Raw genomic sequence first — 57,671 nt, forward strand, 5'->3', positions numbered from 1 at the left:
TAATAAATCAATTTGAAGTGTGAATGATTTTCAGTTATTTTGCTTGGTTTGCCAACCGTTTTAGCTAATAGCAGGTGCTCAGTTGAACGACGAATTTCCTAGAATCAAACGTCTTCCGCCATACGTTTTCAACATTGTAAACGATTTGAAGGCAAAAGCGCGTGCGCGCGGCGAAGATATTATCGACTTTGGCATGGGAAATCCGGATAAACCGGCACCTGCGCACATTGTGGAAAAATTAGTCGAAGCGGCCCAGCGTCCTGATACCCACCGATACTCAGTTTCCAGAGGTATTCCGCGTTTACGTAAAGCCATCTGCGACTGGTACAAGCGTAAATACGATGTGACTCTTGATCCTGATTCTGAAACCATCGTTACCATTGGTTCCAAAGAAGGCTTGGCGCATTTAGCCATGGCAACTGTTGGCCCTGGCGATGCGGTATTAGTGCCTAACCCGGCTTATCCTATCCATCCGTATGGTTTTGTTATTGCCGGAGCGGATATCCGTCATGTGCCGTTAACACCTGATGTCGATTTTTTTGCCGAGCTGGAAAAGTCTGTCAAAGATTCCTGGCCTAAACCCAAAATGCTGGTGCTGAATTTCCCCGGCAATCCAACTACTCAATGTGTTGAACTGGATTTCTTTCAGCGCGTAGTGGATTTTGCTAAAGAACACCAGATTTGGGTGGTTCACGATCTGGCGTATGGTGAGATCACATTTGATGGTTATAAAGCACCATCAATTTTGCAGATCCCTGGTGCAATTGACGTCGCAGTCGAGTTTTATACTTTATCTAAAACCTACAATATGCCGGGGTGGCGAGTAGGTTTTATGTCGGGCAATCCAACATTGGTAGCTGCTCTGGCACGCATGAAGTCCTACCTGGATTACGGTATGTTTACGCCGATTCAGGTGGCGGCGATTACCGCACTGGAAGGTCCTCAGGAATGTGTGGCAGAGATCGTGGAAACCTATAAACAACGTCGTGATGTGTTATGCGATGGGTTAAATGCCATTGGCTGGCCGGTTGAGAAGCCAAAAGCGACCATGTTTGTCTGGGCCAAAATCCCGGAACAGTTCCGAGAAATGGGTTCGTTGGAATTTAGTAAAAAATTGCTTAAAGAAGCCAAAGTCGCGGTATCACCAGGAATCGGTTTTGGTGAGTACGGCGATGAATACGTACGTTTCGGACTGATTGAAAATCAGCACCGTACCCGGCAGGCAATCCGTGGTATCCGCGACATGATGAAAAAAGGGTAGGGGGCAAAAGTGCAATCAGTCAAAATTGGTATTCTTGGCTTAGGCACTGTTGGTAGTGGTACTGTCAGTGTTTTAAAGCGAAATTCAAAAGAAATTAGCCGTCGCGCTGGCCGTGGTATTGAAATTACGCGTGCAGCGGATAAAAACCTGGATTCACCTAAAACTTGTGATCTAACGGGTATTAATTTAACTGATGATGCGTTTTCAGTCGTTAATGATCCGGAAATTCAGATTGTTGTTGAACTGATTGGTGGCACAGGAATCGCCCGTGATTTAGTCATGCAGGCCATTGAGAATGGCAAACACGTTGTTACTGCGAACAAAGCATTAATTGCAATGCATGGTAACGAGCTATTTGCCAAGGCGCAGGAAAAAGGCGTCACCATTGCCTTTGAAGCAGCGGTTGCTGGTGGTATTCCAATTATTAAAGCCATCCGCGAAGGACTTGCAGCAAACCGGATTGAATGGCTGGCAGGCATTATTAACGGAACGGGCAACTTTATCCTGACCGAGATGCGTGATAAAGGCCGTAACTTTGCTGATGTGCTGGCCGAAGCTCAGGCTTTGGGTTATGCCGAAGCCGATCCGACATTTGACGTAGAAGGCATTGATGCGGCGCATAAGCTGACTATCATGGCCTCAATTGCCTTTGGTATTCCGTTACAGTTTTATAAAGCCTATACCGAAGGTATCAGCAAAATTTCCCAAGAAGATGTGCAGTACGCAGAAGAATTGGGCTATCACATTAAACATCTGGGCATTGCCAAGAAAACACCACAAGGTGTTGAACTGCGAGTCCATCCGACATTAATTCCAAAACGTCGTCTGATTGCCAATGTGAATGGTGTGATGAATGCTGTGGTGGTGAAAGGCGATGCGGTTGGGCCAACCCTATACTACGGTGCTGGTGCTGGCGCTGAACCGACCGCTTCAGCGGTAGTAGCTGATATTGTTGATATTGTTCGTGCGCTGACTACTGATCCGGAAAACCGTGTACCGCATCTGGCTTTCCAGCCTGATTCATTGAAAGACACCCCGATACTGCCGATGTCTGAGGTGATTACCTCTTACTATCTGCGAATCAACACGGAAGATAAACCGGGCGTGTTAGCCGACATTACGCGGATTTTCAGCGAGCAGGACATCAATATTGAAGCGATTTTGCAAAAACAACCGGAAGAAGAAGAGGGCACAGTGCCGATTATCATGTTGACCCAGCCGGTGGTTGAGAAAAATATGGATGAAGCTATTGCTCAAATTGAAGCATTGGATACCGTTAAAGATGCGATCATGCGTATTCGCATGGAAACGCTGGGCTGATTGATACGCCCGTTAAAGAAAGAATTAAAGAGGAAACTTTATGTCATTTCGTCCACGTTACACTGGCCTGATTGAACGCTATCGTGACCGTTTGCCGGTCAATGACGACACTCGTCTGATAAGCCTTGGTGAAGGTAACACTCCACTATTGAAGCTGAATAACATCCCTAAACTGATTGGCAAGGATGTTGATATTTACGTCAAATATGAAGGTCTGAACCCGACAGGTTCATTTAAAGATCGTGGCATGACCATGGCGGTGACCAAAGCTGTTGAAGATGGTAGTAAAGCGATTATTTGTGCTTCAACTGGTAACACTTCCGCTGCTGCTGCTGCTTATGCAGCACGTGCTGGTATCACTGCATTTGTTATTATTCCTGACGGTAAAATTGCCCAAGGTAAATTGGCACAAGCGATGATGCACAATGCTGTTGTCATCCAAATCAAAGGTAACTTTGATGAAGGTATGCAGTTGGTAAAAGAAGTCGCTGAACATGCACCTGTGACCATCGTAAACTCAATTAACCCATACCGTTTGCAAGGTCAAAAAACGGCCGCCTTCGAAATTGTTGAAGAATTAGGCCGTGCACCGGATTATCACTGCTTGCCAGTAGGTAATGCCGGTAATATTACAGCGCACTGGATTGGCTATTGTGAATATTCTTCGGGTTGCGGTGAACACGTGACGGAAGCTTGTGCTTTCTGTCATGGTCATTGCAAATATGCTGGTGGAGCTATTGTTGGTAACCGTCCGAAAATGGTGGGGTATCAAGCTGCTGGCAGTGCTCCTTTTATGCGTGGTGCTATGGTGGATGATCCTGAAACTGTTGCCACCGCGATTCGCATCGGTCATCCGCAAAGCTGGGATATGGCCTGGAAAGTGAAAGAAGAATCTCACGGCTGGTTTGATGAATGTTCTGATGATGAAATTCTGGCTGCGCAAAAATTGCTGGCAGAAAAAGAAGGTATTTTCTGCGAACCCGCATCAGCCACCTCGCTGGCAGGTGCTTTACGTGATATTAAAACCGGTAAGATCCCTGAAGGTAGTACCGTGGTATGCACGCTCACCGGCCATGGCCTTAAAGATCCGGACATTGCAATTAAACAAAGCACCTCACCTGTTATTACAGTAAGTGCTACATTGGACTCAGTACGCGAGGCGATTATTAACAACTTGGCCAGATAATATGACTGAAATGACGGCACCACAGGATCAGGAAAGGTCGGCGGCAAGAATGCCGCACGACATTTTTTTAACCAATCTGATTGCAAACCATATCTTGCTGTTTACCGCGATTGCCGCGACCGGTAAGAGTTATTTTGAGTTTATCGTGTTGGTGCCGTTGTTATCATTTTTGTTTTTAGGCTATACGTTTATTCGTTCCAGCCGGATCAAGCGTGAAGACAGTGAGTTTGTCTATATTCATTGGCAGATTGCCCGTCGCTGGAGCTTTTTCTTTGCCATAGTCTTATCGGTAGTGGTAACTATCGCAGTGCTTGGTTGGTTAAGTTATACCTACCTTGGCTTGATGAAAGAAGCCGCATTTGCTTTTGTTGGCGGATTAAGCTTTTTACCGACTTTGGTCAGTGTGTTGATATTGATCGTCATTGAAATGGATTCACTCAACCACGCCCGGGTAGGCACCTTACCGGCATGGGCGAAGCGACGTTTTCTGGGCGAGTCTTAAGCTGGGTTTTATGGCTGGGCAGGTTCGCGACGAACCACGGAATGAATCACCAGCTGATTTTCAAAGTACACATCAAACTGTGAATATTGCCAGCGGGTAATTGGTGGTGTGCCTTTGGCCGCATATTGTTGTTCTGCTTTGCCAAACTTCTGTTCCACCTGTGACATGGACATGCCTCGGGTTGGGCGTAGCACTCCAGACTCGGAATTGGGCGTGTTATAGGTTGGTTCGGCGATAGATAACACATCGGCCTGTAAAGGCATTGCCATACATAAGGTTAGCCCGGCAGCCATAAAATAGCGTTTCAACATGATGATGACTCCCTCAAAAACCTGCGCCAGCATATTATTCTGGCAAAAATAGTTCAATCAAACTGTTTAAATAACGTAGACCTAATTCTGTAGGTCGAATCCATTCAACCGAATAATCAATCAAGCCGCGCTCTTCGGCTTCAGCCAGTTGATTTTTTATGGTCGCTAATGGCACGCCGCAATGTTGCATAAACAACGGTGTAGCAAAACCATCGGTTAGCCGTAAGGCATTTAGCATAAACTCAAAACCGATTTCTTTAATGCCAACCTGTTCTTGTTTCAGAATACGTTGCGGTGTGCTGACCAGATTCAAATAGGCTTGAGGTTGCTTTTGTTTGACCAGTCGTTCAATCGATTGTGTGGCGGCGCTGGTGAGTTTTCCATGTGCACCGGCACCAATGCCCAAATAATCCCCAAACTGCCAGTAGTTGAGATTGTGGCGGCTCTGACAGCCTTTTTTGGCATAGGCCGAGATCTCATATTGCAGATAACCTGCTTCGGCAAGCCGTTGCTGATTGGCAATCTGCCAGTCATAAATCGGCTCATCATCCGGTAATTGGGGCGGCGATTGATGAAAAAAAGTATTGGGCTCAATGGTCAGTTGGTAATAGGAAATATGTGTTGGTTCGAGCGCGATAGCGGTTTCCACATCTTTCCTGGCGAGTTCTGCCGTTTGATTGGGCAGGCCAAACATCAGATCCAGATTAAAATTATCAAAGCCGGCATGGTGGGCGATCTCTGCAGCCCGAATGGCTTGTTTACCATCGTGAATACGGCCCAAGGCGATTAATGAGTCACCATTAAAGCTTTGAATGCCAATCGATAAACGATTAATGCCCACCGCACGATAATCAGTGAACTTAGCGGCTTCAAAGGTACCGGGATTGGCTTCCAGGGTAATCTCTGCATCGGCGCGAATAGGCAATAGGGCTCGCAAGGCGGAAAATAAACGATCATATCCTTCTGCGCTAAACAGACTTGGAGTACCGCCACCGATAAAGATGGTTTGAATACTGCGTCCCCAGACCAGTGGCAGATCCTGTTCGAGATCCCGGATCAATGCATCGATATAGGTTTTTTCAGGGATCTCATCACCGGCCTGATGTGAATTAAAGTCGCAATATGGACATTTACGCACACACCACGGCACATGAATGTACAGGCTGAGTGGCGGTAATCCGGTGAAGTCGAACACGGCGGCATCAGCCTTGATGATTTTAGTCTGCAAGGCTGACTGACTCGCGAATTGAATGTAGGTTTAACACCAGCTAACTTTTTAAGGTTGATGGCGAGTGTATTTAAACTCTTCCATAAACTGACGCATGGCTTTGCCTCGATGACTAATCGCATGTTTCTGTTCAGGGGACAGCTCTGCTGCAGTACAGTCAGTTTCGGATACCCAGAAAACCGGATCATATCCAAAACCTTCATCGCCGATGGGCGATTGCAGGATTTGCCCGTGCCAACTGCCCTGACAAATCAGTGGGGTTGGATCTTCAGCATGCCGCATAAACACCACCACACATTGAAAACGGGCTGTGCGTTCGTTCTCCGGAACGTCTTTCATCGCGGTAAGTAAGGCTTGGATATTATCGGTATCAGAAGCATCTGGACCGGCATAGCGTGATGAATAAATACCGGGAGCGCCATGCAATGCATCCACTTCAATACCGGAATCATCGGCAATAGCTGGTAAGCCACTGATTAACGCTGCATTTCGTGCCTTAATAATGGCATTTTCAACGAAACTGAGGCCGGTTTCCTCAGCCTCAGGAACGTTCAAATCGGATTGTGCAATCAGCTCCAATCCTAATGGACTGAGAATTTGCGATAACTCACGCAGTTTGCCAATATTGCCGCTGGCCAGAACGATTTTTGACATCAGTTTGCCAAAGCTTCACGTTGTTTAATCATCAGCTGTTCAATTCCTTTAGCCGCCAGATCTAACATGGATTGCAACTCGTCAGCCCGAAAGGCATGACCCTCTGCAGTGCCCTGTAACTCAATATAAGCTCCGGCATCATTCATGACAACATTCATATCTGTTTCGGCCGTAGAATCTTCAGCATAATCCAGATCCAGCACTGCCGTACCATTGTGAATACCGACAGAAACAGAAGCTACCTGACCATGTAATGGGCTTTTCTTGATTTTGCGTTTTTTTATCAAATAATCAATTGCATCGTGTAACGCAACAAAGGCACCGGTAATGGAAGCAGTACGTGTGCCTCCATCAGCCTGAATCACATCACAGTCAATAGTAATAGTGCGCTCACCCAAGGCTTTTAAATCAATCGCTGCGCGGAGAGAACGTCCAATCAAACGCTGGATTTCCATAGTGCGACCACCTTGTTTACCGCGGGCAGATTCACGTTGCATACGTGTACCGGTCGAGCGAGGCAACATGCCATATTCAGCGGTGATCCAGCCTTCGCCCATCCCACGTAGAAAAGGTGGAATTCGCTCTTCAACCGAGGCGGTGCATAATACTTTGGTGTCGCCAAACTCGACCAAAACGGAGCCTTCCGCATGTTTTGTGTAATTGCGGGTGATAGTGATCTCACGGAGTTGATCGGGTTGTCGGCCACTTGGACGCATCTGCACTTCCTTAACTTAAAAATACGATGATTATACTGATGCCACCCAATTGCCGCGTGCTTTTTACGTTCAGTTTTCGTTACCATAGGCGCTCGACCGCTATAGGAAAAACATCGTGATACGAAGCATGACCGCCTTTGCCCGCCATGAACAAGTGACTGAACTCGGTACCCTGATATGGGAGATCCGATCGGTTAATCATCGTTATTTAGAACTCGCATTGCGGCTAGAAGAAACGTTTCGACCTTTAGAAATGGATATCCGCAAGATGTTTGCCGAACGAATGGCTCGTGGAAAGATTGAAGCCAGTCTGCGCTATCATCCTTCTCAGCAGCAAACTGCGTTGCACATTAACGAAAATCTCGCCCAATCCGTTCTCAACGCCTGTGAACAATTAACCCAAATGACCAAGCAGCCTTTGCCGATTGATCCGCTACGATTATTACAGTGGCCAGGAGTCGCTGATACTGAACAAGTTGATTTAGCGACATTGAAACAACAATCTGTGGATGCGCTGGAAATTGTTTTGGCCGATTTTATCAGTGGCAGAGAGCGAGAAGGGCAAGCCCTGGCAGAGATGATTTTGCAGCGTTGCGATGAGATTTTACAAATCGCAGAAGCCGTAAAACTTCGCATGCCGGAGATCCTTGAACAACAACGTCAGCGTCTGGCACAAAAAGCTGCAGAGCTTGAAGTGACTTTGGATGCCGAGCGGCTGGAACAAGAAATTGTATTGATTGCCCAGAAAAGTGATGTGGCCGAAGAGCTGGATCGTCTGCAGAGTCATGTTGATGAAGTTAAACGTGTTTTACAACGTGATGAGCCGGTTGGTCGTCGATTGGATTTCCTGATGCAGGAGCTTAACCGCGAAGCCAATACTTTGGGTTCTAAATCGATTGATACCGACACCACCCGTTATTCAGTCGATCTGAAAGTACTGATAGAACAGATGCGAGAGCAGATCCAGAATATTGAGTAATATTCTGACTAACAATTAAAGACACTTGTGTTTCTGCCGCTAGTTAACGCTATCACCGGAACATACAAGATGAGGTTCTGTGTTAACAAGCGCTCTACATGGATGATTGAAAGAGCACCTATATTAAGAGCAAAAATGAAAAAAATAATACTCTGCTCTCTGGGACTTTTTGCCGGTGCCAGCCATGCAACAAACGGTATCAATCTGATTGGTTTTGGCGCTGAATCGACATTAATGGCCGGAGCGGATATTGCCGTTGCTCGCGATACCAGTGCACTCAATACTAATCCCGCGGGGCTTACTCAAATTCAAAGCAAACAGTTCGATCTTTACGGTTCCTTATTACGGATCACTGATCTTTCACATGAAGATCAATTTGGAAATGATCGACACGCCAGCAACCTTTACACCGGTCTGGGTGGTATGGGTTATGCCCAAAAACTGGAAAATATGCCGTGTACTGCTGGACTTGGGCTGTTTGCACAAGGTGGATCAGGTGGTGTGTTTGAAAAGTTGCAAACCGCTTTTGGCACAGAGGATGAGTATTCAGGTTTATTTGCCGTAGCAAAACTGACGGCGGGTTTGGGCTGTAAAGTAAATGATAAATGGTCTGTAGGGGGCAGTTTTGGTCTGGTCTATGCGCAGGCGGAACAAAAGATTTTTGCGGATACCTCAGTGCCGCCGACATTTGCAGGCATTGAAATCGAAGATGCCAGCAGCCTACGCACCAGTTTTAAACTGGGTATTCAATATCAGGCAACTCCCAAACTCACGTTAGCCGCGACTTATACCGGTAAAACGGAACTGCCTTTAACCGATGGTAAGCTGAAACTCAATATGACCGGCGCGGGCATGGGCGTTGTTAAATACGATAATGTCACTCTGAAGGGGCTGGCTTTACCTGAAGAAATCGGTGTGGGTGCTGCTTATCAAATGAATGATAAGTTGTTGCTGTCGCTAAAGATAAACTGGATAAACTGGTCTGATGCGATGAAACAAAACGTGTTAAAAGCCAGCAATCCGAATAATTCGGCCTTACCTGATATCAATAGCACATCGGCCATGAACTGGAACAACCAATTAGTGTTTGCTACCGGTATGGCCTATCGATACACCGAGAAAATGACTTTGTATGCAGGTTATAACTACGGTAAAAACCCGATACCCAAAGAGCATACCAATCCGGTGGTTGCCGGTATCTTTGATCACCATCTTACTTTTGGTGGCAGTTACAAACTTAACTCGGAATGGACTCTATTCAGCGGTATTGAATACGATTTTCGTAAAAAGGTGGATTACACCAATCCAGAGCTTCCGTTTGGTAATGATGCTCAACTACGTAACGAGGCCGTTTGGTTACATATGATGGTCAGTAGACAATGGTAGGCTACTGACCATTTCAGATCGCAGATTATTTATTGACCAAATCGGAATTAAAACCAAACACTTTACCGGCCCAGATAAAGATGACCCAGGCTAATATGCCGAAAGGCATATAGCCCATATATCCCAGCAGTGGCATCTCTGAAAATATGTGGATCACATTGATATAGGGAATATCGTAAACCCAATAATTTGGGTTAGTCACCGGCTCAACAGGATGAGCACTGCCGTAATTCCAGAACTCCCAGAAAAAACCATTCAACATAGCTGAAAGCGCCATTAATAAGGCAGGTGACCAGTTCCCTTCGGCCATCGCGGTAAATGGTGACCAGATATTGGCACGAATTAATACGCCTGAAAATACCAGTAATGGTCCAATCCATAATACCCAGAACAATGGGTAGGGCCAGAACACCATTAATGTTAATAATACCAATCCAGCCAGAATTAACAGATTGCCATTCAGGCTGAGTTTAGGACCATTAGCAAAGCGGCTGACCAGGCGAGGGCAGGTGTTTAATAATGTGTACCATTGGAAAATGGCTGGCCAGACGGTGGTATAGGCCAACAGGAAAATAAGTACCATTGTTTGATGGGAAAGCTCAGGCATGGTGCTGTTGGGGTAATACCAGTTCCCCAAGGCAAAATAATTAAAATATTCGAATAAATACCAGCCAACCAGTGAAACGATGGCCGTTATCAGAAAGGTTTTAGGTTTGCTGGCAAACAGCGATTGTCTGTTGGAATAACGATAGACCAAACCATCCAGCACAAAGATAAATCCCCACCACATCGGGGTAAAAGCATAATAGACAAGATCACCGAATATGGTTTCCCGGCTCCACATCAGCCACCAAAAGAATAAAGTCACCGCTAAGCCCACCCAGAACCAGACAGGCAGGGCTACCGTTTTTGCTCGAGGATCAGGGGTAACTTTTTTGAAGCCAAATAAAGCCGGAATAAAATACAAGGCGATAATCACCAGTTCAGCCAAAGCAATGATACAAAATACCGTGAGATTAAAACCTGGCGCATCAGCTACATATTGGGGTGGGAACACGCCAAAATCAGGTGGCAAATGCGTCTCAGGATAGGCAAACCAACTGGCTAGTAATGGTAGTAGTAGAGCCAGTAATATCGGAAGAATAAATTTTTGCATAAGAGTCCTTTCTTAAAGTTGTTTTAGGCCCACTGCGGGTTATTATTTCTACGTTTATGTTGATACATTCGTTCATCTGCCAGCATTCGCAGATCCTCAATATTCAGTGTCTCCATCATGTAAGCGGAACCATAACTGACACCGGCTTTTTCAAAACCATTCTGTTGCATATAGTCAATGGTTTCAGCAATTACCTGTTTGATTTTTTCAGCGTATGCAAGACTTTCACTGGTAATAGCAAACTCATCTCCACCCATTCGATGTAATACACCGAGTTTGCCTAATTTTGTGGAAAGGATATTGGCAAACATTTGTAACATTTCGTCACCTTTCTGGTGCCCATAGGTATCGTTATAGACCTTCAGATTATCCATATCTAACAACGTTATCATGCCGTTGGAAGGGAGTTTTTCCAGAGTAAGGTCTAATGCATAACGATTGGGCAGACCAGTTAAGGCGTCATGATGAGCAATTTGTAAACTATGCTGAATCAAAGCCAGATTGTTTTCTTTTTCGCGGTAAATCTCGGCAAACTGATAACCCAATACAAGACCTATCAGTAATACTTCAACCGTGACGGCCAGCAGCCCGATATGTTCGATATAGATGGTATAAATACCGACTAAATCCTTGCTGGATATTGCATAAGAGCCAATCATAAAAAATGCAGCAATTGCGACCAGATAAAAATAGGCGATTTTATAACCTTCAAAAGCACGTACCAGCGCGGCAATTAATCCATATACCATCATTAATCCGACACCATAGCGGGCACATTCCAATATCAGATGTTTATTGAATATCGCCACGACAAGCAACACAGCCATACTCGTCAAAATCAGTTTTGCCAGATTATGTAGTCTGGGGTGCGTACTGGCTCGGATTTGTAATAAATGCTTGGCAAATAACAGATAGGCAAAGTTGCTTAATAAAATAGGAGCGCCAGCAAGGTAAAACCAATTGAGATTAAATAGATCTGGGGTAATGAGCAGGCTGGTCCCGTTAAAGATCACGTTCATCCAGATAAAGATGGCGTACATGGTTTCAGTGGTACGTCTTCTGACATAAGCCAGAATAGCGTAATACACTCCCAGACTTATCAGTATGCCCATACTGACCAGAGTGATTACCGTGCCCAATTTTATGGCCTCCCGGTAATGGGAGAGTGAATCCCAATAGGGTTGGGGTTCAGCGATGAAATAAGTAGAAACCAACTCTGTTGTCAGTTGATATTGCCCCGGAGGCAAGCTGAATTCACGCCCATGACGCAGAAAAAAGGTATTTTTTGAGTCCGATTCAATGCCGCCGCGCGCTTCAGCAACAACTTTGCCGGTTGAATCGGAAATGTAGTGATGAAAACGACCTAAAACACTGGCATTTTTAAAATCAATAACAATCGTTTCATCAGTATCGGTAATATCAAAAAAGGAACGAAAAACAAAATGTCCACCCGTTAAAAATGGGGCATCAATGGTTTTAAATGGAGGATCAGGGAAACGCCAATCGGCTTTAACTTCATACCACTGACCGACAAATTGTTGCTGGGCAAAACTGGGATTAGGCGCAAGAAAGAGCAATAGCCACAATACGCTTAGGAATAAATAGTGAGAACATTCCGCAGCAAATTGCCGAAATCGTATCATGTCCCGTTATTCACTAGTCCAGTAAATGTCAATATATTCATATATTTAGCTATTATTTTTATTCAATATAAACTGCAAGGAATTTACCACAATTCAGATGCTAATGTAACAAGGCTGTCGCTGATATTCTGCGCCCCAAGTTACATTTTTACTATTCAGTTTTGTTTAGTGGCTGGAAAGTTTGTTGTTGATGGCATTGAAGTGTGTAAAAAATAATGAAAAAAATTAACAACAGCTTGTTTTTATATCGATTTTTTTACAGATTTAACGTTTATTCAAACCAAGCTTAATGCTCAATTACCAAATAAGCTGCTCGCTATTGATGGAAGTTTTTAGAATAATTATCCGTTGGAAATAACAATAATTCTCTGGGTTAAGTACGGACAAAAAAAAGCCGTGGTATACACGGCTTTTTAATTGTTGAGAAATGCACTATTTAGCTAAACGACGTCTGAAACCCAGAAATCCCATCAGAACTGGAGCAAATAACCACAATGCTGCGGGTAGCGGAACTGCAGAGGGATTGAAATAAGCAATATGTGATACATCCTGACCGGTATGTGTTACATAACTCAATTGAGAGATTGGTGAATCAAATAAGCCAACCATAGTGAAGGTTGCATATTTGATTAAAAATCCCTGGAACGCCACTCCCAGCGAAAAGGAGTCAAAGACGTTGCCGACAGGAGGTGGTTCAATTTTAGTAAAACCAGAAACTGTAATACCTGAACCTGCTGCATCCAATGCGGTTTGCAGTTGATTGGCATCCACTGCATTAGGAATAGCACCTTCGATTAAATAACCTTTTGAAGCACCGGGCATAAAGTCATTGATATTTACTATGGTAGATATCGTTCCAGTGTTACCGGGAGGGCCTTCAGGAGTTAAATAATTTTGCGGATCGATAAGTGTTATGGTTGCTGCGTTGACGGCAAAGGACAGGGTTGCCAAACCTGCCATTAGTAGCGATTTAATGTAGTTATTCATAAGTTGCCCCCCATTGGTTTTTAGAGTTATTGTGAACTACGTCTCATAATCTAGGCCGCTGATACAAGCATTCATATTGTACTTTGGTACTAATTCCCGACTTTTTGTGGGAAAAATTCCTATGAAATGTTGGCTGCCAGCAAACTTAACTTAGATAGAGATTAAAGGTCACTGCATATACGCAAAAAAAAAGCCGTGATAAACACGGCTTTTTTTGTTTTAAGGCGTTAAATTTTATTTTGTCATACGGCGTCTAAAGCCCAAAAATCCCATTAAAGCTGGCGCAAATAACCATAATGCCGCAGGTAATGGAACTTCAGAAACTGAAGTATTGAAATAGGCGATATGTGAAACATCTTTACCATCATGAGTCAGAAAATCCAAGCTTGAAATAGGAGAGCTGAATAAACCGATCAAAGTTGTGGTGCCGTATTTCATTAAAAAGCCAGTAAATGACAAACCTAATGAAGAGGTATTTAAGCTGTTAGTCACAGGACTATCAATTTTGAAAAAGTCAGTTACCACAAAACTTGAGCCAGCTGCTGTTAAAGCAGTTTGCACATGTGCTGCACTCATAGCATTTGGATTGGGTTTAGCAACGTAAAAACCTTCAAAAGCCCCTGGTAGAAAATCATTGATATTTTGAACCTGAGAAACCGTTCCCTTAAAGCCATTGGCGTTATAGTTCACGGTACCGGTCAAATCTAATGATGCCGCATTAACAGTGAAGCTTAATGAAGCTGTTACAAACAACAACAATGTTTTGATCAGGGTGGTTTTTGTCATACAGATTAGCGCCTTTAAGTAATTTAGGTTTTTGTGACTTACAGCGCATAATTTATAGATATTGCAGGCGATTGCTATAGTACCTTGGTACTACTTCCCGCATTTTCTTAGGATATTTTCCTATAGGTATTCAGGAATGGTCAGAAAACACAGCTAAATGGTCTGCTTCCAGTCGTATGCCTAAGAATTCACCAATCTCATGTTGATGATGACTTTGCACCAGACAGAGAATTTTTTGACCGCTTTGCAGCTTTAATGTGTAGAGATACACCGCACCGCGGAAAGCTCTGGCGACAATTTCGGCTTTTAGTGGACTATTATCATCATGAATAATGTCATCCGGACGTAATAATAAATTTACCTGCTGACCGGAAGCGGCAGGTGAGGTTATTTTACCGCTGACAAGTCCAAGCTCAGTATGGATCTTATTATCCGCAATGATTTCACCTGGAATCAGTACACCTTGCCCGATAAAGTCAGCTACAAAACGGCTGCTTGGATGATGATATAAATCGTAGCCATTACCCCACTGCAGTAATTTACCTTGACCCAACACCCCAATCTGATCGGCCATAACAAATGCTTCATGTTGATCATGGGTCACCATAATGGCTGTTACGCCATCCTGGCGCAGTAAATCCCGTACTTCTCTGGCAAGCTGTTCGCGTAATTCAGTATCCATACTGGAGAAAGGTTCATCCAGCAACAGAATATCCGGACGTGGAGCCATTGCTCTTGCCAACGCTACACGTTGTTGCTGCCCACCGGAAAGTTGATGGGGATATTGGTTTTTGGCATCGGTTAGCCCGACCAGTTCGAGCAATTCTTCAACCCGTTGCTGTCGTTGTTTACGAGACAGTTTTTGCAGGCCAAAACCAATATTTTTCGCTACCGTCAGGTGTGGAAATAACGCAAAATCTTGAAATACCATTCCAATATGACGTTTTTCAGGAGGCAAAAACATCGCCGAGGAACTGACGGTTTTGCCTTGCAGTTTAATGTTGCCCTCAATTATTGGTTCAAAACCGGCAATAGCACGTAACACAGAGGTTTTACCGCATCCAGAAGGCCCCAATAAACACGCGATTTCGCCTTGCTTTAATTGAAATGAAACACCTTCTACGACAGTTTTGTCGGCATAGCCAATACTGATATTGTCGACTTGTAATTGTGGAATTTGCATGGGGTTATCAGTTTTCATCAATAGCCAATTTTAGCTTGCGTGAACGGGTTATGGTTTTACTTAACAGAATTACCGGAATAATTCCGGCAATCACAATGGCCAACGCTGCCGGAGCGGCTTCGGCCAATCGTTCGTCTGATGCCAGTTCATAAGCTTTTACTGCCAATGTATTGAAATTGAACGGCCGCAAAATAAGTGTGGCAGGTAATTCTTTTAATACATCGACAAACACCAGCAGCAGGGCCGTCATCAATGAAGCACTTAACATCGGTATGTGGATTTGTCTGAGGATTTGCAATGGCCGGAAACCAAAGGAGCGTCCGGCTTCGTCCATCGAATGCGTAATACGTGTCAAACCACTGTCAACAGTTTGTAATGACACTGCGAGGAATCGTGTCAGATAAGCAAAGGTCACGGCAACTAACGTTCCGCTCAGTAATAATCCGGTGGAATAATCAAAATGGCTACGGGCAAGATCATCGATTGTATTATCAATCCAGGCAAACGGAATCATCACCCCAACCGCAATCACAGCACCTGGAACAGCATAGCCCATACCTGCAACACGCACAGCGCCACTGACTAATTTGCCGGGATACAATCGTTGGGCATAGGCCATAACAATAGCCAATATTAACGCCAATGCTGCAGCAAATGCCGCCAGTGAAAGGCTGTTCATCAGTAATCGCATAAACTGGGCATCAATGACGGCCTCTGCCACATGGATGGTCCAGCTCAGCAATTGCAATGCCGGTAATAAAAAGCCCAGACTGAGAATGACTAAACAAAACACGAATGCCAGAACAGCACGACTACCTGTTAACTGAAAACGGCGCAGATCCTGATGACGACGGCTGGTGTGGTGATAGCGAGCTTTCCGGCGGGAATAACGTTCCAGAATGATCAAAGCAAATACAAATACCATTAGGCCAGCGGCTAGTTGGGCTGCTGCAGCGGCACTGCCCATACCAAACCAGGTCCGGAAAATACCGGTAGTAAAAGTGCTGACACCAAAGAATTGTACGGTGCCATAATCTGCCAGAGTTTCCATCAAGGCTAAAGATAAACCGGCAATGATTGCTGGACGGGCCAACGGCAGCGCAACACGCCAGAATGTTTTCCACGGTCCATTGCCTAAGGTACGGCTGACATCCAAAACACAGATAGATTGATTCAGAAAGGCAGCACGGCTCAACAGATAAACATATGGATAAAGCACCAGGGTCAACATGACGACTGCGCCATTCAAAGATCGAATTTGGGGAAACCAGTAATCACCATATTGCCAGCCAAACCAATCTCGCAAAGTCATTTGCACCGGACCCGAGATATCCAGCATGCCAGTATAGGTATAGGCAATGATATAGGCTGGCATGGCCATGGGCAGTAATAATGCCCATTCAAAGATACTGCGGCCGGGAAATTGACACATCGTCGTTAGCCAGGCGGCGGTGACACCGATAAGTAGCGTACCGATGGAAACGCCTAACATCAGTAACAATGAATTACGGATATAGTCGGGAAGAACGGTGGTGCTTAAGTGCTGCCAGATATCGCCGCTCGGCACAAAAACATGTGCCAAAACCACTACCACCGGCATTGACAAGATAAGTGCCAATAGCAGAATGAACAGTGGATAAGGACGATACTGATTTATTGATAACATGGAATTGTAAAGTTGGCAGTTAATCTGACAAAACTGCCAACTTTACGCAAGGAAGCCCTTATTGCCAACCTGCACGATCCATCAAACGCAATGCATCGGCATTAAATTCGCCTAATTTATCCATATCCAATGGATCGGCCAGGAAATCACCCCATTGCTCCAGCAGCTCGCCTTTTTCGATATCGGCTCGTACCGGATATTCCCCATTGGTTTCTGCATACCATTTTTGCGAAGCATCATTACTGAGGAACTCAATCAACTTAATCGCATTTTCTTGATTTTTGGCATCTTTGATAACGGCGGCTCCAGAGACATTAATGTGAACACCGCGATCATTTTGATTTGGCCAGAAAACACCAATTTTCTCTGCCGCTTCTCTTTCTTTCGGATCGTTGCTAGTCAGCATGCCTGCAAGATAATACGTGTTGGCAATGACGATATCGCATTGACCAGCCGCAGCAGCACTTATTTGATCACGGTCACCACCTTGAGGAGAGCGTGCGAAGTTGGCAACCAGTCCTTTTGCCCATTCTTCAGTTGCTGCTTCGCCATTAGCCACAATCATTGATGCAACCATTGACTGGTTATAAACATTGCTGGATGAACGAACACAGATCCTGTTGTTCCAACGCGGTTCGACCAATGCTTCATAAGTCGAAAGTTCAGCAGGATCAACGCGATCTTTGACGTACATTATTGGACGGGCACGCAGTGATAAGCCAAACCAATAGCCATCAGGATGACGATATGAAGCTGGAATGCGCTGCATCAAAATATCGGATTGAACAGGCTGAACCAAATCCACTTCCATCGCACGGTGCAGACGACCTGCATCGGTAGTCAACAAAATATCGGCAGGTGTATTGCGACCTTCGTTTTGTAGGCGTTGCAATAATTCATCTGCATTACCGGTAACCAGATTGACCTTAATACCAGTTTCTTCAGTAAATTCATCCAATAACGGTTTGATTAAAGATTCGATACGTGCAGAGTACAGATTAACCTCTTTAATCTCTTGTTGAGCATCGTCACTACACCCAGATACCGGCAATACAGTTAAACCCAGCCATACACTAAGAAAGATACCTGCTTTACGCATAGAACACTCCATGGTTGATAATTAGTGCAATGATAATGAGATTTATTTTTGTTTGGAATAGCAAATACATTTTTTATTTTTTTGACGGTTATGTTGGAGTGGAAATTAGCAATAGAAAAACCACAGACAATCAGCTTTTAGCCAAGCAAAAAACTGGCACAAAAAAGCGTAAACCAGTATTGTTTTCATTCACTGAACACAGGTTTCAAAACTGAAACCGCGCAATCTGCAGGGTAACAAAATGTCTGGAAGTTTATTTATCGTGGCGGCGCCTTCCGGGGCGGGGAAAACCAGTCTGGTTCGTGCGTTGGTCAAACAGGATCCACATGTGCGGTTATCTGTTTCACATACCACCCGACCCGCCAGAGCAGGTGAAGTCGACACCGAAGATTACTTTTTTGTCAGCCAGGAAATGTTCAGCAAAATGCGTGATGCCGGTGATTTTCTGGAATCTGCCACGGTATTTGATAACAGTTACGGTACTTCTGCGGCGGCTGTGCATCATCAGCTACATGCCGGAAATGATGTGATTCTGGAAATTGATTGGCAGGGTGCCCAGCAAGTAAGAAAAAATTTTCCGGACAGCAGCAGTATTTTTATTTTGCCACCTTCTAAACAGGCACTTGAGCAACGTTTAAGAGGTCGTGGACAGGATGATGAAGCGACAATTTCGCGCAGAATGCGCGATGCCGAGAGTGAAATGTCACATTACGTCGAATTTGATTATTTGATTGTGAATGACGATTTTGATCATGCACTTGCCAGTCTGACAGCGATCGTGGTGGCCAGTCGGCACAAACTGGCCGTTCAGCAGTCAAATTACAGTACCTTGTTGGCCGACTTGCTGGCTTAAGCCTCGCATCTCTCGTAAAATTACATGTTTTAACCACAGGACAAAATATCATGGCACGTACTACAGTTGAAGATTGCCTCGAAAATGTAGATAACCGTTTTCAATTGGTGCTGGTTGCAGCAAAACGCGCCCGCCAAATCGCCATGGGTGATGATGCAATGGTACCGGTCGATAACGACAAACCTACCGTTATTGCTTTACGTGAAATTGCTGCCGGTCTGGTTGATCGTACTATTCTGACTAAAACCTCAGCTCGTCAACATGCTTCAGAAAGCATTGTTAATGACGAAGAGCTGTTAAACGAAATCTAAATATCGTGAGTGCAAAACCTTCTGTTGCGTCTGAGCTTGACTTCATTCAGGAGTCTGAGCCCAAACTTACGATAGATGATCTGTGTTTTGCGACCTCAAATTACTTAGAAACCAATCAGGTCGAGTCGATCCGCCGCGCCTATCATTTTGCAGAACAATGCCATGAAGGACAGACTCGCCGCAGTGGTGAGCGCTATATCACTCACCCCTTAGCGGTAGCACATGTACTGGCGATGATGCACATGGATTATGAGTGCATTATGGCCGGTCTGCTACATGACGTGATTGAAGACACGGAGATGTCCAAGCGTGATGTGATTGCTGAGTTTGGTGAACCGGTTGCTGAACTGGTTGAAGGTGTAACCAAACTGGCTCAAGCTGCGTTTGAAACACGCCAACATGCTCAAGCGGAAAATCTGCGAAAAATGTTGCTGGCCATGTCACGTGATATACGCGTCATTATCGTTAAGCTGGCTGACCGACTGCACAATATGCGTACTCTGGGACATTTGCGTCCTGAAAAACGCCGCCGCATTGCCAATGAAACTCTGGAAATATACGCACCAATTGCCCAACGTCTGGGGATGAATCTGATGCGTTGTGAACTGGAAGATCTTGGCTTCCATGTTCTGTATCCGATTCGTTATCGTGTATTGGCCGATGCTATACGTAAAGCCCGCGGCAATCGCAAGGAAATCGTCAGTCAGATCACGGGCTCCATTCTCAATCGAATGGAACAGGAAGGACTCAGCGCCGATATTCAGGGGCGCGAAAAAAATCTCTACAGTATTTACAAGAAAATGGTCAGTAAGCAGCTGTCGTTTTCAGAAGTCATGGACGTCTATGCCTTCCGTATTATTGTTGATGATGTCGATGCCTGTTATCGAATGCTGGGAGTAGTACATAACCTTTACAAACCAGTACAGGGCAAGTTCAAAGACTATATTGCGATTCCCAAAGCCAATGGTTATCAATCGTTACATACGGTTTTATTCGGACCTTATGGTGTGCCGATAGAAGTTCAAATCCGTTCACGCGATATGGATCAATTGGCCGAAGCAGGGGTAGCAGCACACTGGTTATATAAAACAGGGGAAGCTGCCGGTAATACTTTGGCGCATCGCAAAGCCCGACAGTGGTTGCAAGGCATTCTGGAAATGCAGAAAGGTTCTGGTGACTCGATGGAGTTTCTGGAAAATCTGCGCATCGATTTATTCCCTGATGAGATTTATGTCTCTACGCCGAGGGGTGAGATTTTAACCTTGCCGCGTGGTTCTACCGCTGTGGATTTTGCTTATGCAGTGCACTCCGATGTCGGCAATAGCTGTGTTGCAGCTCGGGTGGGTCGTCATCTGGTGCCATTGAGTTCACAACTGGAAACCGGACAATCCGTCGAGATCATTACTTCGCCAACATCGCACCCGAATCCAGCCTGGCTGAATTTTGTGGTGACGCCTAAAGCTCGTACCAACATTCGTAATTACCTCAAAAATTTGCAAGGCGAAGAAGCGATCCAGCTTGGTCAGCGTTTGTTGAACAAGCACCTGACAGCGTTTTCCACTGCCTTGGAAAATATTCCAACCAAACGTATTACCGCTTTGCTCAAAGAATATGAGTTGGAAACTTTTGATGAATTATTAAGCGATTTAGGGCTGGGAAACATCTCTGCCTTACTGGTTGCTCAAAAGCTGTTGCAGGAAGAAACCCCGAATAAAGAGCCGCAAGCGCTGCTGATAGCCGGTACCGAAGGCATGGTGGTGAATTTTGCCCGTTGCTGCCATCCGATCCCCGGTGATCCGATTCACGGTTTTGTCAGTGCGGGGCGCGGCATTATTATTCATCAACGCAGCTGTAAAAACACCACTCATTTACGTGAGCAGAATGAGAAATGGCTGGATGTTGCCTGGGCCAAAGAAATCAAACGTGATTTCCCGGTTGATTTGATGGTGCAACTGAAAAACCAGCGAGGTGCGTTGGCAACCATTGCTTCAGTGATTTCAGAAGCCGAGTCTAATATCGACAATGTAATGGTTGACGAACGTGATGGTGGTTTTACCCATCTGCGCTTGACTATCGAAGTCACCAATCGCCAGCATTTGGCACGTATTATCCGTCGACTGCGCCAATTGGAAATGGTCGAACGCATTAACCGTATTAATAACTGATTTGTTTAATCTGTCGTCCTAAGGCGACTTAGCCGGAGTTTTTATGTCCCGAGAAATTATTCACACCAGCAATGCACCTGCAGCTATTGGTACTTATTCACAAGCCGTCAAAGTGGGCGATGTTGTTTACTTGTCCGGCCAAATTCCATTAGTACCGGAAACCATGACGGTGGTTGAAGGCGATTTCGCTACTCAAGTTCGTCAGGTGTTTAATAATTTATCAGCTGTTGCAACGGCTGCCGGTGGCAGTTTGCAAGATGTCGTCAAACTCAATATTTACCTGACCGATCTGGCGTATTTCGGTACCGTAAACGAAATCATGGCGGAGTATTTTCAACAACCGTATCCTGCCCGTGCGGCAATTGGTGTGGCATCGTTACCTAAAGATGTTCCGGTTGAAATGGATGCTATTTTGCATCTTGGCGCATAACCTCAAGCGATAAAGGCGGTTATTGGTGACTGAGCTGGCCATCGCCGATCCGGTCACCTCGCTGAAAGGTGTCGGCGCAAAACTCGCTGAGAAGCTGGATAAACTGGGGATACGGCAGATCCAGGATCTGTTGTTTCACCTACCGCTACGCTATCAGGATCGAACCCGCTTAATGCCTATTGGCAGTTTGCGGCCGCAGCAGGAAAAACTGGTCGAAGGGGTGATTCAACTCAGTCAGGTCAAATTCGGCCGGCGCCGATCACTGCTTTGTCATATCAGCGATGGCACTGGTGCATTGGTATTACGGTTTTTTCATTTTTCCAAAAGCCAACAACAGCAATTAGCCAAAGGGCAGCGTATTCGCTGTTTTGGTGAAGTTCGTAGTGGCCCATCTACTCTGGAAATGGTGCATCCCGAATACCAATTGATTCAGGGGGATGCGCCGTTTGCTGTCGAAGAGACCTTAACCCCGGTTTACCCAACCACCGAAGGTTTGCATCAATTGTCCTGGCGTAAATTATTACATCAGGCATTGAATCTGCTGGATCAGCAAACCATGCCAGCTTATTTACCTGAAGCTTTGCTGGATCCACGCGTCGCACATTTTGATCTGACCCAAGCCCTGAAATATGTGCATTTACCGCCGCCGGATTGCGATGTCGCTCAGCTAATCTCCCGTGAACATCCGGCACAAAAACGTCTGGCATTTGAAGAGCTGCTGGCCCAGCAGCTCAGCATGCGGCAAATCCGTTATCGCACTCAGCAACATCAGGCACCCAAATTTAATGCAGATACCTTCAGTGAAAAGTTTTTAAAACAACTGCCATTTCCGTTAACCGGTGCTCAGCAACGTGTAATCAAAGAAATTCGCCAGGATCTGCAACAAAGCATTCCGATGCAGCGATTGGTACAAGGTGATGTTGGGTCCGGCAAAACGGTAGTGGCGGCTTTATCAGCATTAATAGCCGTTTCCAGTGGCTATCAGGCGGTGATGATGGCACCGACGGAATTACTCGCAGAGCAGCATTATCAGACGTTTCGTAACTGGTTGGAGCCGTTAGGCATTCAAGTCGGCTGGTGTGCTGGCAAGCAAACGGCTTCGCAGCGTCGCCAGGTGATTGCCGCATTGGCGGAAGGCGAAATCAATATTGCCGTAGGTACTCATGCGTTATTCCAGGATGAAGTCACCTTTAATCGGCTGGGTTTAGTGATTATTGATGAGCAGCATCGCTTTGGTGTGCATCAGCGTATGGCCTTGCGGGATAAAGGCAAAGCGGTGGATGTTCTGCCGCATCAGCTGGTCATGACGGCTACACCGATTCCACGAACCCTGGCAATGACGGCTTATGCGGATTTAAATGTCTCAGTCATTGATGAATTACCGCCAGGCAGGCAACCGGTGACCACGGTGGTGGTCGCTGACAATCGACGCCCGGAAGTTATTGAACGGATTCATGTGGCCTGTCAGCAAAAACGCCAGGTGTATTGGGTGTGTACCTTGATTGAAGAATCTGAGCATTTACAATGTCAGGCAGCGGAAGATACCGCAGAACAATTGCAACAGGCATTACCGGATTTACGTATTGCTCTAGTGCACGGCCGGATGAAATCAGCAGACAAAGAACAGGTTATGCTGGCTTTTAAACTGGCTGAAATTGATCTGCTGGTGGCCACCACGGTGATTGAAGTTGGAGTGGATGTGCCCAATGCCAGTTTGATGGTGATTGAAAATGCCGAACGTCTTGGATTAGCCCAATTACATCAGTTACGCGGAAGGGTAGGACGCGGAACGGTTCAGAGTCATTGCGTGCTGATGTATCATCCACCACTGTCGGAAAATGGCCTGGCTAGACTTGCCTGTTTACGTGAAAGTAATGATGGTTTTGTGATTGCCCAACGCGATCTGGAAATTCGTGGTCCGGGTGAAGTTTTGGGTACACGGCAAACCGGTTTGCCCCAATTTCGGGTTGCCGATTTGCTGGCCGATCAGGATTTATTGCCAGCAGTGACTAAAGCCGCTGAAACATTAATAGAGCACCATCCAGATAAAGTTGCCCCGTTAATCAACCGCTGGTTCGGCACCAAACTGAACTTCGGACAAGTATGAGTTCCAATTTTTTATGATAAGAAGCCAAGCCCACTGGCATTCAGCTGCTACTGCAAAGTTGCCGAGCGAACTGGCCGATTGGCTTACTGATAAGGGTTCGTTGACTTTGCGCTTGCGACAAACCAGTCAAAAGCAATTCAGTGTGGATTTGCAGCAGACCGGTTGGCAGAAGCCATTAACTGAAGAAGCGTTGAAGCTGGAACAACCGTTACATGAAAACGCCTATTGCCGTGAAGTGATATTACGCGATGGGGACAAAGCACGTGTATTTGCACGGACCATTGTGCCGCGGGCCAGTTATCAGGCATTACAAGCCCATTTACATATTCATCATCTAGGAAACCGCTCGTTGGGAGAAATTTTGTTTACCGATCCGGCCATTAAACGCGGACCTCTGGAAGTTGCCAGCTTGCGAACAGGACAAAGCCTGTTTGAACTGGCAAAACACAACGGTATAGCACTGGATGACAAAGCAATTATGTGGGCCAGACGATCCTGTTTTTATTTTGCCGGCAATAGCCTCCTGGTCTGTGAAATGTTCCTACCCAATCAGGATTGGTCAGAATGACAAACTTATTCAAAAAACTGCAGCTGTATTGGCAACTTACCCGGATGAACCGGCCCATCGGTATTTTATTATTGCTGTGGCCAACCTTAACGGCGTTATGGATTGCCGCCGGCGGACTGCCGGATATCAAGATTCTGCTGATTTTTATTGCTGGCGTGGTGTTGATGCGAGCGGCGGGCTGTGCGATTAACGATTATGCTGATCGACACATTGATGGACAGGTTTGGCGAACTGAAAACCGACCATTAGCCACTGGTGCATTAACCGCAAAGCAAGCAGTACTGACCTTTGTGATCCTGGCTTTAGTGGCGTTTCTGTTGGTGCTATTCCTTAATCCGTTCACCATTATGTTGTCGCTCGTGGCAGTTATATTGGCAGCGATCTATCCCTTTATGAAACGCTTTACCTATCTGCCACAGCTGGTATTGGGCATGGCATTTGGCTGGGCAATACCGATGGCGTTTGCCGCTCAGACTAACAGCTTACCGGCGATTGTCTGGTGGTTATTTGTGGCCAATATTGTCTGGACCACCATGTACGACACCTTCTATGCAATGGCCGATCGTGAAGATGATCTGCAAGCCGGAGTGAAATCCACCGCGATTTTATTTGGCAAAAATGACTTGTTGATACAAGGCTTATTGCAACTGAGTTATCTGTTGATCATGCTGGTGATAGGGCTGCAATTGCAGCTGGGCATGGTGTTTTATTTCGGGCTATTGATAGCTGCAATGCTGTTTATCTACCAATTGCGGTTAAGCAAAGATCGTGAACGAAATGCCTGTTTACAAGCCTTTCTGAATAACAACTGGGTTGGCGCGGTGGTGTTTTTCAGCATTGTTCTGCATTACAGCCTGAGCTGAGTCGATTGATGCTGCGTTTATTTACTTCCTATTGTTTTGTTTTTTTACTGCTTAGCCATGTTCATGCAACAGAGGTTTATCAGTGGACTGACGAGCGTGGACGGCAAATATTTTCAGATCAACCAACTGATCCGGCTGCAGAAGTTCTGGAGCTGCAGCCAAATTCCAACCGCTATTTATTTAATGTAAAACGCGTCTATGACGGTGACACGTTGGTATTGGAAAATGATGAGCGGGTCAGATTACTCAGTATTAATACGCCTGAAATCAGCTCAAGACATCGTGAAGCCGAACCTGGAGGTATTGAAGCCAGAGACTGGTTAAGAAATCAGTTAAAGGATGGGCAGGTCTATCTGCAGTACGATGCGGAAAAACGGGATCGTTATGATCGACTGTTAGCCTATGCATGGACAGTTGATGGTGAGTTTATCAACGAACAACTGCTGCAACAGGGATTGGCAGCACTAACCATTCAACCACCTAATTTGCAGTATGCAGAGCAATTAATGGCTGCCCAACAACATGCCCTGGATCATAAAAAAGGCATCTGGGCGGTTAAACACTATCAACCTCGCAAGGTATCAACGGTTAATGAAAATGACTATCGAGGCTGGCAACGCTGGCGGTTAACAGCCAAATCACAATCGCAAACCCGTGATTACTGGGTATTGAAAGTGAATGACAAAGTCAGCCTGCGTATTGCCAAAAAGCAGCAGACTTTGTTTCCGCCATTAGAAGAGTATTTGAAAAAGCCTCTGGAAGTACGTGGCTGGATGTCCAAACGGGGTGACCATTACAGTCTGTTTGTGCAGCATCCCAGTGCAATTGTCATATTAGATTAGCTTTATTCAATCTCGCTGAGCAGTTGTTCCATGATGTCATTCATGGTCACCATGCCAATCAAATCATTGTTGTTGAGCACTAACAGTCGTTTGACTCTATGAGAAGCCATTAACGTCGCCACGTGTTTAACTGATAAGTCGGCTCCAACAGCAATAACCGGTTTGGCACAAATATCGTAGACATTCAGTAAATCAATATCGCCTTCTTCAGCAATAACAGTTTTCAGCACATCTGAATAGGTAATCAAACCATAGGCATCATGTTGACTTTGTTTGTCTACCACCAGTGATTTTATTTTGTGGCGTTTCATCAAATTTAATGCTTCACGAATTTTGGCAAATGGTGAAATCATGACCACATCGGAGATCATAACGTCTTTAACTAATCGCATGAGGGTAATCCTTGATGTCTAGAGAGTTTCTCGTAAATGTTGCTGGAATTTTTCAACCTGTGATGTATCAATACCGGCCAGATGCTCCAGCGGCAGGGTAAATACCAAACCTTTTGAGTCGGATTCATCCGGCATCAGAATGGCCTGTATGGCTTTGAGTATTTGTAAGGATAGGCCTTTTTCCAGCACCATCAATAAAACACTTTGACTACCATCATAGCTGAGACCAAAAAACGTTTTTTTGGCGTTATTACTGATACCGCGAGCAGACATCAGTGTGATACCGCCCGCCCCTAAATCCCTTGCTGCATCAATCGCAGCTTGCTCACTTTCTTCTGGAACGATAGCGACAAGAACTGAAAATTTCATGGGGTTACCTTTTTCAATGTCGTCATGAGCTGCATCGCGATAGCATAGAGCATGACTGTTATGATTGGAAAGATGGAGGCAAAGGCAATCAAACCAAAGCCATCCATCAGAATATTTCGGCCTTCAATATGGGTTGCCAGACCAATACCCAGTGCCGTGACCAAAGGCACGGTGACTTCAGAAGTCGTCACACCACCTAAATCATATGCCAGCGGCACAATATATTTGGGGGCAATCAGCGTCAGCACAATGACGATTAAATAGCCGCCAATAATGTAATGGTGGATCGAGTCACCGGAAATAATACGGTGTACACCGATAGTAATACCAATGGCGACACCGAATGCCACCAGGATCCGGATAACATTACCATTTATCCTGCCGGATGCCGCTTCCTCTGCCTGTTGACCGATAGCAATCAAGGCGGGTTCAGCCATAGTGGTGGCAAAACCAATGGCAAATGCAAACAGATAGACATAAATAATATGCTGATTTTTTATCAGTTGTTCAGCCATGCTGCTGCCGATGGGAAACAGGCCCATTTTCAGACCCACCACAAACGCATATAAGCCAAATAACACCATGGCAAAGCCTAAGACCACCTTGCGCGGATTGGTCAACGGACGTTTTAACACCAGATACTGGAAAAACAGGATAGTAATAATGATGGGTAAAACGTCTCCCACCATGCCAAGCAAATCCATCAACATGCTCATCGGACCGGAGAGTGCTTCCTGTTGAGCGCTAGCTATACTCAATTCTGCTGCCGAAGTGGCTTCTGCTCCGCTAAACACGACAATCCCGTACAGCTGTACCGTAATCATCGGCACCATTACTGCCATGGCTACAATACCAAAGCCGTCAATAAGGGGATTACGACCACGAATAGAGGTGGCTAAACCAATGCCCAATGCCGCTATTAATGGCACCGTAACGATATTGGTGGTGACCCCGCCAGAATCATAAGCCAGGCCAACAATTTCAGCAGGCGTAAAAAAGGTGATGGTCACGACAGTAAGATAGCCGATGATCATGAACCAGTGCAGCGGATAGCCAAATAAAATCCGAAATACCCCAAGCGCGACCACAAAGCCTACCGAGATAGCTACCAGAAACCTTAGAATCAGCGCATCAATGCGACCTTCGCTGATCTCTTGAGCCTGTTCGGCGACTGCAATTAATGCTGGCTCAGCAACCACCGCAGAAAAGCCGAGTGCAAAACCAAAAGACAGCAAAATCCACAAAGAGCCACGTTTGGTAAATTGATTGGAAAGGCTTTTGCCTACCGGGAATATACTTAATTCAAGACCGCGCAGGAACAAAGCAACGCCAATGGCAACGATAAGCAGCCCAATGCTTATACTCAGAGTGTTATCGGGGATACTCTGTAAGATAAAGGTCTGAAAAATAACCACTACAACGACGATGGGCAGCAGATTTTTCAATGCATGCATAAATGCATCTGAAAAAGCTTTTAGTTGATTCACCAGATCCTCTTCACAGTGGTTTAAATTGGATTGTAGAGCCTGTTGTCAGCCGTCACAAGCTGTTGTCATGCTTCAGCACTGACCTTTACCTGATTGCGTCCCGATAGTTTTGCTCCATAGACCGCCTGATCAGCGGATTGTAATAAACGTTTAACCGTCATATTGCTGCCGGGTTCCAACGTTGAAACGCCAACAGACAAGGTGACACGTATGGTTTTACCGGCTGTAACAGTGAAATCTGTTTCAGCAACGGTTTTCCGCATACGTTCTGCAATATCTGCTGCAACTGCACGATTGGCATCTGCTAACAACACGACAAATTCCTCACCGCCATAGCGTGCCAGCACATCACCTTGCCGCAGACTGTCATTGAGCAGTTGTGCCACATGTTTGAGCACCTGATCACCGGTTTGATGACCATGACTGTCATTAATGCGCTTGAAATAATCCAGATCGACAAATAAGCAGGACAAAGGTGTTTTATTGCGATTGGCCCGGCTGAATTCTTCGGTGATGCGCTGATCAAAAAATCGGCGGTTATTCACGCCGGTCAGCGGATCGCGTAGACCGACCAGTTTGACTTCTTCATGCAACCGGGCATTTTCAATACAGGCTGATACTACTGCTGCCAGATGTTCCAGGAACTGTGTGCCGATATTGGATTGGAATCTGTTGGGATTACGACTGCCGAGGTTCAGACTGCCAATCAATTGATTTTGGCGAATCAACGGCAATAGCGCGATCGAACCTAGTTCATTATATGAGGGAAACAGTTGCTGGTGCTGGTGCGAAGAGAAAGTCACCAGCCGCGGGATCCGTCGTAAACTGAAAAACTGTTCCAGGCGTTGCACGGATTCGGTAAACAGCAAATGGTTTTGCCATTGTTGGGTTTCTGGAAAGGATTCCAGTAACCGCTGGAATTCATATTCCGGATCATGCAACATCAACGTGACAGCCGTTAGCTGGAAGCGATGTTTATGCTCTTCCAGAATCAGTTTCAGTAACGGCTCGAGACCGCTGCTCTTAAGCAGACTTAGTTCATATTGCTGAAAGTTGAGCTGTTTTCGCTCATTGCTTTTGGCAATACGAATCAGATCATTTAATCGATCTTGAAGCGTCGTCACGTCTTTTTGAGGCATGCAACAGCCTTGAGCAATGTGAAGTAAATAGTTGGTGGCCTAATAATGGCGTATTGCGCGGGCAATTGTCCATACTTCTACCACTTCAACGCCGTTTTGTTGCAAACAACGGCAAGCTTCGGCCGCGGTATGCCCTGTGGTATAGACATCATCAACTAATGCCACGTGTTTATAAGGCAGAAGATTAGTGACAGCAAATGCCTGTTTTACATTACGTTTACGTTGTTTGCCGCTCATCCCAGTTTGAGGAGTGGTATTGCGCTGACGAATAAAACTGGTTTTATCGACAGGAATGCTTAACTCCCTGGACAAAGCATCGACTAATTGAGCCGATTGGTTATAACCACGGTGGCGTAATCGGCTTGGATGTAACGGAATGGGAATCAATATCTCCGGCAATTCATGCTGTCGTTTTTTGACTTTTGCTGCCAGTAGCCTGGCAAAGGTTTGAGCAAAAACCAGTTGCTGGTGAAATTTAAATGCAGCAATGCAATGGTTGATTGGGGTTTCATAACGAAATAAGGCCAAACTTAATTGCTGTGGTGGTGGATGTTGCAGGCATTGGCCGCAGATTCCGCTTTCGTTGAGAGGTAAGGCACAGCGCTGACAGCACTGGTCCAGCCACGGTAGCTCGACAATACAGGCTTTGCACAGCGCATCATGTGGACTAAAGTCACCACAGAGGAAGCAGGGAATCGGTAACAGTTTGCTGTATAATTCCGCCAAACGATGCGTCACTACGGCACTAAAGTTTCTGGCCATCATGTTATTAATCCATTAAATCTGATGAAGAAGCCCATGACTGAAAATATAGCAGAAAAGACCGCTCCGCTTCGCCACGACTGGCAGCAGGCGGAAATTGAAGCCTTGTTTGATTTGCCATTTGCGGATCTGATGTACAAAGCTCAAACCATTCACCGGCAGAATTTTGATGCCAATGCGGTGCAAATCAGTACCTTGCTGAGCATTAAAACCGGTGGCTGTGCCGAAGATTGTGGTTACTGTCCACAAAGTGCGCATCATGCATCTGCAGTGAAAGCCGAACCGTTATTGCCACTGGATAAAGTACTCGAATCCGCCGCACAAGCTAAATCAACTGGTGCCAGCCGTTTCTGTATGGGGGCCGCCTGGCGTAACCTGAAAGATCGTGATGTGGATCGTGTTGTTGCGATGATTGAAGGCGTTAAGGATATGGGGCTGGAAACCTGTGTCACACTGGGCATGTTGGAAAATCATCAAGCCAAACGTCTGAAAGAAGCGGGTCTGGATTATTACAATCACAATCTTGATACCTCACCGGAATTCTACGGTGAAATCATCTCTACCCGTACTTATCAAGATCGGCTTGATACCTTAAGTCACGTTCGTGAAGCCGGTATTCATGTGTGCAGTGGCGGTATTGTGGGCATGGGCGAAAGCCGTAAAGATCGTGCTGGTTTGTTAATCAGTCTGGCCAATCTGCCAAGCCATCCTGAGAGCGTGCCAATCAATCTGTTGGTGCAGGTCGAAGGTACGCCACTGGATGGCATCAATAATCTGGATCCATTTGAATTCGTTCGCACCATTGCTGTAGCACGAATCATGATGCCGCAATCGTTTGTCAGATTGTCTGCCGGTCGTGAAAACATGACTGATGAATTGCAGGCAATGAGTTTCCTTGCTGGTGCCAACTCGATTTTCTACGGTGAAAAACTGCTGACCACGGACAATCCGGATACCGATCACGATCAACGTTTATTCAAACGCCTGGGTATCACCCCTTTACAGGTCGGACAGCAGCAACAGGATGATAAACACTGTTCAGCTGCCTGAACCATTGCCAAACTACAGGATGCTCTGCGTGGCCATATGCTGCGCAGAGCATTTCAGTTAAAGGCAATCGCCGTTTTATTTTCACCACGTAGCTGATTTATCGAGGCGCTTTCGTGTCACAACTCCCCTGGCAACCACAACTGCAACAAACATTAGACGAGCGTAAAGCGGCTGGCTTATATCGTCGTTCACGGTTGCGTGATGGCGAGCAGGGTGTAGAAGTGGTGTTGGATGGCCGTAAATTATTATCGTTTAGCAGTAATGACTATCTTGGTCTGGCGGCGCATCCGGCATTAAAAACAGCCTTCGCCGATGCACTGGATCGTGAAGGTGTAGGTAGCGGTGCAGCACATCTACTCACCGGCCATAGTCGTTATCATCATCAGCTCGAAGAAGCCCTGGCAGAATTTACTGGTCAACAGCGTGTGTTACTGTTCTCCACCGGCTATATGGCTAATATTGGTGTGATAGATGGTCTGCTTGGCAAAACCGATGTGGTAGTGCAGGACAAATTAAACCATGCCTCACTACTGGATGGTGGCCGTCTTAGCGAAGCGCAGCAATTACGTTATCCCCATGCCGATATGGGCTTATTGCACCAACGCCTGCACACAGCCGCCAACTCCCGGAACAAACTGATAGTCAGTGATGGTGTGTTCAGTATGGATGGGGATATTGCCCCATTGCCGGAAATCATGGCATTGGCCGACCAACATAAAGCCGGTGTATTGATTGATGATGCGCATGGTCTGGGCGTATTGGGACAAAACGGCGGCGGTGTTATTGAGCATTTTGAATTAACACAGCAAAAGCCAATGCTCGTCGGCACCTTTGGCAAAGCCTTTGGCACGGCAGGTGCTTTTGTGGCGGCAGACGAGGTAGTGATTGAAACTCTGGTGCAACAGGCCCGCAGTTTTATTTATACCACGGCGCAACCCCCGGCTATTGCCGCAGCAACGATCGCCAGTTTAAAACTGGTGCAAACAGAAAACTGGCGACGCGATAAATTACAGCAACTTATTAAACAGTTCCGCGATGGTGCAGAGCAATTAGGTTTGCCATTAATGCCCTCACAAACAGCAATTCAACCGCTGTTGATTGGTGATGATAAAACAGCGCTTAAATTGGGACAGGATCTGGAACAGCAGGGCATATTAGTGGGTATTATTCGCCCGCCGACAGTACCGAAAAACACAGCCAGATTGCGTATAACGCTGTCTGCTGCTCATGATGCTGAGCATATTGATAAATTACTTGATGCTCTGGAGCGTAGTTATGTTCATTAAACAGATTGGCCAAGGGCCTGATCTGGTGATGTTGCATGGCTGGAGTATGCATAGCGGTGTATGGCACCCGCTTATCGAATTATTGGCAGACAAATTCACCTTGTATCTGGTCGATCTGCCGGGTCATGGACAGTCCGAATGGCAGGCTGATGCACTGCAAATCGACAAAGTATTAAACCAACTTGCTGAAAACGTTCCGCAAACAGCACATTGGCTGGGTTGGTCATTGGGTGGACAAATAAGTCTGGCTTTTGCATCACGCTATCCACAGCGGGTCACAAAATTGGTTTTAATGGCAGCCAATCCAAAATTTGTCACCGCTGACGATTGGAGCGAAGCGATGGATGCGGCGGTATTTGCGGTATTTGCCGGGCAGCTGAACCATGATCAACGCGAAACCCTGAAACGCTTTGTAATGTTACAGGCGCGGGGGGCGGAAGGCAGCCGTGAAACAATCAAACTATTAGCAGAGCAAACTGCCGATAATGTCGCGCATCCTGAGGCATTACAGGCCGGACTGGATTTATTGCAAACTTTGGATTTACGTACCGAACTGTCTCAACTACCGATACCGGTGAAATGCATTTTGGCTGATCGCGATCAGTTGGTACCGATTGCGCTGGCTGAAAGCTTAGCCGAATTAAATAAAGCCATTTCAATCGATCGAATTGCCGGAGCAGGGCACGCACCGTTTATCTCCCGACCACAGTTATGCGCCAACAGTATCCAAGAGTTTCTCAATGACTGAGCATGCCTTGCGTCCGGAAAAAAATCGCGTGGCGCGTGCCTTTGCCAATGCAGCGAATAGCTATGATGATGTGGCGATATTGCAGCGCGATACCGCTGATGAAATGCTGGAACGGCTGGAATTAGTCAAAATTCATCCCAAACAGATCCTCGATTTAGGCAGCGGCACCGGACGCAATTTGAATCTGCTGCAGCAACGTTATCCGGCGGCCCAACAAGTGGCGGTGGATATCGCCCCTGCCATGTTGCAACATGCTAGACAACGTTACCGGGCAGTTCAAGGATTACGTCGTTGGTTACCCGGTCACAAATCGCCATTATTTATTGCCGGTGATGCCGAGCAACTTCCGTTAGCTGATAACAGCGTCGATCTGGTCTATGCCAATCTGGCACTACAGTGGTGTGATTTGACTCCGGCCTTTACTGAAATACAACGGGTATTACGGCCTGGTGGTTTGCTGATGTTCAGCACGCTTGGTCCCGATACGCTGCAAGAGCTACGTCAAAGTTGGGCGGCGGTGGATAACTATCCGCATATCAATGTGTTTCTGGATATGCACGATGTCGCTGAGGCCATGTTTGCCGCCGGACTCAGTGAACCGGTGTTAGATAGTGATCGACATAGTCTGTTGTATCCAGATCTGCTCAGCATGATGCGTGATTTACAGCAATTAGGTGCGCGTAATGTTAATCAAGGACGCCGTCGGGGCCTGACCGGTAAAAATACGCTGAAAAAAGTCACTGCTGCCAGTGAGCAGTTCCGGGTCAACGGTCAATTACCAGCGACTTACGAGGTAATCTATGGTCATGCATGGGTTGGTGAAAAATCACAGGTCAATGAAAATGGTTGTGTGTCGATTAGTCTGGATCAATTAAGGAAAAATCTTTAGTGCAAGCGCATTTATTTGTCACTGGCACCGATACCGAAGTCGGCAAAACCCGCATCAGTGTGGGGTTGATTAAACTGTTACAACAACAAGGCCTGTCGGTTGCAGCGATGAAACCAGTAGCCAGTGGTTGTGAGTGGCATGACAGTGAATTGCAAAATGCTGATGCCTTGGCTTTAAGCCAGCAAGCCGATATCAAACTACCTTATTCTCAGCTGAACCCTTATGCATTTGAACCGGCGATTGCGCCGCATCTGGCAGCAGAACAGATCGGTCAAACTATTTCCCTGAGTATGATTGAAACCCAGTTTGCTTTAATAAAACATCAAGCTGATGTTGTTGTCGTTGAAGGAGCGGGTGGCTGGTTGGTGCCATTGAATGAGCAGCAAACTATTGCGGATTTGGCACAGGCTTTAAAGTTACCAGTGGTGTTAGTCGTTGCCATCAAACTGGGTTGTATTAATCATGCCTTACTAACCGTGCAAGCCATTACCGCGTCGGGTTTAACTTTGAAAGGTTGGGTGGCCAATGATTTTTTACAGGACCCGCAATCAACAGCGATTATTCAAAGCCTTACACAGCGAATAGTCGCACCTTGCCTGGGGATCGTACCCAAACTGGCAGATGATGAAGATGCCAGTGCTTATCTGCAGCTGTAAAGTTTATTTAATAACAATTGCTGGAAAAAAAGTAGCCACATCGCCATCTTGCCAGGGTTTATATTGCTGCATAATTCGTTTGAACAGGACGGACTGAAGAAAGGTATTCAGCCAATTCTGCAGCTTGGGGTAATCCGCCTGACTGAACCAATCCCAATCGACCAGAGCAAATTGTCTGATAAATGGCAATATTGCGTAGTCTATCAGGGTCAGTGAATCGCTCACCAAGCCATCTCGGTGATTCAAGCGTCGTTCCAGCTTGGCTAAAAACTGCTCACCTTGTTTGCGGTAAAACTGCTGTGAATGTTCGGGATAGCGATCGGCATATTTATAACGATCCAGAGCCTGTTTAAAACTGACATCATTTTCCTGGATAAGTAAGAATGATTCGTTGCGTTGCTCATCATCCAGTGATTGCCAGATGGCATGAGATTCTGCCGCCCACAGCATGATATCCAGACTCTCTTCCAGCACACTATTATCATTTTTCAACAGCACTGGCACGGTACCTTTGGGCGATATTTCCAGTAGTCTGGCTGGTTTGTCTCTCAGTACCACTTCGCGTATTTCCACCTGACAACTCGTAATGGCAATGGCCAAACGGGCACGCATGGCATATGGGCATCGGCGAAAGCTGTATAGAACAGGTAATTCAGTACGCATGATGTACTCTCGAGCAGAACATAGGCAATCAGTATAGACAAAAGCCCATAGCCACTATAAATTAGCAATTACTAATATTTGTTTGGTTTGTATATGAAGCGGGATTTTTGTTCGTCTTTTTATCTGTATGGGTTGTTGCTGTGGTTTTCTTGCGGGATAGCCTCGGCAGGATCATGGCAGGTCAGTGTTGTTGAACAGCGACAGATAAATCGCGAATTCAGCTTTCCTGCAGTTGTTGAAGCGGTAAACAATGCGACAGTCGCTTCGCGCATTGCCGCTGAAGTCATTGAAGTCAATGTTGATGTGGATGACTGGGTGCTGGCGGGTACAGTGATTATTCGTTTTCGTGATGAAGAGTTTCAAGCCAGACTCAAACAGGCCGAAGCTGGCTTGGCCGCTGATGAAGCCAATCGCCGCGAAGCTATTGCCCGTCAGCAGGAGGCGGCCGCAGAAGCCAAACGTATGGAAGAACTTTTCGAGCGGAAACAAATTACGCGGGCCGCATTGGATAAAGCCAGAGCGGATATCAGTGCTGCCAATGCCCGGTTGGAGGCAGTCAACGCGCAACTGAAAAGTCGCCGGGCACAAATTGAAGAAGCCAGCGTTTTGCTTTCCTACACTGAAATCAGAGCCCCTTATGATGGCATTGTCACCGAACGTCTCATTGAGCCTGGTGAAATGGCCTCACCCGGACAGCTACTTATGTCGGGGCTGTCATTGAGCCAATTACGTGTGGTTGCGCAGATCCCTCAATCTCAGCTTGGATCTGCCAGACAGGCTACTCAGCCGGTCATTCGATTTGCTGAAGAAACCATCGCGCTAAGTAAACTTACCGTAGTTCCCCAAGCTGACCGAAGCAGCCATTCATTCAGGGTCAGGGGCAATTTGCCGGACAATACGGCAAATTTGTTGCCAGGTATGTGGGTAACCTTAAGCTGGCAAAACGGCATGGAGACAGTGCGAAGTATTCCATTAACAGCACTGGTCAAGCGTGGTGAACTCAGTGGGGTTTATGTGCTTGTCAATGACCAACCTCAGTTTCGGCAGATCCGCACAGGTCGTCAACTCGCTGATCAGCAACTGGAGGTCCTTGCTGGTTTGCAACCCGGAGAGCAGGTATTAACTCACGCTGTTAAAGCGCTGCAATCACAGGAATAAACGATGTCAGTCGGTGAAAATTTAGGCATCTCCGGTCGTATTGCCCGCCAGTTTCAGAACAATGCCATCACCCCTTTGCTAGCGTTAATGGCTGTTTTGATGGGCTTGTTTGCGATCATGATGACACCCAGAGAAGAAGAGCCACAGATTGATGTGACCTTTGCCAACGTCGTGATTGCCTTTCCCGGAGCCAGTGCTGAAGAAGTTGAAAATCTGATCGCCATTCCGGCTCAGCAAGTGCTGAGTGAGTTAAATGGGGTAGAGCATCTGTTTGCCGTATCCAAACCCGGCATCGCTGTGATTACAGTGCAGTTCGAGGTTGGTGAACAGCGCAATGATGCAATTGTGCGATTGTATAACCAAATTTATTCCAATAATGACTGGCTGCCGACCCAACTGGGAGTTGCACAACCTATTATCAAACCTATGGGTATTGATGATGTGCCTATTGTCAGTTTGACCCTATGGTCAGAAAACCCTGAGATCGATGCCTACCAATTACAGCAGGTTTCCCATTCTTTGGAGACGGAACTGAAACGACTTACCGGGACTCGGGATATTTATACCATCGGTGGTAGTGGACACGTAGTACGTATTGAACTCGATCCCATAGCCATGGCGGCATATCAGGTGGATCCCTTGCGTTTGAAAACTGCACTGCAACAGGCCAGCCATTCGGCTGAAGCAGGTATTGTCATTCAGCAGGATCAAGCCAGTTCGGTCCAAGCAGGTGAATTTCTCAGTAATGTAGAAACAGTCGAACAACTGGTTATTACTGTTCATCAGGGAAAACCGGTTTATCTGAAACAAATCGCCACTATTCAGCAGGGTGCTGCTCAGACAAAGCAATTCAGCTGGATAGGATTTGGTGCAGCGAACCAGCAAACGGCTAAACAACATTACCCCTCAGTGACACTGGCTATTGCCAAACAACCGGGCACCAATGCGGTGGATATCGCTGATGCAGTGTTGCAGAGAGTGGCGGAGTTATCATCCGTAATGATTCCTGCAGAGGTCAATGTCACGGTCACCCGCAACTATGGCCAAACGGCTGACGATAAAGCACAAACACTGATCCACAAACTGATATTTGTGACTTTGGCTGTGGTCGTTCTGGTCTGGCTTGCATTGGGATGGCGTGAGGCAATCATCGTCGGCATTGCCGTGGTGATTACCCTGATGCTGACCTTGTTTGCTTCCTGGGTGTGGGGATTTACCTTAAATCGGGTTTCGTTATTTGCCTTGATATTTGCCATTGGCATTCTGGTCGATGATGCCATTGTGGTGGTGGAAAATATTCATCGCCATTTGCAGACTGGCCAGAAAACATTTGCTGAAGCGATACCCCTGGCCGTTGATGAAGTTGGCAGTCCAACAATTATGGCCACCCTGGCAGTGATTGCTGCTTTATTACCGATGGCTTTTGTCAGTGGTTTGATGGGACCTTATATGAGTCCTATTCCAATCAATGCCAGTATCGGTATGTTGTTGTCATTACTGGTGGCGTTTATGTTGACGCCGTGGCTGGTGATGAAGATTTTACCGGCAGCTGGTACACATCAAACAGAAACAAAGAACAACCATCTAGCTGAAAAAATACTCAGCCCGTTTATTCGCTCATCCAACGGCAAGCGCTGGCGACAGGGACTGTTGATCAGTCTATTGGCGTTAATAGTGTTATCTGTTGGTCTGGCGGTGGTCAAACTGGTGGTGCTTAAGATGCTGCCGTTTGACAACAAATCGGAATTTCAGCTGGTAATTGATTTACCCGAAGGCTCACCAGTCGAACGGACTGCTGCGGCCGTGCAGGAATTTACGCAAGTATTAAACAGCTTACCGGAAATGCTCAATTATCAAGCCTATGTTGGTAGCGCTGGTCCGATGACCTTTAATGGCCTGGTGCGTCAATACTATTTACGTAAAGCATCTCATCTGGCGGATATTCAGGTGAATTTGCTCGACAAAAAAGACCGCAACAGAAGTAGTCACGAAATTGCCAGTACTATTCGTCCGGCATTGCAAGAGGTGGCGCAACGTTGGGATGCATCGTTAAAAGTGGTTGAGTTGCCACCAGGACCACCGGTACAGGCGCCGATCGTGGCGGAAATCTATGCCGCGGATTTTGCCATGCAGCAGGATTTTGCTCGGCAACTAAAGCAGATATTTACCAACACCGCGGGGGTGGTGGACATTGATAGCACGCTTGAAGCCGATATGCCACGCTGGTTAATGCGTATTGATCGTGAAAAAGCCGCTTTGTTGGGCATCAGTCAGCAGCAAATCGTCGAAGTTAGCCGTATTTTGTTATCAGGTGAGGATGTTGCTTATCTGCATAATAACAGCGTGAAATATCCGGTACCGCTACGGCTGCAATTTCCGATCGCTTCGCAGCGTGATTTAACCGATTTATTACAGTTACCTATCACTAGCGCTGATTCTGCCAACAACATTCCGCTCGGTGAATTGGTCAGTCTGGAAAAAACCGCCCATCAACAAACCCGTTACCAAAAAGATCTGTTGCCGGTTGTCTATGTCACTGCAGATATGGCAGGGGATTTGGATAGCCCGCTTTATGGCATGTTTGATGTTGTTTTTCAGCTCTTGGAGCAGCAGGTTCCACAAAGCTTTATTCAGCAACCGGATTTACCATTGCAGCCAACGGTAAAGTGGGATGGTGAATGGCAGGTCACTTATGAAACCTTTCGCGATATGGGGGCGGCCTATGCGGTCGGCATCGTATTGATCTATTTATTACTGGTGGCGCAGTTCAAATCGTATCTGTTGCCATTGGTGATCATGGTACCAATTCCACTGACCATTATTGGTGTGATGCCGGGCCATGCTTTGCTGGGCGCGCAGTTTACGGCAACTTCTATGATAGGCATGATCGCCATGGCCGGCATTATTGTGCGGAATTCGATTTTATTGGTGGATTTTATTCATCAGGCACTGGAACAGGGTATGAGCATACAAGACTCTGTTATTGAAGCGGTGGCGGTGCGTGCTAAACCGATTATGCTGACGGCCGCGGCCGCTATTCTTGGGGCCATATTTATTCTTGATGATCCGATTTTTAACGGTCTGGCTGTCGCTTTGTTGTTTGGTATTCTGGTATCGACAATACTGACATTAGTGGTGATACCTGTATTGTTTTATAGCCTGTATCGACACAGATATCAGTAATTAAAGCTGTTTGCTGTTACGCAGCTCTTCTGCCTGACGATTTAAGGTGTGTTTTACCAGGATATTACGATCCGTTTCACTCATATGGGTAAACGCCATACGCAAATAGAAGCTTCTGCCTTGAATGCTTTGCATTAACTGGTCGCAGGCAATCACTTTGGCAATCGCACGGATATGCAAACCGCCGGGCAGCAACTGCATTCTGACTTCCATGGCAGAACGAGCAGGAAATGCACTATCTGTCATTAATGCCAAACCACCGGCACTGAGATTCACTTCGGTTGCCGATTCCGGATTGAGCGGGGTATGTAACAACTGTACGTTTTGGGCCAGCAAGTTGACTTTTTCATCCAGCATTCGCAATGCTCTGGCGACATCTCTATCGCTATGACCAATTTGATCAACCAAATGATTAAAGCTTTTTTGAATGGACGACATTTGCTGCGTTAATTGGCCTGTTTCAGGGGTGGCATCGATAATCGCGTCCCCGATTTGCTCAGCTTCATCGTCACTGAGCGGAATAACAGACATGACCAGACGATCATTTATACGAAAGAATGCCCGGCGATCGGCACCTGAAACGGTTGAGTCATTCATCTTTTGTCTTCCTGTCTGATCATGATTCTTGCTTTGAATCATTGAAATGGCTGAATCTTAGTGCTTATATAGCCCAAAATATAAGCGTCACGCAAAGAAAACTCTGCGTGACGCTTGTTTGAATACTGCAACAGATTACAAGTTTTCTGAAGCAAAGTCAGCCAGACGTGAACGTTCACCACGCATCAGGGTGATATGACCACTATGCGGCCAGTTTTTGAAATGATCGACCACATAGGTCAAACCGGAAGTGGTTTCACTTAAATACGGCGTATCAATCTGTGAAATATTGCCCAGACAGACAATCTTGGTTCCCGGACCTGCACGGGTAATCAGGGTTTTCATCTGTTTAGAGGTTAAGTTCTGTGCTTCATCAATAATGATAAAACGGTTAAGGAAGGTACGGCCGCGCATAAAATTCAGTGAACGGATTTTGATCCAGCGCTGCAGTAAGTCATTGGTGGCTTGTCGGCCCCAGTCACCGCCATCGGTTTTGTTGAGCACTTCGAGGTTATCCATTAATGCGCCCATCCACGGCGTCATTTTTTCTTCTTCGGTGCCCGGTAGGAAACCAATATCTTCACCCACCGGAACGGTGACGCGCGTCATGATAATTTCACCGTAACGCTTGTGTTCGATACATTGGGTTAAGGCAGCAGCTAATGTTAACAAGGTTTTACCGGTACCAGCCTGACCCAGCAAGGTAACAAAATCGATTTCCGGATCCATTAACAGGTTCAAAGCAAAATTCTGTTCACGATTACGCGCGGTAATGCCCCACACAGAATGGTTTTCACGCCGATAATCATGAATCAGCTCGATATCAGCGGTCGTTTCATTACTGTTACGCACCACGGCTTCAATAGCGCGTTCTTCACCTGGAGAATAAATCAGCTGGTTCGGGTACCAGTCTTTAACCACTTCACCTTCAACCTGATAGAAAGTGCGACCATCTTCGGTCCATGATTCAAGACGGTTCAAGTCTTCCCAGAAGTCGGCCTTGAGTTCGCTGGAACCGCGATATAGCAGATCCACATCATCAAGCACTTTATCGTTGTAATAATCTTCGGCGCAGATGCCTAACACGGTGGCTTTAATACGCAGATTAATATCTTTGGAAACCAGAATAACGTTGGTATCGACTTGAGCCTGTTGCAGGTTGATAGCAACAGCAAGAATGGCATTATCAGCTATTTGCCCGGGTAATTCTTTGGGTAACTCACCGGCCATTTGCCGGGTTTGGAAAAATAAACGACCACTGGCTTGGGGTACATCACTGTTGATAACACTTGGTAGTGGAATACCCGAATTAATCGCATCGTTATCTGCGGCTTGTTCTAATAAATCATCGAGAAAACGACTGACCTGGCGCACATTGCGTGATACCTCGGATAAGCCTTTTTTACCTTTATCGAGTTCTTCCAAAACCACCATTGGCAGGAATATATCGTGTTCATCAAAGCGGAAGAGAGCGGTGGGGTCGTGCATCAGCACATTGGTATCGAGCACAAACAGACGTTTTGTCGCGTCGGGTCGTTTAATCATTCGGAGTAGATCCTCTTGTTGGATTGACGTGCCTGTGATTGATTATGATCGAAGAACACGCGTCTGCAAAGGGTACTGGCGGCTTTTCTTGAGCCAAATTAAATAGGTCATTGAATCGGAAATAAATAATTCCGATTAATGCTCAGTTTCAGGTTGTTTTGGTTGGATAGATAAGCTGCAACACAGAATTATCTGGTAAACAGCGCGGGGCTAATTCATTGCGCTTATGTTTTTGATGACAGGGATGTCTATGACCCAATCGCATAAACTTGACGATGTATGAACAGGTGTACCATTGCAAATTAATTGGCAATCCTTTTACAAAAACAGGCTGTTTAAATGAACGAAAAACTCGGAATTTCTCAGGAAACCTTGGCATTTTTTCTGCCGATCATCAGCTTATTCGGCAGCTCTTTTATTTTGCTGATAGTGGTGTTGGTCTTAAATTCTCTGGCTTCACGGTTCATTCGCCGGACAGTGGATGCCACCGAATTACGCCGTAAATGGTTGGTACAGACTCGTAACGGCATAATTTTGATATTCATTCTCGGCTTGGTATTAATCTGGGGGGAAGAGCTGCGAACCCTGGCCTTATCGGTTGTGGCGATTGCCGTAGCGTTTGTGGTGGCTACCAAAGAGCTGATTTTGTGTGTAACCGGCTCATTATTGAAAACCGGCGCGGGTTCATTTGATATCGGTGATCGAATTCAAATCAAGGATTTTCGTGGTGATGTTATCGATCAAACCTTATTGGCGACCACGATTTTGGAAGTAGGCCCCGGCAAATTGACACATCAGCGCACCGGTCGTATGGCGGTGATCCCCAATGCATTGTTTGTCTCCGAGCCGGTAATTAATGAAAGTTACACCCGGCAATATGTGTTGCATGTATTTACCGTGCCCTTTAAACGCACAGACAAATGGCAGGCAGCACAACAAGCTTTATTAGTCGCTGCTGCCAAACATTGTCAGCCCTATCTTGAAAATGCCCGACTTTATATGCAGAGACTCAGTGATGAGCGGGGGCTGGATGCCAGTTCAGTTGATCCCCGGGTAAGCATTCAAGTACCTAGCGCGGCTGAAATTCATCTTGTGGTGCGTTTCCCTGTGCGTGCATCTCAACGCAGTTATATTGAACAGCTGATTCTCTCGGAAGTGTTTACTGAGGATTTTTCAGGTAAAAGCAAAAGTGCCGAGGAGGAAGCTGAAGAAGAGGAAGAAGAAAAAACAAAAGTATAACGAAAGGCCTGCCGGATAAACGTTTAAGGTATTGTTTTAAAAGTGATTAAGGTTTAATGTCGCAACTGATGCCATGCGCAGATAGTGTGATGTGAATGTTGAACCGAACGCTATTCTGCTGGATAAAACGACCGACGGAGTACGCTGATGACAAAGCGGATAGTGGTTTGTGCAGACGGTACCTGGAATAGACCGGAAAAAGATCTGGCAAAAGATTTCCCCACCAATGTGCTGCGAATGGCACGTTCGATTGACCCGCGAGGGTCTGATGGCATTACACAACAGGTATTCTACGACTGGGGTATCGGCTCTTATTATGAGCAAGTGTTGGGTGGTGCGACCGGTAAAGGGCTGAATAAAAACATCATGGACGATTACCGTTATATCGTTCAGAACTATCAACCGGGTGATGAGATTTTTCTGTTTGGCTTTAGCCGTGGCGCCTACACTGTTCGTAGTTTAAGTGGTTTGATATACAACTGCGGCATTCTAAAACGGCCTGATGCCAGACTAATTGAAGAGGCATTCGAGCATTACAAAAAACCTGGCTACAGCTACGCACCGGATGGCGAAAAGTCGATTGCTTTTCGGGATGCGCATTCACATAAAAGTCGGAATATTAAATTTGTTGGTGTATGGGATACCGTTGGAGCATTAGGCATTCCCATTTCGTTTCTAGGTTTACTGGATAGAAAAGACGAATTTTACGATACCAAGATTGGCCCCAATGTCGATATTGCTCGTCATGCAATGGCAATAGATGAGGTGCGTTCGGATTTTGAACCGACTATTTGGGAGCCTCGTGAAAAGCTGGATCTTAAACAAGTCTGGTTTGTCGGCGTGCATAGTAATATTGGTGGCAGTTATGCACCGGATAAAGAAACCGGTGGTCTGTTATCGGATATTCCTCTGCAATGGATGATGCAACAGGCCGCAGAAGCAGGGCTGGTATTGGAACCGCATCTTAAAAGCAGTTTAAATGGTCGTTATGATGCGACTCTGCATAACTCTCGTAAACATATTTACCGATCGAAAAGGCCTCTGTTCAGACCCATCGATCATCACAAAGGCGATATTTTGATACATCGATCAGTGAAACAGCGCTGGGATGATGATAAAGATTATCGACCCAAAAATCTGGTCGATTTTTTAGAGAAAAATGCTGGCTGGACTGAGTTAGTTACCTAACCTTACCACCCTGACGATTATTCCTGATATTTGGGTTTGTCAGTATTGTCGTCTTCGTCGGTGGTTTTATCATCATCAACGGTATGATCGGTCACCGCCGTGCCTGCACCGGATTGATCGCCGGTTTGAGACTCTTCCACGGTTATGGATTTTTTGCCATCTGTGCTATCAATTTCGATTTGTTTACCTTCAACATCATCTCCGGCAAATGTCGGGCTTAAAAAACTCAGAGAAAACATAGCGGCGAGAAATATTTTGCTAACTAGCGTTTGCATTATTTACTTCCTTATCAAATATTGTCGGGGTGATCTGTCATCAGGCGCAGTTGAGTTACAACACTACTTTTAATTCATAATCTGTTTAAGTGCGTTAACTTTAGTTAATCAGCGTTATAAAACTCAGGCACGATAACACCCTACATAGTTCACTTTTATTCAGGAAGGATTCACCAGTTGACACGCTTAGTCTTGGAAAAAAATCAGCTGTTTATTTACCTGGCGGCCGTGAGCTCAGGTTTGATTCTGGGGATTTTGAATCCGCAACTGGGTAGCCGTTTGGAAATCATGGTATGGCCATTATTAGGATTCTTATTGTATTCGACGTTTACTCAGGTTCCGTTAACTCACCTGCGAGAAGCGTTTTATAAACCTAAATTAGTGTTGGCGGCGATAGCGGGAAATTTTGTATTAATTCCTCTTGCTGTTGCTTGTCTGCTGTTATTGGCTCCCAACGATCCGGCGGTACGATTGGGAATTTTATTAGTGTTATTAGTGCCATGTACCGATTGGTTTATTACCTTTACCCAGTTGGGTGGCGGTGATACCAAACAGGCAATTGCGTTTGCTCCAATAAGTCTTTTATTACAAATTCTGTTGTTGCCTCTCTATCTGTGGATGTTTTTGGGTAATGAATTTCAATTAAGTCTGGCTCATGGCGGGATGATTTGGGCATTCGTCGGGTTAATTATCGTGCCATTGGTATTGGCATTTCTGACACAGAAATGCTCAGCAAACCAGCCAAAGGGTGAGCAGCTGATAAATATTCTGGCATGGTTTCCAGTGCTGTTACTGGCCATAGTGATGTTTATTATTGCAAGCTCACAAGTCACTATCGTGTTGGATTCAGGAACGCTGCTGTTCCATTTATTGCTGATTTTTGTGCTGTTTTTGCTGGTGGCTGCTGTTATAGCCAAGTTTTTATCGAAGTTGATTCAACTGTCATCGCAACAAGGCAGGGTATTGGCATTCAGCTTTGGTACCCGAAATTCATTTGTGATGTTACCCATTGCGCTGGCACTGCCAGCTGCTTATGAGCTGGCAGTGGTGGTGATTGTGTTCCAGTCGTTAGTCGAGTTAATCGGCATGATGGTGTTTTTGTGGTGGGTGCCGAAGCAGCTTTTTCGCTAAAACCGGCCTTGCGTTAATCGGGTACTACCGCACGACCAATAGTATGAGCATCGGTACCAAACCAGATGGCATTGCTGTTTTCATCAAACACCATATGTCTCACTGTCTGACCACCCGAAGGGACTTCATCTATCGCAATAAACTGTTCGGTTTTGCTGTCAAAACCGATAAACCGGTTAGGTTGCAATCCTGTTTCCACGTACCAGATACGATCCTGATTATCGACGGTCATCGCATATAAGCCAGCAGCTTCGCCGCCCGGTGTTTGCCATTGCTGCATGGATTTATCCTGCGGGTTGTATACGCCCATGTAACCAACATCAGCATCCACCCACCAGACACGTCCATCCGAGGTCAAACCAATACGCCGAATAATGCTTTCTTCATTGGGAGTATTAATGATTTCCAGTCGCATGGACTCAGGATCTACGGTGCCAATGGCATTGCTGCCCATAAAGGCAATCCATGGACGGTCTTGCTGGTCGACAACCAGCCCATAAGGCCGCATATTGCTGCCGGGTACTTCAATAATTTCCACTGCGCCTGTGTCGGTGGCTAATTTACCGATGAAGCCCGCCTTACCCGAACGCTGAACGGTAAACCAGATATGACCATCCGAAGTCCAGTCCATCGTATGCGGATCATTAACGCCTTCGGGCATATCATAACGAGTCACTTCACCTGTTGCAGGATCAAGACGACCGATATGCTGATCTTTATTACCGGCATACCATGGGTAACCTTGGGCATCGACAATCACAGTATGAGGACCTGCCTTGGGAATTTCATAACGTTGCATTTCACCTGAGACAGGATCCAGTCTTGCCACATAGTCACCGACCTGGCCGACAAACCACACACTGCCATCTGGACTGACATAGGGATCACGGGGCCGGGTGTTCTGCCACTCAACATTCCATTCAGTAAACTTCAATGAAACGCGATCAGCTTCTTTTAGCAGATTTTTGTTATTTTCAGATGATTCAGCCAGCGTATGTAAACTGAATGACAGCCCGACTAACAACGTCAATAAACAAGTCATATAGAGATGAATTTGGTTTGTCTGTTTGCATCTGGTCATCTTCGCTCTCCGGAGTTTCTCTTTGGAATAGGTTCAACTGTTGACCAGTAGAAATTCCAAAAGTGCTGATTTTTAAATACCTTTCAAAAATGTTCTGCTTAGAAATCCTCAACAGTAATTATTTACCGAACTTTAACCTATGTAATATCAGCCGGCTGCTTTGGTTGTTACCGTGGTCTTCGTAGTGCCTTTTTGAACTCATTCAACACGGTCGCTACGTTACATTTCTACATCTCAGAAATGTCGAAAAGTATTCGTTGTAATTCTGTTTTATTCAATGGTCTGAATGGCATTTCAGGCGTTTATAAAAGTTAATTTCTGGGCATTAAAACCCAGGTGATTTTCCTCAGAAAAAGCAAATCCGGATTTGAAAGCAAATTAAAAGGAAAGCGATATGGAAACTCTCTCAGCAAGCAACAACAGCAGTGTGTCATGGGCAGCAATTTTTGCCGGGGCGGTAAGTGCTGCGGCCATGACCTTAATTATGTTAATCCTTGGTTTTGGCTTAGGTTTTTCCGTCATTTCACCTTGGCAAAATGAAGGTGTGAGTATGGAAGCGATAGGCTGGTCAACCGTTATCTGGTTAACCGTCACACAAATTGTAGCAGCAGGACTGGGCGGTTATATGGCCGGCCGTTTAAGAACCCGCTGGACTGACATCAATATCGATGAGATTTATTTCCGTGACACGGCACATGGTCTTATTAGCTGGGCAGTGGCAACACTTTTGGTTGCAACCTTAATTCTCTCAAGTGTCGGAGCCGCCATCAGTGGTTCAGCCAAAGCGGGAGCTTCTCTGGCAGGAGGTGCAACTTCAGCTGCGCCAGTGATTAGTGATGCCATATCCGAATCCTCTGATTACTTTACCAATGCTTTGTTGCGAACAGCTCCCGGTGCAGAAATTGAGCGACGAGCTGATGCCGATGTTCGCGATGAACTATCTACGATTGTGGTGCAGGCATTACGTGATGGAGAGCTAAATGACGATGACAAACAATATGTTATCGGTCTGGTCGCGAACTATACCGAACTCAATGAAGATCAAGCAGAGCAACGTATTGATGATGTGATGGCACGTGCCCGACAAGCGGCCGATGATGCCGAACTGGCTGCTCGTGAAGCTGCTGATACAGCTCTTACAAGTGCCACTTTTGCTTCTTTATGGTTGTTTGTCGCTTTATTGATTGGTGCTTATATCGCCAGCTTTATGGCGACAGTTGGTGGTCGTCAACGTGATTCAGTTATTCAGTAATCGGATTGGCATGACGTCAGACGGTTTTTAAGGAGAAATATTATGCGATCTATTCTTTTATGGTTTTTAGGTGTGCCAATTCCCATCATTATTTTATTGGCCATCTTGTTGTAATTAATGCGAAAACTGAGCGGGGTCGTTATCGACCCCACTATAGGCCAAATAGCTTTATCAATGCAAAGTCTTTAGCTACTTAGACCTTCGGCTTCAAGGTTGCCTGTTTACTCTGATGTTAAATACCTACAGGTGATTGCTAGACCTAACAGTGGAGTTGAATCAATGACAAACAAGAAGGATGCAATAAACCGCTCATTTACCGGCGATCCCCCAGAGGATCTCCGTCACTTACTGCAACAGTTATTTAGAGAAGTCCGCCAGCAGACGGAACTGATTTGCGCCAAACTGGAAAACGAAGATCAAGTGGTTCAACCCGCAGCTTTTGTTAGTCCTCCTAAATGGCACCTGGCACATACTTCCTGGTTTTTTGACTGTTTTATTCTGGAGCCACTTGATGTCGCACAGACCAGTGACTCAGCTCAATACCATCATTTGTTTAACTCATACTACAAAAGCCAGGGAGCACACTGGTTACAATCCAAACGCGGAGATCTTTCGCGTCCAACAGTAAGAGAAATTGCTCATTATCGTCAGCGTATAACCGAAGCCATTATCAAGCTGTTGGAAACCAATGCACTTTCCCGGCAACAACTGAATATCATTGCCACTGGTATTCAGCATGAACAACAACATCAGGAATTGTTGTTGATGGATATTAAATACATTTTAGGCAATCACCCATGGCCGGCCGCCTATGAAAAAATAGCTGATAGCGATAAATTTTTACTCCCCGCCAGAGCATTGGGCTGGCTGGAATGGACTGAAAATATTTCCTTGTTTGGGGCGCGAATAGACGAGTTTTCTTATGACAATGAACGTCCCCGTCATAGACGCTGGATCAGCGGATTTCAACTGGCAGATAGGTTGATTAATAACGGCGAATATCTGGATTTCATGACTGATGGCGGTTATCGCCGACCAGAGTTATGGCTTAGTGATGGATGGGACTGGGTGCAACAGAATCAAATCAGCCATCCATTGTACTGGCGTAAAAAAAATCAGCATTGGGATGAATATCATCTTTGTGGATTGAAACCATTAAATACCAACTTACCAGTCAGTCATATCAGTCTTTATGAAGCGGACGCCTATGCTCGATGGATGGGAGCAAGGTTGCCAACCGAGTTTGAGCTTGAAGCTTATAGTTCTAGTGATAAAGGTTTATTTAAGCAAGAGAAAGCTTTTTGGGACCCCAATGAGTCTGTTTATCCCGCTCCCGACCGGGCCTGTGATGAATTTGATAGCGGATTGCTTTGGCAATGGACCAGCAGTGCTTATTCGCCTTATCCCGGTTTCAAAACCACCAATACAGACTTGGGTGAATACAATGGTAAGTTCATGGCAAACCAATATGTTTTGAAAGGTGGCTGTGTGGCGACACCTAAACATCATATGCGTGCCAGTTATCGTAATTTTTATCGCCCTTACGATCGCTGGGCATTTACCGGTATTCGTTTGGCCAAGGATTTGTAATGACTTATCTGGTACTCGATTCTGTTCAACAGCAAACCACAGATTCTCTAACAGAACAGTTTGCTCTGGATGTATTGATGGGCTTTTCAGCACCATCAAAATTTCTTCCCAGTAAATATTTTTATGATGCGGCAGGTAGTCGGTTGTTCGAACAAATCACCGAGTTGGAAGAATACTACCCTACTCGTTGTGAATTTGAGATCCTCAATAATGTCGGCGGTGAAATTGCCGGATTTATGCAAAACCAAGCTTTTGAGATCGTTGAACTGGGAGCAGGGGATGGTCGTAAAACCAAAGTTTTGCTTAATCAGTTGTTAAAAAATACTGAGCAGTTTTCATATATTCCGATTGATATTTCTGAGAGCACAATGGCCGAATTAGTGGGGTCATTGAAGCAATCACATCCTTCGCTGACCACGCATGGCATTGTAGGTGATTATTTTGCCAGCATTCGACATCTGGAAAGTACCTCTGATAGTCGTAAGCTGGTTTTATTATTGGGATCCAATATTGGTAATTTTGATTTTCCCGGTGCAAAACGATTTTTGCACAGTATCTGGAAGTGTCTGAATCATAATGATTTATTTCTGATAGGTTTTGATTTGAAAAAAGATATCGATGTATTAACCAGAGCGTATAATGATAAACAAGGTATCACCCGTGATTTCAATTTAAACGTACTGATACGGATCAATAATGAACTGGGTGGAGACTTTGATATTCAACGATTTTCACATCATGGAATGTACAACCCGCGTCACGGCGCGATGGAAAGCTATCTGGTCTCTCTGGAATCGCAGCAGGTACATATCGGCGCGTTGGAAAAAACCTTTGAATTTAACCCATATGAAGCGATCCATCTGGAGGTTTCCCATAAATATCTATTGTCAGATATGCAGCATCTGGCAGAGCAAACCGGTTTTACCATATTGAAAAACTGGCAGGATTCACAAGGCTATTTTGCTGATGGGTTATGGCAGGTCAATAAAGATTTCCCGGAAAGAGATTTCTCTGGATTGGAATATTAGGGCCTGTTTATCTTTCAGAGCCACCACTGCTGGAGGCTCATTTCGTCCAACAAGGCGGAAATGATGCAGTGTAGTTATTCTACATAAGTCATTTTCAACGCCGTTGGGCGGAAAAATAGTCCCAGCCCTTCGGGTTGTGGCTGAAAATGTACCACTCTGCGTTACTCGTCGTTTATTTAGAATAACTAAACCGCACTCCTCGCGCCTTGATTGGTGCATTTTCAGTCACAACAGAGGCAGCTATGAAAGATCAACAGGCCCTAGCGTTTGTGAAATTTGTTGTTTGACAGTTTCAAGCGTTTAATAAGCAAATAAACATAACGACAATCTAAACCTTCAAAGGTAAAAATGATGCAGCTTACTATCAGTGATTTTCAGGCTCTGCCAGACAGCAAGGTGAAATTGAAGAAATGGCCCACTAATATTGAACCGTTATATAGCTCAAAGAAAAACTATCAAAAATTGCTGCAGAAAAATGTAGCGGCCTTGAGTGAGCTGCAACATAAGCTTTATGCCGATAATCGTTATGCGGTTTTATTGATTTTTCAGGGCATGGATGCTGCTGGAAAGGATGGTGCCATTCGCCATGTGATGTCGGGTATTAATCCGCAGGGTTTTCAGGTATTCAGTTTTAAACAACCAAGTGAAAATGAGCTGGATCATGATTTTTTATGGCGAACCGCACGCTGTCTGCCAGAACGAGGCCGAATCGGTATTTTTAATCGCTCTTATTATGAGGAAGTGCTGATCGTCAAAGTTCATCCCGATATTTTATTCAAACAGCGTCTAGCTGATAACTTACCGCCCAATAAAGCTTTTTGGCAGAATCGCTACCGTTCAATTGTTGAGCATGAAGCGCATTTGCATCGCAGTGGTACTCGGATCATCAAGTTTTTTTTGCATCAATCCAAAGATGAACAAGCCAGGCGTTTTATGCAGCGTATTGATGATCCTGATAAAAACTGGAAGCTCACCACAGCCGATGTCGAGCAACGTGAATTTTGGGATGACTACAGCAAAGCCTATGAAGACTGCATCAATGCAACTACGTCCAAAGAATCTCCGTGGTATATCGTGCCAGCCGACGATAAGCAAAATGCCCGGCTGATTATTTCGGAAATCTTCTTAAAGACGCTTGGCGATTTACCATTGGCTTACCCACAAGCGACTGATGCACACAGATTGGAGTTACAGTCGATTCGTGATTATTTAGAGAAATCCTGAGTAACGAAACCGGTTATCAGCTCAATGGTAATGCGGTGGAATTAATCGGTGACTTCATCACAAACGAGGTGTGTACACCTGTCACACCTTCAATCCGGGTGAGTTTCTGCAACAGAAACTGTTGATAGGCATCCATATCTCTGACGATTACCTTGAGCAAATAATCGGCTGTCTGGCCGGTGATTAAATGACATTCCAATACTTCCGGATAGCTGGCGAGTTTTTCTTCCAGACCGCTGAATCGTTCGGGTGTGTGTTTATCCATGCTGATGCCGATAAAGGCCATCAACGTCAGCCCCAGTTTACGGGCATTTAATAACGCCACATAACCATCAATCAAACCGTTTTCTTCCAACTGCTTGACGCGTCTTAAGGTGGGGGAAGGAGAGAGGTTAATGGCCTCTGCCAGTTCCTGATTGGAAATTCGTCCCTGTTTTTGCAGGATATCGAGAATCATCTGATCATAACGATCCAGTTTTTCAGTCATGATTTACTCCAATAAATTACATTAAAAGCATTTTATGCTTAAAAATAGAATTTATCAGCAATAATATTTGATATGGCTGTATTTTGAGGCAACTTTAGCAATTTAATTCTGCAGCTGTTTATCTATACTGTTTCACATGCCTGAACCGGTAGCGTTATGAGCCACAAGCTTTGTTTAACGCAGTTATCTCAAGTTCATCACAAGTGAGCGGCGGAAACTGAAAAACGGACTGGAAACCCTCCAGCCATTGTTAAATAAACCTGCCGGAAGCGTTTTTAAATGCATACGCCATCAGGCAACTCTATTTTTACACAGACTCAGGAGCCAGAAGATGATTGCCAATCCCGCTCAAAAGTATCGCCGCTTTGAGCCTATTCAATTACCGGATCGCCAATGGCCGAATCAGGTAATTGAAAAGCCGCCTATCTGGATGAGCACCGATCTGCGTGATGGCAATCAGGCCCTGATTGATCCTATGTCGGTAGAGACCAAAATCCGCTATTTCAAAGCCTTGGTGGAAATGGGCTTCAAGGAAATTGAAGTGGGATTCCCGTCAGCTTCTGACACCGACTTTAATCTGGTGCGTCGCTTGATCGAAGAAAATCTGATCCCAGACGATGTGACGATTGAGGTATTAACCCAAGCCCGTCAGGATTTGATTGAACGCACGGTGGAATCATTGCAGGGCGCACGCCGGGCCATTTTGCATATGTACAATCCGATCGCACCGGCGTTTCGCAAAATCGTTTACAACACTGATAAAGCCGGCGTGAAAGAGATTGCTGAACGCGGCACGCGCTGGGTAAAAGAATTAACCGAACAACATCCGGAAACCGAATGGGTGTATCAATATTCTCCCGAAGTGTTTTCCAGCACCGAGGTGGAATTTGCCAAGGAAGTCTGTGATGCGGTATCGGCGATCTGGCAGCCAACACCTGAAAACAAAATGATTTTCAATTTGCCGGCCACGGTGGAGATGTCGACGCCAAATACTTATGCCGACCAGATTGAATGGATGCACCGTAATTTGAATAATCGCGATAGCATTATTTTGAGTGTGCATCCGCACAATGATCGTGGCACTGCCGTGGCGGCAGCTGAGTTGGCAGTAATGGCCGGGGCTGATCGCGTGGAAGGTTGTTTGTTTGGTAATGGTGAGCGTACCGGTAATGTCGATTTAGTGACTTTGGCTTTGAATTTATATTCGCAGGGCATCGATCCCGGTTTGGATTTCAGTCAGATTGATCAGATCCGTCAGTTGGCAGAGGAGTGTACGCAGTTACCGGTACATCCTCGTCACCCTTATGCCGGAGAATTAGTGTTTACTGCGTTTTCCGGTTCGCATCAGGATGCGATTAAAAAAGGTTTTGCCCAGCAAGATCCCGAAGGTTTATGGGAAGTACCTTATTTGCCGATTGATCCTGCTGATTTAAATCGCAGTTACGATGCGGTGGTACGGGTAAACAGTCAGTCCGGTAAAGGTGGGGTGAGCTTTTTGTTACAACAGCATGCCGGTTTTGAGTTACCGCGCCGGTTGCAGATTGAATTCAGTAAAACAGTACAGAAAGTCAGTGATGTCAGCGGTAAGGAAGTGAACAGTGCCGATATTGTCAGCTTGTTTGATCAGCAATATCTGCAGGTCAACGCGCCTTATCAATTTCATAGCAGCAAGATAAGTGGTGAAGAGCATTCAATCGTGGCTCATATTCACAGTGTCTATCAGGGGCAGCAGATTGCTTTAAGTGGTCAGGGTAATGGGCCGATTGATGCTGCAGCCAAAGCCTTGGCACAACACACCGGTCAAACTATTACCGTGGTGGATTATCACGAGCATGGTTTAGGTACTGGTTCGGATGTAGCGGCGGTTTGTTATGTCGAAATTAAAATTGGCGAAAGTCAGCCGATATTTGGTGTCGGGCAGGATGAAAACATCACTACGGCTGCGATAAAGGCATTGATGAACGGGGTCAATAGATTGATGCTACAGGCGGCATAAGCTTTTCAGTATCGCCAGTTTGTGGAAACGCAAACTGGTGATGTTTTTTCTTGGATGTTCTGAAATCCCTTTCTTCAATTAAAAATGAATAGATGCCTTTTTCATTCTGCTGCATCGGTTAAACTGATTTTACTTTCACAGACAGGAATCGTTATGCCTCTATTCAGATATCTGGGTTTCTTTGTGATGTTGGCATTATTGTCAGCCTGTGCCAGCTGGTCACCCAATTACGAAAAACCACAGGTCAATATCACGTCCTTTTCCCTGGCACCAGAGTCTAACGGTCTGGCGCCAAGATTTATTATTGGTTTACAAATCATCAATCCCAATCGCGCAGCATTACCTTTGAAAGGCATGAGTTATTCCGTCGAAGTAGAGAACAACCGGGTGTTAAGCGGGGCAACGCCAGATTTACCAAGAGTGCCAGGTTATGGCATGGCGGATTTCACCATAGAAGCCAGCCCTGATTTATTAGGCAGTGCCCGTTTAATCAATCGGCTGTTAAGCGGTCAGAGCCAAAGCCTTGGCTACACCTTTAAAGCCAAACTGGATGTCGGTTCGATAATGCCGTTTATTCATATTGAAGAGAGTGGTCGCTTTAATTTGTCGGAGACACCATAAATTCAGATTTATGCCAACTCAAGCATATTACGACGACGCTCGCGATTGCGCAGCTACAGAAAGTCTGGCAAAGTCAGCGCGACCTTGTCGTCCAGACAAGTATTCAAGGCTCATTCCAAGCCTTACAGCTAATCAGCTAATTGGGATATTATCACCGGACAAGGGGTAAGTCGGATTGCATTACCATCGTGGGTAACCTCCGTCTGTTCAGTGACTACGATTATTGTGGTCTGAAATCAGACTGCAAATTAAATGGTATACCGTCTGTACCAGTCCCTTGATAATGGAGATATCAATGCATCTTTCTATTCAACAGCGTTTTAGTATTTGGGCCGGTCTGAGTCTATTGACTATAGTGGTGGTGACAGCACTGATTAGCGTTTGGCAATTTGGCTCAATCAAACAGAATCTTTCTGAGCAAAGCCGCGAGGTCACTCAGCAGCAAGCACAAAACTATTTACAATTATTGGCCCAAGATACTGCGGCGCAATTGCGTATACCACTGGAAAAGGCCTTACATACCGCTCAGGCTAATGCGGCGGTAATGCAGGCCGTGGTTGCCGATTCAACAATCGCTGACAAACGTGCTCTGGCACTCAGTATCCTCGAGCGAACTTTGATGCTTAACAATGATTTCCTAGGTGTCTATGTTGCTTTTGAGCCAAATGCTTTGGACAGCAGTGATTTCCTATATCGAGATAGTTTGGGCAGTGATTCTCGTGGGCGCTTCCAGCCCTATGTTGTGCGGTCAGGTAGTAACGCCTTTTTGGTGGAAAACCTGGAAGGGCTTGAAGATCATACGCTTGATGAGAATGGCGTAAGAGCAGGTGAGTATTACCTTTGTTCAAAAGACAGCAAAAGCAGCTGTGTTATTGATCCCTATCTTTATCCTGTTGACGGTGAGCAAGTTTTATTGACCACTCTGGTTGCACCAGTAATGGATAATGGCCGCTTTATCGGTAATACCGGCATTGATATTTCTGCCGCATTTTTGCAATCAGTGATTAAGGATGTGGCTGCCCAGCTTTATCAGGGGCTTGGTCAAACCTTATTAGTCAGCCCTCGTGGTGTAATTGTCGGACATAGTCAGCAGCCGGAGCTTATTGGCCAGAACCTCAGTGCTTTAGAGAACGATCTCAGAGAGGCATTACTCGCTGTAAGTATGGCTGGTCAAACTCAAATTTTGCAGCAGCAAGGGCAGTTTGTTGTGCTTAGCCCATTTAATATGCCAGGACATGAGCAGGGCTGGGTGACCTATCTTGCAGTTCCGGAAGCAGAAGTCCTGGCGGCAGTTGCTCAACAGGAGCAATTTCTTGGCCATGCACAAACAACCTTTATCACCACTACCAGTCTTCTAGGTTTGATTCTGGCACTGATTGGTGTTGGTGTTGTCTGGCTGGTGGCGCGTAGCAGTATCAAGCCATTATCAGATATGACAACGCTGGTTGCTTCTATTGCTGAAGGCGAGGGTGATTTGACTCAGAAGATTGAGATTCAACGGCAGGATGAGACCGGCAAATTATCCGCTCTGCTTAATATCTTTATCGGCAAACTACACAAGTTGATTCAGCAGTTAATCCCGTTGGGCGAAAATGTCAGTACGTTGTCTGCCGAAGGTCGTGAAATCAGTGAACAAACTCGATTACAGATGGATCAGCAACAACAGTTGCTTGAAGAAATGGTTTCTGCAGTCACAGAAATGGCAGCGTCTGCTCAGCAGATTGCAGGTAATGCCGATCGCACATCACAGTTTGTAAGCACAGCAAACGAGTCTTCACAATCTGGTGCAGGACTGGTGCGGCGCACTTCAGAATCAATTCATGTGGTCAGTAACAGTGTGCGGGAATCTCAAACAGCGATGTTGGAGCTGGAAAAAAACAGTGAGGCGATTGTCAGCATTTTGTCTGTGATCCAGGGCATTGCTGAGCAAACCAACCTGTTGGCACTTAATGCCGCCATTGAAGCTGCCCGCGCTGGGGAGCAAGGACGTGGTTTTGCTGTGGTAGCAGATGAAGTACGCGCTCTGGCAAGTCGAACTCAGGTGGCCACGGTAGATATCCAAGACAAACTGAGCATACTGCAAAAAGGCAGTCGTCAGGCTGCTGCTGCAATGCAGCTAAGCGGAGAGCAGGTAACTGAAACAGTTGATCTGGCTCGTGCAGCAGAATCAGCATTAAAAGATATCCAGCAAGCCATTTTGGAAGTGACAGAAATGACTTTTCAGATTGCCTCAGCGACCGAAGAACAAAGCGCAGTCTGTGAAGATGTCAGTAAAAATCTGACAAAGATTTCACAGCTTGTTGAACACACAACCGAAGGTGCTCGTCACCTGAATCAGGTGGGCACCCAGCTGGACGAAGCGGCTAACAGCCTGAAACGTCAGCTAGGTTCATTCAAGGTCTGATTGATTACAGTAATGATCACATCTGCATA

Annotated in this window: 54 protein-coding genes (1 of these 54 running past the window's edge); 31 read left to right on the forward strand and 23 right to left on the reverse strand. The window is 45.8% G+C overall.

All coding sequences use genetic code 11. The features are described 5' to 3' along the window. Nucleotides 1–82 precede the first annotated feature (82 nt). From alaC to Q7V21_RS08400, 4 genes are read left to right on the forward strand one after another with little or no spacing between them, the layout of a single operon-like run. Entirely contained in the window at nt 83–1,261 is a 1,179-nt protein-coding gene (alaC, locus tag Q7V21_RS08385; protein WP_304916854.1) for an alanine transaminase, read from the forward strand. A gap of 9 nt (nt 1,262–1,270) precedes the next feature. Continuing rightward, nucleotides 1,271–2,581 (forward strand): homoserine dehydrogenase, encoded by a 1,311-nt coding sequence (locus tag Q7V21_RS08390; RefSeq protein ID WP_304916855.1) that lies wholly within the window; start codon nt 1,271–1,273, stop codon nt 2,579–2,581. 40 nt (nt 2,582–2,621) lie between these two features. Beyond that, the gene (gene thrC, locus Q7V21_RS08395; protein ID WP_069295063.1) at nt 2,622–3,767 is read left to right on the forward strand and encodes a threonine synthase; all 1,146 of its coding nucleotides are present in this window, start codon (nt 2,622–2,624) and stop codon (nt 3,765–3,767) included. 1 nt (nt 3,768) lies between these two features. Further along, complete coding sequence (locus Q7V21_RS08400) at nt 3,769–4,269, forward strand: hypothetical protein (RefSeq protein ID WP_304916856.1); 501 nt, start codon at nt 3,769–3,771, stop codon at nt 4,267–4,269. A gap of 8 nt (nt 4,270–4,277) precedes the next feature. On the opposite strand, the gene Q7V21_RS08405 is transcribed toward Q7V21_RS08400, so the two are convergent. The 4 genes from Q7V21_RS08405 to rph form a co-directional block, all read right to left on the reverse strand. Next, complete coding sequence (locus tag Q7V21_RS08405; RefSeq protein WP_304916857.1) at nt 4,278–4,580, reverse strand: hypothetical protein; 303 nt, start codon at nt 4,578–4,580, stop codon at nt 4,278–4,280. 34 nt (nt 4,581–4,614) lie between these two features. Next, complete coding sequence (hemW, locus tag Q7V21_RS08410; protein ID WP_304916923.1) at nt 4,615–5,775, reverse strand: radical SAM family heme chaperone HemW; 1,161 nt, start codon at nt 5,773–5,775, stop codon at nt 4,615–4,617. Nucleotides 5,776–5,856: 81 nt separating this feature from the next. After that, a complete protein-coding gene (gene rdgB, locus Q7V21_RS08415) occupies nt 5,857–6,462 on the reverse strand; it encodes an RdgB/HAM1 family non-canonical purine NTP pyrophosphatase (RefSeq protein WP_304916858.1) in 606 nt (201 codons plus the stop codon). Next, the gene (gene rph / locus Q7V21_RS08420) at nt 6,462–7,178 is read right to left on the reverse strand and encodes a ribonuclease PH (RefSeq protein ID WP_304916859.1); all 717 of its coding nucleotides are present in this window, start codon (nt 7,176–7,178) and stop codon (nt 6,462–6,464) included. The genes rdgB and rph overlap by 1 nt, the downstream gene beginning before the upstream one ends. A gap of 115 nt (nt 7,179–7,293) precedes the next feature. On the opposite strand from rph, the gene Q7V21_RS08425 reads away from it, so the two are divergent. Together Q7V21_RS08425 and Q7V21_RS08430 are read left to right on the forward strand one after the other, a co-directional pair. Then, on the forward strand, nt 7,294–8,157 hold the full coding sequence (locus Q7V21_RS08425; protein ID WP_370654055.1) for a YicC/YloC family endoribonuclease: 864 nt from the start codon (nt 7,294–7,296) through the stop codon (nt 8,155–8,157). 135 nt (nt 8,158–8,292) lie between these two features. Continuing rightward, complete coding sequence (locus tag Q7V21_RS08430; RefSeq protein ID WP_304916860.1) at nt 8,293–9,543, forward strand: OmpP1/FadL family transporter; 1,251 nt, start codon at nt 8,293–8,295, stop codon at nt 9,541–9,543. Between the two features lie 25 nt (nt 9,544–9,568). Here Q7V21_RS08430 and Q7V21_RS08435 read toward each other — a convergent pair whose 3' ends face one another. The 7 genes from Q7V21_RS08435 to Q7V21_RS08465 form a co-directional block, all read right to left on the reverse strand. Next, on the reverse strand, nt 9,569–10,699 hold the full coding sequence (locus Q7V21_RS08435; protein WP_304916861.1) for a hypothetical protein: 1,131 nt from the start codon (nt 10,697–10,699) through the stop codon (nt 9,569–9,571). A 23-nt stretch (nt 10,700–10,722) separates the two neighbouring features. Then, complete coding sequence (locus Q7V21_RS08440) at nt 10,723–12,342, reverse strand: diguanylate cyclase domain-containing protein (protein ID WP_304916862.1); 1,620 nt, start codon at nt 12,340–12,342, stop codon at nt 10,723–10,725. Nucleotides 12,343–12,774: 432 nt separating this feature from the next. Then, on the reverse strand, nt 12,775–13,329 hold the full coding sequence (locus tag Q7V21_RS08445) for a hypothetical protein (protein ID WP_304916863.1): 555 nt from the start codon (nt 13,327–13,329) through the stop codon (nt 12,775–12,777). Between the two features lie 234 nt (nt 13,330–13,563). Then, nucleotides 13,564–14,115: a VPLPA-CTERM sorting domain-containing protein gene (locus tag Q7V21_RS08450; protein ID WP_304916864.1), complete on the reverse strand. Its 552-nt coding sequence runs from the start codon at nt 14,113–14,115 to the stop codon at nt 13,564–13,566. Nucleotides 14,116–14,245: 130 nt separating this feature from the next. After that, on the reverse strand, nt 14,246–15,316 hold the full coding sequence (locus tag Q7V21_RS08455; RefSeq protein ID WP_304916865.1) for an ABC transporter ATP-binding protein: 1,071 nt from the start codon (nt 15,314–15,316) through the stop codon (nt 14,246–14,248). Beyond that, nucleotides 15,306–16,964, reverse strand: coding sequence for an iron ABC transporter permease (locus tag Q7V21_RS08460; RefSeq protein ID WP_304916866.1), 1,659 nt, complete (start codon nt 16,962–16,964; stop codon nt 15,306–15,308). Before Q7V21_RS08460 ends, Q7V21_RS08455 begins: the two co-directional genes overlap by 11 nt. A gap of 58 nt (nt 16,965–17,022) precedes the next feature. Continuing rightward, entirely contained in the window at nt 17,023–18,063 is a 1,041-nt protein-coding gene (locus tag Q7V21_RS08465) for a Fe(3+) ABC transporter substrate-binding protein (protein ID WP_304916867.1), read from the reverse strand. Between the two features lie 241 nt (nt 18,064–18,304). On the opposite strand from Q7V21_RS08465, the gene gmk reads away from it, so the two are divergent. From gmk to Q7V21_RS08505, 8 genes are read left to right on the forward strand one after another with little or no spacing between them, the layout of a single operon-like run. Beyond that, on the forward strand, nt 18,305–18,916 hold the full coding sequence (gene gmk, locus Q7V21_RS08470; RefSeq protein WP_304916868.1) for a guanylate kinase: 612 nt from the start codon (nt 18,305–18,307) through the stop codon (nt 18,914–18,916). A gap of 50 nt (nt 18,917–18,966) precedes the next feature. Then, complete coding sequence (gene rpoZ / locus Q7V21_RS08475) at nt 18,967–19,227, forward strand: DNA-directed RNA polymerase subunit omega (RefSeq protein ID WP_304916869.1); 261 nt, start codon at nt 18,967–18,969, stop codon at nt 19,225–19,227. 44 nt (nt 19,228–19,271) lie between these two features. Then, nucleotides 19,272–21,392 carry a bifunctional (p)ppGpp synthetase/guanosine-3',5'-bis(diphosphate) 3'-pyrophosphohydrolase gene (locus Q7V21_RS08480; RefSeq protein WP_370654056.1) on the forward strand — a complete coding sequence of 707 codons (2,121 nt, stop codon included), beginning with the start codon at nt 19,272–19,274 and terminating at the stop codon, nt 21,390–21,392. A gap of 43 nt (nt 21,393–21,435) precedes the next feature. Next, nucleotides 21,436–21,822: a RidA family protein gene (locus Q7V21_RS08485; RefSeq protein WP_304916870.1), complete on the forward strand. Its 387-nt coding sequence runs from the start codon at nt 21,436–21,438 to the stop codon at nt 21,820–21,822. A gap of 25 nt (nt 21,823–21,847) precedes the next feature. Further along, nucleotides 21,848–23,929 (forward strand): ATP-dependent DNA helicase RecG, encoded by a 2,082-nt coding sequence (gene recG, locus Q7V21_RS08490; protein ID WP_304916871.1) that lies wholly within the window; start codon nt 21,848–21,850, stop codon nt 23,927–23,929. 13 nt (nt 23,930–23,942) lie between these two features. After that, nucleotides 23,943–24,497 carry a chorismate lyase gene (locus tag Q7V21_RS08495; RefSeq protein ID WP_304916872.1) on the forward strand — a complete coding sequence of 185 codons (555 nt, stop codon included), beginning with the start codon at nt 23,943–23,945 and terminating at the stop codon, nt 24,495–24,497. Next, nucleotides 24,494–25,360 (forward strand): 4-hydroxybenzoate octaprenyltransferase, encoded by an 867-nt coding sequence (gene ubiA / locus Q7V21_RS08500; protein ID WP_304916873.1) that lies wholly within the window; start codon nt 24,494–24,496, stop codon nt 25,358–25,360. Before Q7V21_RS08495 ends, ubiA begins: the two co-directional genes overlap by 4 nt. An 8-nt stretch (nt 25,361–25,368) precedes the next feature. After that, complete coding sequence (locus Q7V21_RS08505; protein WP_304916874.1) at nt 25,369–26,202, forward strand: thermonuclease family protein; 834 nt, start codon at nt 25,369–25,371, stop codon at nt 26,200–26,202. 2 nt (nt 26,203–26,204) lie between these two features. Here Q7V21_RS08505 and Q7V21_RS08510 read toward each other — a convergent pair whose 3' ends face one another. The 5 genes from Q7V21_RS08510 to Q7V21_RS08530 all read right to left on the reverse strand — a co-directional run bounded on the left by Q7V21_RS08510 (nt 26,205) and on the right by Q7V21_RS08530 (nt 30,354). Next, nucleotides 26,205–26,594, reverse strand: coding sequence for a CBS domain-containing protein (locus Q7V21_RS08510; protein ID WP_304916875.1), 390 nt, complete (start codon nt 26,592–26,594; stop codon nt 26,205–26,207). A gap of 18 nt (nt 26,595–26,612) precedes the next feature. Continuing rightward, complete coding sequence (locus tag Q7V21_RS08515) at nt 26,613–26,963, reverse strand: transcriptional regulator (protein ID WP_304916876.1); 351 nt, start codon at nt 26,961–26,963, stop codon at nt 26,613–26,615. Continuing rightward, nucleotides 26,960–28,450 (reverse strand): DUF1538 domain-containing protein, encoded by a 1,491-nt coding sequence (locus Q7V21_RS08520; protein ID WP_304916877.1) that lies wholly within the window; start codon nt 28,448–28,450, stop codon nt 26,960–26,962. Before Q7V21_RS08520 ends, Q7V21_RS08515 begins: the two co-directional genes overlap by 4 nt. A gap of 65 nt (nt 28,451–28,515) precedes the next feature. Next, nucleotides 28,516–29,589 carry a GGDEF domain-containing protein gene (locus Q7V21_RS08525; protein ID WP_304916878.1) on the reverse strand — a complete coding sequence of 358 codons (1,074 nt, stop codon included), beginning with the start codon at nt 29,587–29,589 and terminating at the stop codon, nt 28,516–28,518. 39 nt (nt 29,590–29,628) lie between these two features. Beyond that, on the reverse strand, nt 29,629–30,354 hold the full coding sequence (locus tag Q7V21_RS08530; protein ID WP_304916879.1) for a ComF family protein: 726 nt from the start codon (nt 30,352–30,354) through the stop codon (nt 29,629–29,631). 33 nt (nt 30,355–30,387) lie between these two features. On the opposite strand from Q7V21_RS08530, the gene bioB reads away from it, so the two are divergent. The 5 genes from bioB to bioD all read left to right on the forward strand — a co-directional run bounded on the left by bioB (nt 30,388) and on the right by bioD (nt 34,980). Then, nucleotides 30,388–31,401 carry a biotin synthase BioB gene (bioB, locus tag Q7V21_RS08535; RefSeq protein WP_304916880.1) on the forward strand — a complete coding sequence of 338 codons (1,014 nt, stop codon included), beginning with the start codon at nt 30,388–30,390 and terminating at the stop codon, nt 31,399–31,401. Nucleotides 31,402–31,514: 113 nt separating this feature from the next. Then, on the forward strand, nt 31,515–32,687 hold the full coding sequence (gene bioF / locus Q7V21_RS08540; protein ID WP_304916881.1) for an 8-amino-7-oxononanoate synthase: 1,173 nt from the start codon (nt 31,515–31,517) through the stop codon (nt 32,685–32,687). After that, nucleotides 32,677–33,435, forward strand: a complete 759-nt coding sequence (gene bioH, locus Q7V21_RS08545; RefSeq protein WP_304916882.1) for a pimeloyl-ACP methyl ester esterase BioH — start codon at nt 32,677–32,679, stop codon at nt 33,433–33,435. Before bioF ends, bioH begins: the two co-directional genes overlap by 11 nt. Further along, entirely contained in the window at nt 33,428–34,324 is an 897-nt protein-coding gene (gene bioC, locus Q7V21_RS08550; protein ID WP_304916883.1) for a malonyl-ACP O-methyltransferase BioC, read from the forward strand. The genes bioH and bioC overlap by 8 nt, the downstream gene beginning before the upstream one ends. Beyond that, nucleotides 34,324–34,980, forward strand: coding sequence for a dethiobiotin synthase (bioD, locus tag Q7V21_RS08555; protein ID WP_304916884.1), 657 nt, complete (start codon nt 34,324–34,326; stop codon nt 34,978–34,980). The genes bioC and bioD overlap by 1 nt, the downstream gene beginning before the upstream one ends. A gap of 3 nt (nt 34,981–34,983) precedes the next feature. Here the strand turns inward: bioD and Q7V21_RS08560 are convergent, their stop codons facing one another. After that, a complete protein-coding gene (locus tag Q7V21_RS08560; RefSeq protein ID WP_304916885.1) occupies nt 34,984–35,643 on the reverse strand; it encodes a glutathione S-transferase in 660 nt (219 codons plus the stop codon). A 93-nt stretch (nt 35,644–35,736) separates the two neighbouring features. Between Q7V21_RS08560 and Q7V21_RS08565 the strand changes: the two genes are divergently transcribed. Continuing rightward, on the forward strand, nt 35,737–36,801 hold the full coding sequence (locus Q7V21_RS08565; RefSeq protein ID WP_304916886.1) for an efflux RND transporter periplasmic adaptor subunit: 1,065 nt from the start codon (nt 35,737–35,739) through the stop codon (nt 36,799–36,801). Nucleotides 36,802–36,804: 3 nt separating this feature from the next. Next, nucleotides 36,805–39,984, forward strand: coding sequence for an efflux RND transporter permease subunit (locus Q7V21_RS08570; protein ID WP_304916887.1), 3,180 nt, complete (start codon nt 36,805–36,807; stop codon nt 39,982–39,984). Here Q7V21_RS08570 and Q7V21_RS08575 read toward each other — a convergent pair whose 3' ends face one another. Next, a complete protein-coding gene (locus tag Q7V21_RS08575) occupies nt 39,985–40,581 on the reverse strand; it encodes a PilZ domain-containing protein (protein ID WP_304916888.1) in 597 nt (198 codons plus the stop codon). 135 nt (nt 40,582–40,716) lie between these two features. Next, nucleotides 40,717–42,126: a PhoH family protein gene (locus tag Q7V21_RS08580; protein WP_304916889.1), complete on the reverse strand. Its 1,410-nt coding sequence runs from the start codon at nt 42,124–42,126 to the stop codon at nt 40,717–40,719. Between the two features lie 339 nt (nt 42,127–42,465). On the opposite strand from Q7V21_RS08580, the gene Q7V21_RS08585 reads away from it, so the two are divergent. Both Q7V21_RS08585 and Q7V21_RS08590 read left to right on the forward strand, forming a co-directional pair. Continuing rightward, nucleotides 42,466–43,365 (forward strand): mechanosensitive ion channel domain-containing protein, encoded by a 900-nt coding sequence (locus tag Q7V21_RS08585; protein ID WP_304916890.1) that lies wholly within the window; start codon nt 42,466–42,468, stop codon nt 43,363–43,365. A 147-nt stretch (nt 43,366–43,512) separates the two neighbouring features. Further along, a complete protein-coding gene (locus Q7V21_RS08590) occupies nt 43,513–44,553 on the forward strand; it encodes a DUF2235 domain-containing protein (protein ID WP_304916891.1) in 1,041 nt (346 codons plus the stop codon). A gap of 17 nt (nt 44,554–44,570) precedes the next feature. Here Q7V21_RS08590 and Q7V21_RS08595 read toward each other — a convergent pair whose 3' ends face one another. Next, on the reverse strand, nt 44,571–44,828 hold the full coding sequence (locus tag Q7V21_RS08595) for a hypothetical protein (RefSeq protein ID WP_304916892.1): 258 nt from the start codon (nt 44,826–44,828) through the stop codon (nt 44,571–44,573). Between the two features lie 177 nt (nt 44,829–45,005). Here Q7V21_RS08595 and Q7V21_RS08600 point away from each other — a divergent pair, with 177 nt between their 5' ends. Continuing rightward, nucleotides 45,006–45,959, forward strand: a complete 954-nt coding sequence (locus Q7V21_RS08600) for an arsenic resistance protein (protein WP_304916893.1) — start codon at nt 45,006–45,008, stop codon at nt 45,957–45,959. 13 nt (nt 45,960–45,972) lie between these two features. Here Q7V21_RS08600 and Q7V21_RS08605 read toward each other — a convergent pair whose 3' ends face one another. After that, nucleotides 45,973–47,040, reverse strand: a complete 1,068-nt coding sequence (locus tag Q7V21_RS08605; protein WP_304916894.1) for a lyase — start codon at nt 47,038–47,040, stop codon at nt 45,973–45,975. 394 nt (nt 47,041–47,434) lie between these two features. Between Q7V21_RS08605 and Q7V21_RS08610 the strand changes: the two genes are divergently transcribed. The 4 genes from Q7V21_RS08610 (at nt 47,435) to Q7V21_RS08625 (ending at nt 52,134) form a co-directional block, all read left to right on the forward strand. Continuing rightward, on the forward strand, nt 47,435–48,292 hold the full coding sequence (locus Q7V21_RS08610) for a hypothetical protein (protein WP_304916895.1): 858 nt from the start codon (nt 47,435–47,437) through the stop codon (nt 48,290–48,292). Between the two features lie 279 nt (nt 48,293–48,571). Further along, nucleotides 48,572–49,882 (forward strand): ergothioneine biosynthesis protein EgtB, encoded by a 1,311-nt coding sequence (gene egtB / locus Q7V21_RS08615; RefSeq protein ID WP_304916896.1) that lies wholly within the window; start codon nt 48,572–48,574, stop codon nt 49,880–49,882. Further along, nucleotides 49,882–50,910 carry an L-histidine N(alpha)-methyltransferase gene (gene egtD / locus Q7V21_RS08620; protein WP_304916897.1) on the forward strand — a complete coding sequence of 343 codons (1,029 nt, stop codon included), beginning with the start codon at nt 49,882–49,884 and terminating at the stop codon, nt 50,908–50,910. The genes egtB and egtD overlap by 1 nt, the downstream gene beginning before the upstream one ends. Before the next feature lie 348 nt (nt 50,911–51,258). Then, the gene (locus tag Q7V21_RS08625) at nt 51,259–52,134 is read left to right on the forward strand and encodes an ADP-polyphosphate phosphotransferase (protein ID WP_304916898.1); all 876 of its coding nucleotides are present in this window, start codon (nt 51,259–51,261) and stop codon (nt 52,132–52,134) included. Nucleotides 52,135–52,150: 16 nt separating this feature from the next. Here the strand turns inward: Q7V21_RS08625 and Q7V21_RS08630 are convergent, their stop codons facing one another. Beyond that, complete coding sequence (locus tag Q7V21_RS08630) at nt 52,151–52,621, reverse strand: Lrp/AsnC family transcriptional regulator (protein ID WP_304916899.1); 471 nt, start codon at nt 52,619–52,621, stop codon at nt 52,151–52,153. A gap of 331 nt (nt 52,622–52,952) precedes the next feature. On the opposite strand from Q7V21_RS08630, the gene leuA reads away from it, so the two are divergent. The 3 genes from leuA to Q7V21_RS08645 all read left to right on the forward strand — a co-directional run bounded on the left by leuA (nt 52,953) and on the right by Q7V21_RS08645 (nt 57,642). Further along, nucleotides 52,953–54,617 (forward strand): 2-isopropylmalate synthase, encoded by a 1,665-nt coding sequence (leuA, locus tag Q7V21_RS08635; RefSeq protein ID WP_304916900.1) that lies wholly within the window; start codon nt 52,953–52,955, stop codon nt 54,615–54,617. 153 nt (nt 54,618–54,770) lie between these two features. Then, a complete protein-coding gene (locus Q7V21_RS08640; RefSeq protein ID WP_304916901.1) occupies nt 54,771–55,238 on the forward strand; it encodes an LEA type 2 family protein in 468 nt (155 codons plus the stop codon). A 295-nt stretch (nt 55,239–55,533) separates the two neighbouring features. Continuing rightward, complete coding sequence (locus Q7V21_RS08645; protein WP_304916902.1) at nt 55,534–57,642, forward strand: methyl-accepting chemotaxis protein; 2,109 nt, start codon at nt 55,534–55,536, stop codon at nt 57,640–57,642. Nucleotides 57,643–57,658: 16 nt separating this feature from the next. Here the strand turns inward: Q7V21_RS08645 and Q7V21_RS08650 are convergent, their stop codons facing one another. Beyond that, nucleotides 57,659–57,671, reverse strand: partial view of an SDR family oxidoreductase gene (locus Q7V21_RS08650; protein WP_304916903.1) — the end only. Its footprint extends 872 nt past the window's final position; 13 of the gene's 885 nt are visible here — the last part of the coding sequence; the start codon falls outside the window, past its right edge — the gene reads right to left on this strand; the stop codon is at nt 57,659–57,661.

It is taken from the genome of Methylophaga sp. (genome assembly GCF_030651745.1).

Bases quoted from the DNA above. Each gene is read 5' to 3' on its own strand.
- thrC (WP_069295063.1), top strand. From the start codon at position 2,622: ATGTCATTTCGTCCACGTTACACTGGCCTGATTGAACGCTATCGTGAC.
- Q7V21_RS08400 (WP_304916856.1), top strand. From the start codon at position 3,769: ATGACTGAAATGACGGCACCACAGGATCAGGAAAGGTCGGCGGCAAGA.
- Q7V21_RS08405 (WP_304916857.1), bottom strand. From the start codon at position 4,580: ATGTTGAAACGCTATTTTATGGCTGCCGGGCTAACCTTATGTATGGCA.
- rdgB (WP_304916858.1), bottom strand. From the start codon at position 6,462: ATGTCAAAAATCGTTCTGGCCAGCGGCAATATTGGCAAACTGCGTGAG.
- rph (WP_304916859.1), bottom strand. From the start codon at position 7,178: ATGCGTCCAAGTGGCCGACAACCCGATCAACTCCGTGAGATCACTATC.
- Q7V21_RS08430 (WP_304916860.1), top strand. From the start codon at position 8,293: ATGAAAAAAATAATACTCTGCTCTCTGGGACTTTTTGCCGGTGCCAGC.
- Q7V21_RS08435 (WP_304916861.1), bottom strand. From the start codon at position 10,699: ATGCAAAAATTTATTCTTCCGATATTACTGGCTCTACTACTACCATTA.
- Q7V21_RS08440 (WP_304916862.1), bottom strand. From the start codon at position 12,342: ATGATACGATTTCGGCAATTTGCTGCGGAATGTTCTCACTATTTATTC.
- Q7V21_RS08445 (WP_304916863.1), bottom strand. From the start codon at position 13,329: ATGAATAACTACATTAAATCGCTACTAATGGCAGGTTTGGCAACCCTG.
- Q7V21_RS08450 (WP_304916864.1), bottom strand. From the start codon at position 14,115: ATGACAAAAACCACCCTGATCAAAACATTGTTGTTGTTTGTAACAGCT.
- Q7V21_RS08455 (WP_304916865.1), bottom strand. From the start codon at position 15,316: ATGAAAACTGATAACCCCATGCAAATTCCACAATTACAAGTCGACAAT.
- Q7V21_RS08460 (WP_304916866.1), bottom strand. From the start codon at position 16,964: ATGTTATCAATAAATCAGTATCGTCCTTATCCACTGTTCATTCTGCTA.
- Q7V21_RS08465 (WP_304916867.1), bottom strand. From the start codon at position 18,063: ATGCGTAAAGCAGGTATCTTTCTTAGTGTATGGCTGGGTTTAACTGTA.
- gmk (WP_304916868.1), top strand. From the start codon at position 18,305: ATGTCTGGAAGTTTATTTATCGTGGCGGCGCCTTCCGGGGCGGGGAAA.
- rpoZ (WP_304916869.1), top strand. From the start codon at position 18,967: ATGGCACGTACTACAGTTGAAGATTGCCTCGAAAATGTAGATAACCGT.
- Q7V21_RS08485 (WP_304916870.1), top strand. From the start codon at position 21,436: ATGTCCCGAGAAATTATTCACACCAGCAATGCACCTGCAGCTATTGGT.
- Q7V21_RS08495 (WP_304916872.1), top strand. From the start codon at position 23,943: ATGATAAGAAGCCAAGCCCACTGGCATTCAGCTGCTACTGCAAAGTTG.
- ubiA (WP_304916873.1), top strand. From the start codon at position 24,494: ATGACAAACTTATTCAAAAAACTGCAGCTGTATTGGCAACTTACCCGG.
- Q7V21_RS08505 (WP_304916874.1), top strand. From the start codon at position 25,369: ATGCTGCGTTTATTTACTTCCTATTGTTTTGTTTTTTTACTGCTTAGC.
- Q7V21_RS08510 (WP_304916875.1), bottom strand. From the start codon at position 26,594: ATGCGATTAGTTAAAGACGTTATGATCTCCGATGTGGTCATGATTTCA.
- Q7V21_RS08515 (WP_304916876.1), bottom strand. From the start codon at position 26,963: ATGAAATTTTCAGTTCTTGTCGCTATCGTTCCAGAAGAAAGTGAGCAA.
- Q7V21_RS08525 (WP_304916878.1), bottom strand. From the start codon at position 29,589: ATGCCTCAAAAAGACGTGACGACGCTTCAAGATCGATTAAATGATCTG.
- Q7V21_RS08530 (WP_304916879.1), bottom strand. From the start codon at position 30,354: ATGATGGCCAGAAACTTTAGTGCCGTAGTGACGCATCGTTTGGCGGAA.
- bioB (WP_304916880.1), top strand. From the start codon at position 30,388: ATGACTGAAAATATAGCAGAAAAGACCGCTCCGCTTCGCCACGACTGG.
- bioH (WP_304916882.1), top strand. From the start codon at position 32,677: ATGTTCATTAAACAGATTGGCCAAGGGCCTGATCTGGTGATGTTGCAT.
- bioC (WP_304916883.1), top strand. From the start codon at position 33,428: ATGACTGAGCATGCCTTGCGTCCGGAAAAAAATCGCGTGGCGCGTGCC.
- Q7V21_RS08560 (WP_304916885.1), bottom strand. From the start codon at position 35,643: ATGCGTACTGAATTACCTGTTCTATACAGCTTTCGCCGATGCCCATAT.
- Q7V21_RS08565 (WP_304916886.1), top strand. From the start codon at position 35,737: ATGAAGCGGGATTTTTGTTCGTCTTTTTATCTGTATGGGTTGTTGCTG.
- Q7V21_RS08570 (WP_304916887.1), top strand. From the start codon at position 36,805: ATGTCAGTCGGTGAAAATTTAGGCATCTCCGGTCGTATTGCCCGCCAG.
- Q7V21_RS08575 (WP_304916888.1), bottom strand. From the start codon at position 40,581: ATGAATGACTCAACCGTTTCAGGTGCCGATCGCCGGGCATTCTTTCGT.
- Q7V21_RS08580 (WP_304916889.1), bottom strand. From the start codon at position 42,126: ATGATTAAACGACCCGACGCGACAAAACGTCTGTTTGTGCTCGATACC.
- Q7V21_RS08585 (WP_304916890.1), top strand. From the start codon at position 42,466: ATGAACGAAAAACTCGGAATTTCTCAGGAAACCTTGGCATTTTTTCTG.
- Q7V21_RS08590 (WP_304916891.1), top strand. From the start codon at position 43,513: ATGACAAAGCGGATAGTGGTTTGTGCAGACGGTACCTGGAATAGACCG.
- Q7V21_RS08595 (WP_304916892.1), bottom strand. From the start codon at position 44,828: ATGCAAACGCTAGTTAGCAAAATATTTCTCGCCGCTATGTTTTCTCTG.
- Q7V21_RS08605 (WP_304916894.1), bottom strand. From the start codon at position 47,040: ATGACCAGATGCAAACAGACAAACCAAATTCATCTCTATATGACTTGT.
- Q7V21_RS08610 (WP_304916895.1), top strand. From the start codon at position 47,435: ATGGAAACTCTCTCAGCAAGCAACAACAGCAGTGTGTCATGGGCAGCA.
- egtB (WP_304916896.1), top strand. From the start codon at position 48,572: ATGACAAACAAGAAGGATGCAATAAACCGCTCATTTACCGGCGATCCC.
- egtD (WP_304916897.1), top strand. From the start codon at position 49,882: ATGACTTATCTGGTACTCGATTCTGTTCAACAGCAAACCACAGATTCT.
- Q7V21_RS08625 (WP_304916898.1), top strand. From the start codon at position 51,259: ATGATGCAGCTTACTATCAGTGATTTTCAGGCTCTGCCAGACAGCAAG.
- Q7V21_RS08630 (WP_304916899.1), bottom strand. From the start codon at position 52,621: ATGACTGAAAAACTGGATCGTTATGATCAGATGATTCTCGATATCCTG.
- leuA (WP_304916900.1), top strand. From the start codon at position 52,953: ATGATTGCCAATCCCGCTCAAAAGTATCGCCGCTTTGAGCCTATTCAA.
- Q7V21_RS08640 (WP_304916901.1), top strand. From the start codon at position 54,771: ATGCCTCTATTCAGATATCTGGGTTTCTTTGTGATGTTGGCATTATTG.
- Q7V21_RS08645 (WP_304916902.1), top strand. From the start codon at position 55,534: ATGCATCTTTCTATTCAACAGCGTTTTAGTATTTGGGCCGGTCTGAGT.